The sequence below is a fragment of the Rugosimonospora acidiphila genome (assembly GCF_039543385.1).
Classification (GTDB): domain Bacteria; phylum Actinomycetota; class Actinomycetes; order Mycobacteriales; family Micromonosporaceae; genus Rugosimonospora; species Rugosimonospora acidiphila.
Genome location: NZ_BAABJQ010000003.1, coordinates 55,192 through 112,862, shown reverse-complemented (window position 1 = coordinate 112,862; position 57,671 = coordinate 55,192). Strand labels below are relative to the sequence as shown.

Below are 57,671 nucleotides of genomic sequence, written 5' to 3'. Positions count from 1 at the left end.
GCGTTGTAGCGAGGCTCGGCGATAATGACTGACAGGGGTACCAGACACAACCGCACCCCGGCCTTGGTCGTCACCCGGCAGGAGGCCTCGTCGCCGACGTGTGCCTGCCAGACGATCCGGGTCAGCCCGGGAGCGTCGAACCCCCGGCCCCACAGTGCCCAGACCGCCCGGACTGGGCTGGTACCCATGCCGCCGAGGCTCTCGCAGACAGGGGCGAGGTGCCAGCGACCTCCTGATCGCAAGGGACGGGTACGGCGCGGTCACGGCTGCTGACTTGGGTCGGGAGGTTTGCCGCGTGGGGTATCTCGCGGCCGGCTGGCCTCAGCGTTGGGGTCAGACACCGGGGTCATTGAGCATGAATCGCCGATCCTTGCCCGCTCCGCCTTTCGTGTTGGTCTTTGCGTGCCTCGGCGCACTCACCCTGACAGCACCGCGTCTGCTGTCCGACGCCGATTAAGGCGTTGCGGCGTCATGGGCGCCCGCGTCAAGCACGCTCGGCGCCGTGTCCTGGGCGACGCCATCGAGAGGGCCGCGATGTTACCTACATCAGCAGGGCCCTGCCCGACGGCCTGTTCGGCGTCGCCTGGCCCTCGATGCGACTGACCGTCGGCGCGCCCGTCAGCGCCGTCGGGTCGCTGCTGCCCTTCGGCGTCGCCAGCTCGTTGCTGTCCAGCACCGTCACCGGATTCGTCGTCGACCGCGCCGGCATGGGCCGGCTGCTGGCCGTGGGCACCGCACTGTCTGCCGCGGCGCTCGCCAGCTTCGGCCTGGCACCCGCGTTCTGGGTGCTCATCGCCGCGATCGTGCTGCTCGCCGCCGGGTCCGGCGGGGTCGAGGCCGCGCTCAACGTATACGCCGCGCGCCAGTTCACCGCCCGGCACATCAACTGGATGCACGCCAGCTACGGCCTTGGCGCGATGGCCGGACCGCTGGTCGTCACCGCGATCATCGACAGCGGCCTGTCCTGGCGGTGGGCATACACCAGCACCGCCGCCGTGCAGGCCGTCGTGTCGTTCGCCTTCCTCGCCACCGCCAAGCGGTGGGCCATCATCCCACCACCACGCCGGCGGCCTCCGCCGTCGCAGATGTGGCACGCGCTGCGCATGGGCGGACTGTGGCGCGGTGTCGCCGTGCAGACCGGGTTCGAATCCACCACCACGCTGTGGACGTTCCTGTTCCTCAGCAGCGGCCGCGGCCTGAGCCACGTGGTGGCCGGGGCGACCGTGTCGGCGTACTGGGCGACGCTGTGCCTCGGCCGGCTCGTCCTCGGCCCACTCGCCGAGCGGTACGGCCCTGCTGACACTCACCACCCTGGAGCGCGTCGGCGCCGAGCACGCGGACCAAACGGCCGGCGTGCAGGTGGCTGCGTCCGTGGTCGGCTCGGCAACCATCCCAGCGCTGGTCGGCGTCCTCATCGGGCACTTCAGCACCGCCATCCTGGGTCCGTGCCTGCTCGTCCTCGCCATTGCCGTCGCCATCGCCTACACCGCCGCCCGCCGAGCGGGCACCGGCGCCCCGGCCGCACGGGACGCCGCGACCCGCCCCGCCACATCCGCCGACACCCCGCCGTACCTCCACTGACCGAGCGCCGCCCGCGGTACCGGCGAGTGCGGTACCGCGGGCGGCGTGAGCGTTCCGGCCCTACGCGAGGCCGGCCTTGTTGTACGCCTGGGTCAGCAGCGACACCGCCTGGTCGGGCCGCATGGTGAGCAGGGCGTGCTCGGCGTTCGCGGTCAGCGACGCGGTCAGCGGCATGGCCGCCGGGCCGCCGCCCGCGATCGCCGCCTGCGTCACGTCCCGGGCCACGGACACCACCAGGTTGTCCTGGTCGAAGGTGTCCCGCGACGAGCGGTGCAGCGAGTTCGCGGCGTCCTGCAGGGCGGCCAGCACCCGCTTGGCGTCGCGCACCGTGCCGTCCTTACTCCACCAGCCCGGCGTGAGCGCCCGGTTCAGCGCCTTGACCGCGTCGGCGACGTCCCGGTCGCCGTGCACGGCGGCCAGTTGGTCACGCACCGAGTCCAGCCGGTCGCGCCCGTTGTCGGTGCGCAGGCCCCAGCCGTACGCGTACAGCGGGTCGTAGTTCGCATCGCCCACGTTGATGGGCAGCTGGCTCTCGGCCTTGAACCAGGTCTCCGGGAGCCGGCCGGTGAACGGCCGGTTGCCGAACAGCGCGTCCGCCACGCCCTCGCCCTCGGTACCGGGCAGCCACGACGCGACCACCCCGGCGGCCTCCGGGACGATGCCGGTGAGGTCCAGCGGGCGACCGGACACCGTCATCACCACGCACTTCATGGCGCCGCAGACCTTGTCCACGGCGGCCCGGTCGGCCACCGACAGCTGCAGGGTGTGCCCGTTGCCGACGTCGCCGACGCCCTCCGCGTACGGCGTCTCGCCGACGACCACCACGCCGACGTTGTACCCGCTCGTCGGCGCCGAGGCGTCCTTGCTGTAGGTGATGGTGGCGTGCGGCGCCACCTGCTTCATGCCGGCCAGGATGGTGGTGCCGACGTCGCCGGGGCCGGACTGCCCCTGCCAGCTGATCGTCCAGCCGCCGGTCTGGTTGCCCAGGTCGTCGGCGTTGGAGCCGGCCACGTACACCTTCGCGGTCTTGGACAGCGGCAGGACGTTGCCGGAGTTCTTCAGCAGCACCTGCGACTCGGCGGCGGCCTGCCGGGCGACCTGCCGATGCGCCGCGTCGCCGACGGTGGGCAGGTTGGTGCGCTCGGTGTACGGATGCTCGAACAGTCCGAGTTCGAACTTCTGGGTGAGGATGCGCGACACGGCGTCGTTGATCCGGGCCATGCCGACGTCGCCGCTGCCGACCAGCGCGGTGAGGTCGGTGGTGAAGTCCTTGATGTTGTACGGGACCATCACCATGTCGATGCCGGCGTTGACGCCGACCTTCACGTCGTTCTTGTAGTCGGGGCCGATCTGGTCGATGCCGGACCAGTCGCTGACCACGAAGCCCTTGAACCCGAGCTGGTTCTTGAGCACTCCGGTGATCATGTCGGTGCGCGCGTGCATCTTGGTGGGGGCGGAGTCCTTGCCGAGGATCTGCAGGCTGGAGTACGACGGCATGACCGCGCCGACGCCCTTGTCCACGGCCGTCTGGTACGGCGGCAGGTACAGCGCGTCGACCTGCTGCTGGGTGGCGTAGGTGACGCCCTGGTCAATGGTGTACGTGCCGTTGGTCGAGGAGCCGTACGCGGTGCCGCCGTCGCCGAGGAAGTGCTTGGCGGTGGCCAGCACGGCGGTCGGGTCGGCCAGGTTCCCGTTGTCCTGCAGGCCGTCGATGACGGTCTCCATCAGCTGTACCAGTGCCGGGTCCTCGCCGAAGGACTCGTAGCTGCGTCCCCAGCGCTCGTCGCGGGTGACGCACACGCACGGCGCGAACGCCCACTGGACGCCGGTGGCCCGGGTCTCGGTGGCGGTCACCCGGCCCTCCTGCTCGGCCAGGGCGGGGTCGCGGGTGGCGCCCATGCCGATGTCGTGCGGGAAGACCGTGGCGCCCTGCAGGTTGTTGTCCCCGTGCACCGAGTCCTCACCGTAGATGATCGGGATCTGCAGTGGGGTCGCCTGCGCGTGCAGTTGGAGGTTGTCCACCATGTCGGCCCACGCCTGCGGGGTGTTGGGGGTCGGCACGGATCCGCCGCCGGACAGGATCGAACCCAGCCGGTACGTGGCGATGTCCGAACCGTCGCCGACGGCGGTCCGCTCCCCCTGGGTCATCTGCCCGACCTTGTCGGCGAGGGTCATCCGCGACATGAGGTCGGTCACCCGCTTCGCGACCGACAGGCTGGAGTCGAGGTACGGCAGGCCGTGCGCGTCGATGACGACCGTGGCGCCGGAGGCGGTGAGGGTGGCCCCGGTGGCGGTCAGCGCGACGGGGATGGTCTTCGCGACCGATGCCGGTCGACCGCCGATCGTGTGCACCGCGATCGTCTTGACGGTGCCGGACGGCGTACCGGCCGGGAAGGTCAGGGTACCGCTGCCGGCGGTGAAGTCGGTGCCGGCCACCGCCGTACCGCCGCCGAGGGTGTACCCGACCGTGACGCCCGCGCCCAGCGGCCCGCCGCCGGGCTGGTTGACGACCACCCCGACCGAGGCCGAGCCACCCTGACCGGTGGTGTACACGCCCGTGGCCGGGCTGACCGAGGGTTGGGCGGTGCCGTACAGCACCACGTCGTCGAAGACCAGATCACCGGAGGTGGAGGCGGCCATGTTGATCGCGTAGCCCCACATCGAGGTGAGGTCGAGCCTGCCGTCGGTGGGCGCACCGGTCGGCTGGAAGTCGGTGCGCTTGACGAAGTCGCTGAACGGCACCTTGATCTGCTGCCATCCGGTGGCCGAGTCGGTGAAGAAGCCCTGCCACAGCTCGCTGTGCTCGCCGTCGGCGCCGCCGTCCTTGATCTCGAACTCGATGCGCTGCCCGGTCCCGGTCTGCTTGACCCAGAAGCTGAAGCCGCCGTAGGCGGTCCAGTCCTGCGCGGTGGCGAGGTCCTCGGTGTAGCCGCCGTAGTCGGTGACGTGGTAGCTGACGTCCAGGCCGTGGTCGCCCGCGTCGGCGCCGGACCGGTCGGTCACCGGCACCTGGGTCAGCGTCGGCGTGCTGGCCGCGTCGGCACCGAACGGGAAGATTCCCGGGTTGCCCGTGGTGATCGGCAGGGTGCCCTCGAAGTCCTCGACGACGGGCAGATTGGTCGAGCCGAACGCGGTCTCGGCCGGTATCCACGAGATCAGCGAGGCGACGAGCAGGCCGACGCCGACCGCCGCCACGCTCGCGCGGCCGCGCCTTCGCACCGGTCTGGACAGGGGTCCGAACATGGCATTCCTCCCCGGCGGCCGACGGTCGAGGAGCGGGCCACACAGCTGTTGCGTCGATGGCAGGACACCCCCGTGGCGACCGCCGGCGTGGCTGGTCACGGGCGCCTCGACACCGCCAGGCCCAGACCTGCTTCTTTCCGGTGCACTGCTTGTCGCTTGCGCTGCTTGTCGCTGCTGTGCGAGATCGCGTTGCCGATGTGCGGGTCGGTGCTGTTTGGACGGTCCGGGGGGAGAGCGTTCTCACCGAGATTAAAAGTGGTCTCCCTCTATGTCAACGCTGATCAATGAGTATGTCGGGGAGCGCTCTCCGAGGGCGGGCGGCCGACCGCGAGCCGCGGTCGATCGCGCGGCGGCCACCGCGCTCGCCACCATTCGGCGCGCCGGCCCGAGCGGCAACGCTGGTCCCGGCCGGCACGCGGACCACAGGCAGCGCAGGAACCACAACAGCCACGCGGCCCCCGCCGGCAACAGGGACCCCAGCGGGCAGGCTCGTCCCCAAGCTCACCGCGGCCTCATCCGGCACGCTCGCCCACGCCTGCCGCATTTCCCCCACCGGCCCCACCCGTCGCACCGAGTGTGACACGAGCGAGGTCCCCGGTCACACCGGCCGTACCGCCGAATGGCGGCCGTCCCAGCGGGCATACCCGGGAGGGGTCGGCGGCGGCCGGCCGGGGCCACGGCCGGCGATGCGAAGCGCGGCGCGACGGGCCACGACCGGCCGGTCGGCCGGCGCGCGATGCCGGTGCCGGCGCGGGAAGGAGAGGCCATGATCGTGGTCGACAGCGCGCCACTGAGCGCGCAGGAGCTGGCCGCCATCGACGGGTACTGGCGCGCGGCGAACTACCTGTCCGTCGGCCAGATCTACCTGCTGGCCAACCCGCTGCTGCGCGAGCCGCTGGTGCCCGAGGACGTGAAGCCGAGGCTGCTGGGCCACTGGGGCACCACGCCCGGCCTGAACCTGCTCTACGCCCATCTGTCCCGGATCGTGGCCCGCCGCGACCAGGACATGATCTTTGTGACCGGACCCGGGCACGGCGGCGCGGGCCTGGTCGCCAACGCCTGGCTGGAGGGCACCTACAGCGAGGTCTACCCGCAGGTGTCGCTGGACGAGCGGGGCATGGCCCGGCTGTTCAAGCAGTTCTCCTTCCCGGGAGGGATCCCCTCGCACGTGGCGCCGGAGACGCCCGGGTCGATCCACGAGGGCGGCGAGCTGGGGTACTCGTTGTCCCACGCGTTCGGGGCGGCCCTGGACAACCCCGACCTCGTGGTGGCCTGTGTGATTGGTGACGGCGAGGCGGAGACCGGGGCGCTGGCCGCCTCCTGGCACTCGAACAAGTTCCTCGACCCGGCCACCGATGGCGCTGTGCTGCCGATCCTGCACCTCAACGGGTACAAGATAAGCAACCCCACGGTGCTGGCGCGTATCGGCGACGACGAGCTGGAGGACCTGCTGCGCGGGTACGGGTACCGGCCGTACCTGGTGCAGGGCTACGAGCCCGAGGCGGTGCACCAGTCGCTGGCGGCGACCCTCGACACCATCTTCGACGAACTCGCCTCGGTGCGGGATGCCGCCCGGGAGGGCGGGATCGATGACCGTCCACAGTGGCCGATGGTGGTGCTGCGCACCCCGAAGGGGTGGACCGGCCCGAGACAGGTGGATGGCGAGCCGGTGGAGGGCACGTGGCGGGCGCACCAGGTGCCGCTGGCCGACATCCACAATGACAGCGCGCACCTGGCCATGTTGCGCGACTGGATGCTGTCGTACCGGCCCGAGGAGCTTTTCGACCGGTACGGTACGCCGAAGCCGTCCATTGTGGACTGGCTGCCTCGGGGTACTGCCCGGCTGTCCGGCAACCCGCATGCCAACGGGGGCCGGATCTCGCGCGAGTTGGAGCTGCCGGACTTCCACGGCTACGGCGTGATGGCCGGCTCGACCGCCGGAGCCACCAGCGTGCTCGGCACGTACCTGCGGGACGTCACAATCGCCAACCGGCCGTACCGCAACTTCCGAATCGTCGGGCCGGACGAGACCGAGTCCAACCGGCTGGGCGCCGTGCTGGAGGCCACCGACAAGGTCTGGCAGGCCACCATCGCGCCGGTCGACCAGCACCTCGCGCCGCGCGGCGGGGTCATGGAGATCCTGTCCGAACACACCTGCCAGGGCTGGCTGGAGGGGTACCTGCTGACCGGCCGGCACGGCCTGTTCCCGTGCTACGAGGCGTTCGCGCACATCATCGACTCGATGGTCAACCAGCACGCCAAGTGGCTCAAGGTGGCCCAGCGGCTGAGCTGGCGCAAGCCGATCCCGTCGCTGAACTACCTGCTCACCTCGCACGTCTGGCGCCAGGACCACAACGGCTTCTCCCATCAGGATCCCGGCTTCATCGACCACGTGATGAACAAGAAGGCCGAGGTGGTCCGGGTGTACCTGCCGCCGGACGCCAACACCCTGCTCTGCGTGACCGACCACTGCCTGCGCACCCGCGATCTCGTCAACGTCATCGTGGCCGGCAAGGACCCCGCGCCGACCTGGATGGATGTCGACGCCGCCGCGCGGCACTGCGCGCGCGGGCTGGGCATCTGGGAGTGGGCCTCCAACGACGCGGGCGACCCGGACGTGGTCCTCGCGGCGGCCGGCGACGTGCCGACCATGGAGGTACTGGCCACCGCCGACCTGCTGCGCACCGAGTTGCCCGAGCTGAGGGTGCGGGTGGTCAACGTGGTGGACCTCATGCGCCTGCAGCCGGCCTCGGAGCACCCGCACGGCCTGCCGGACGCCGAGTTTGACGCCATCTTCACCACCGATCGGCAGGTGGTCTTCGCCTACCACGGGTACCCCTGGCTGATCCACCGGCTCACCTACCGGCGCACCAACCACGACAACTTCCACGTGCGCGGGTACAAGGAGGAGGGCACCACGACCACGCCCTTCGACATGCTGGTGCTCAACGACATGGACCGGTTCCACCTCGTGATGGACGTCATCGACCGGGTGCCGGGGCTGTCCCGCAGGGCCGCCACGCTGCGCCAGCGGATGGTGGACAAGCGCGCGGAGCACCGGGACTACGTCCACGAGACCGGCCAGGATCTGCCCGAGGTGCGCGGCTGGCTCTGGCCGACCGGGTCCGGCTGACCATCCGGCGCCCGGCACCGCTGGCGGAGCGGCGCCGCTCGTAGGCCGGCACCGCTGGCGGGGCGGGCATCGCTCGCGGACGCGGCACCGGGGTCGCGGACGGGCGGTTGGGCCGTTTCGCGCGGCGCAGGTGGGTAGAGGGGTGAGAGCAGCCTCAAGGAGGTCAGGATGGGCAACCACAAACCGCTGCGCGAGCTGGGTCTCGACACGGGCAAGAAGGCGCGGCTGCACCGCATTCTTTACCAGCACGGGCTGGGCAACGGCAAGGCCATGTTCCTGCCGTACGACCAGGGGCTCGAGCACGGCCCCCGGGACTTCTTCGCCAACCCGGCGTCGGCCGATCCGACCTACATCCTGCGGCTGGCCGTGGAGGGCGGGTTCAACGGCATCGCCGTCCAGATCGGCATGGTCGAGAAGTTCTACTGGGACTACGCCGGCGAGGTGCCGCTGATCGTCAAGCTCAACGGCAAGACCGAGATCCCGTCCGACGACTACGCGCTGTCCCCGGTCAACGCGACGGTCGAGGACGCGGTGCGGTTGGGCGCCGACGCGGTGGGCTACACGCTCTACATCGGCTCACCCGCGCAGCACGAGGACTTCACCCAGTTCGCCGCCGTACGCCGCGACGCGCAGCGGCTGGGCATGCCGGTGGTCATCTGGGCGTACCCGCGGGGCGCCGCGATCGAAGCCAAGGGCGGCAAGGACTCCCTCTACTCGGTGCACTACGCCGCGCGCATCGCCAGCGAACTGGGCGCCGATGTGGTGAAGGTGAACTTCCCGCACCCGGAGAAGCGCAGCGCGGTACCGGCGCCGTACGACGGGGAGTTCAGCAACCAGGAGGCGATCGACGCGGTCGTCGCGGCGGCCGGCCGCACGCTCGTGCTGGTCTCCGGCGGCGAGAAGGCCGGCGACGAGAAGATGCTGGAGAAGGCCAAAGAGTCCATGCGGGCGGGCGCGGCCGGCCTCATCTTCGGCCGCAACGTCTGGCAGCGCGACCGCGAAGACTCGCTGCGCCTCGTCGGCAAGCTGCGCGACATCCTCGCCGAGCACCCATCGACCTGAGCACACCCACCCACCGAACTGAGCAGACCAACGATCTGAACGCGTGACCATCCGATCGGACGGCCGGCGCGCGACCCGGGCCGGCCCAGGCCGCCGGACGGACCGGCGGCCTGGGCTCGTTGGGCCTGCTTGATTGGGGTCAGTGGCTGGCCAGCCCCCGGCGCTGCGACGACAGCGAACTCGGCGAGTTCACGTCCGCGTCCGGTGCGACCCCGATGCCCAGCCGCTCCACCAGTTCGCCGCCCAGCCACGCGGTGCCGGCCAGCACCACGATGCCCACGAAGCTGAGGATCAGCGCCAGGGTGCTGGCATGCCAGGCGGTCGCCTGTTCGCGTAGCACCCAGCTGATCGCGAACAGCGCCAGTGCCGCGACGTTGCCCAGGCCGTGCAGCAGGCCGATCCGCTTGGCCCGGGTACGGGACGGAATCGAGGCCGCGTCGATGGCGCCGAACAGCGCGGCCAGTAGCCCGCCGATGACACCGGCACCGATCGTGTACGCGGCGGCGATCTCGAATCCCGTCCGACCGGTAATCAGGAACACGATGTCGAAAATCACCCCGGTGCCCAGCAGTCCCAGGGGAAACGCCACCAACATCGGGTGTATCTGGTGACCCATGGCCTTCGCTCGGGTCTGCATCCGTCTGCCTCCTCCCGGCACGCCGGCGGCCTGCCCTGGTTGGGCTACCCGGAGGGCACCGCGTTATGCACCGGGCGCGTGACGGCGGCGGCAAGCACGTCGATTCCGCCCTCCGCCGCCGGCCCGGCCCGCTAGCGTAAGGAACGTCCAGCGTGGGAGGCCCGGGGCCGAGTGCCGGAGGACCACCCGACGCGGGACGGGCCGGGCGCAACGGGGCAACCGCTCGCCTGTCGTGCGGGCAAGACGTGCGGGAGAGAAAGGGGCGGCCAATGACGACCGCTCGGGAGATCATGCACTCCGGCGTGAAGTGTGTCGGCGAGAACGAGGCGCTGGCCGTGGCCGCACGGGCCATGCGGGATCTGCACGTGGGCGCGGTACCGATCTGCGGAACCGACGGCAGCCTGCGCGGCATCGTGACCGACCGGGACATCGTGGTGCGGTGCGTCGCCGAGGGCGCCGATCCGAAGGTGATGCTGGCCGGCGAGCTGTCCCGGGGCACCCCGGTGACGGTGGACGCCGACGCGGACATCACCGAGGCGCTGCGGTTGATGGAGGACAACACGATCCGCCGGATTCCGGTGCTCGACGAGCAGCGGATGGTGGGCATCATCAGCGAGGCCGACATCGTCACCAACCTGACCGAGCGAGAGGTTCAACGCTTCACCGCGGCGGTGTACTCGGCGCCCCCGACCACCTGAGCCCTCGGGCATCGGAGGCCCGCGCGGCCGGCGACCTCACGCCTCCTCGGCCGCGGCGCCGAGTCCCCGCAGGGCTCGGGACCAGTGCTGGTCGGCGAGCAGGTGGCCGGCGGCGATCACCAGCGCCAGCGGCCACTCGATGACCTCGACCGCGGCGAGCAGACCGAGGCCGGCGAAGTAGGCCAGTTGGCCGGGAGGAGGCAGCGTGACATCGCCCATCAGTGGCAGCCGGAACTGGCGCCGGTACAGGCGCAGGCGTCTGGCGTGGGTCAGCTGCGTCGCGGCGCGCGGGAGCGTGATGGTCATTGCCGCCTCCTCTGGCTACCCGGGTGGTATTCCACCGTCGACCGGATCCATGCGCCGCACTGGAACGAGAGCGCCGCACCCAAACGGAAGCGGCGGACGAAACGAGAACATCAGGTCGGAGGTCGGCACAGTGAGCACGGAACGCGGGCGGTCGGTACCGCTGGTGGGACCCGCCCGTCCATGACCTCCGCCCGGCACCCCCTCAGCTCCGGCGTGACCGGCGTACCGAACCTGGTCGCCGGGCTGTCCCGCGCGGCCGGGTCGGCGCTGGGCCGGCTCGCCCTCACCGCGGCCGGGAAGAACCGGTGCGTGTGGTCGGTACCGGGCCGCTACCACATCGAGGTACGCGGCGTCGAGCGCGACGACGGCGGGGCCGCGCTGGCTCAGCTGGTGGAGCAGATGCTCGAACGGCTGCCCGGTGTGGCCTGGGCCCGGGTCAACGCGCCGTCGGGACGCGTCATCGTCGCCGTGCGGGACCCGGAGCCGCGGCTGTCGGAACTGCTGGCGACGGTGCTGGCGGCCGAACGCTCGCGGGGCCCGGAGCCCGACGGCGACCTGGAGCCGCCGCACCCGCCCGAGGAGGGTCCGCGTACCCGCAAGGCGCTGTCCACCCTGGCCGCCGACGGCGTCGGCCTCGGGCTGTCGGTGCTGACCCGGGTGCTGCCGTTCGCTCCCCTGCCCGGCGAGGTGGCCGGCCTGGCCAATTTGGTCGATATGCACCCGCGGCTGCACGCGCTGGCCGCCCGGTGGCTGCACGGCGCGCGGCGGGCAGACTCGGTACTGCCCCTGATCGAGGCGCTGTCCCAGGGGCTGGCCGGCGGCTGGACCGGCATCGCGGTCGACGGCACCCAGCGGATCCTCCAGTGGCGCGAGGCGCGTGCGCAGCAGGCCGCCTGGTCGGCCGCCGAGGAGCGGCTGACCGGCACCCCGTCGCGGGCCGCCGCCCCGCCGGTCACCGAGATCCGGCCGGTGCCGATCCCGGAAGGGCCTCTGGAGCGGTACGCGAGCCGGATCCTCACCGCCGGCGCGGCGGCCGGTGCCGTGGCGCTGCCGCTGGCGGGCTTCAAGCGCTCCGCCGCCCTGGCCCTGTCCGCGCTGCCGAAGGCCTCGTTCGGCGGGCGGGAGGCGTACGCGGCCCGGGTCGGCCGGATCCTCGCCCAGCGCGGCGTCATCGCCATGGACCGCGGGGTGCTGCGGGAGCTGGAGCGCATCGACACCCTGGTGCTCGACCAGGCCGCGGTGGGCTCCGACCGGGTCATGCTCACCGATCTGGAGCCGCTGCCGGACGCCGACGCCGAGCAGGTGGCGGGCGCGGCGTTCGCCCTGTTCGACCCGGAGGGGGCGGCGCAACGGCAGGAGGCCGACGGCTGGGTGCTGGGCCCGCTGGACGGGTTGGAGCTGCGCGGCCCCGACGGTGCCGAGCAGGCCGACCGGCTGGGCGGCGCCGGCGGTATGGTGCTCGGCCTGGCCCGCGGCGATCGGCTGGCCGCGGTGGTCCGCGCGGAGATCGAGCCCACCCCCGAGCTGGACGTGGTGGCCGCCGCCGCCCGCCGGGGCGGGATGCGCCTGGTGGTGGCCGGCGGGGACGGCCGGCGCCACGAGTTCGCCGACCGGGTGATGCCCGGTGGGGCCCAGCTGGCCGACTCGGTACGCGCGCTGCAGACCGAGGGCGCCGTGGTGATGCTGGTCTCCGGCGACCGGCGCGCGCTGGGTGCCAGCGATTGCGGGCTGGGCGTGTGCCGGCCCGAGGACGATCCGCCGTGGGGCGCGCACCTGCTGCTGGGCTGCGACCTGAGCACCGCGGCCCTGGTGGTCGACGCCGCCGGGGTGGCCCGCTCGGTGGCCAAGCACAGCATCACGCTGGCCCAGGCCGGTACCGGCCTGGGCGCCCTGGCCGCGTTCACCTCGCCGCCGGGACGGCTACCCACCCGGGTACTGAACGCGATCAACACCACGGCCGGGGTGGCCATGGGCGCCGGGCTGTGGAGCGCCCAGAAACTGGAGAGCGAGATGGTGACGCCGCCCGGCGCGAGCGTGCCGTGGCACCTCATGCCGGTCGCGAGCGTGCTGGAGCGGCTGCGTACCGGGCCGGACGGGCTGACCGGCGAGGAGGCGCACCGGCGCGTACAGGGCCAGTCCGGCGAGCCGGCCGGGAACATGGGGCTGGGGCGCGCCTTCGTCGAGGAGTTGGCGAACCCGCTCGCCCCGGTGCTGGCCACCGGCGCCGGCCTGTCCGCGGTGGTCGGGTCGCCGGTGGACGCCGGCCTGGTCGGCGGGGTGCTCGGCCTGACCGCGCTGGTCGGCGCGGTGCAGCGGGTCGCCACCGACCGTTCGCTGGCCGCGCTGCTGTCGGAGTCCATGGTCTCCGCGCGGGTACGCCGCGACGGCGGAGAACGGGTGGTGGCTGCCGGCGACCTGGTACCCGGTGACATCGTCACGCTGGCGCCCGGCGACGTCATCCCGGCCGACTGCCGGGTGATCGAGGCCGACGGGCTGGAGGCGGACGAGTCGTCGCTGACCGGCGAGTCGCTGCCGGTCGCCAAGGCCACCCCGCCGGTGATCGCCAAGGCGGTCGCCGAGCGGCACTCCATGCTCTACGAGGGGACCACGGTCGCGGCGGGCCGGGGCAGCGCGGTGGTCGTGGCGACCGGCGTGGACACCGAGGTCGGCCGGGGCCTGGCGCTGGCCCGCCAGTCGCCGCCGACCACCGGCGTCGAGGCCCGGCTCGGCAAGCTGACCCGCTCGGCGGTGCCACTGGCGGCCGGTTCGGCCGCCGCGGTCGCCGGGGCCGGGCTGCTGCGCGGGGTACCCCTGGCCGAGACCGCCGCCGAGGCGGCCAACCTCGCGGTCGCCTCGGTGCCCGAGGGCCTGCCGTTCCTGGTCAGCGCCGCCCAGCTGGCCGCCGCCCGGCGGCTCGCCGGGCAGGGCGCGCTGGTGCGCAACCCGCGGACCATCGAGGCGCTGGGCCGGGTGGACGTGCTGTGCTTCGACAAGACCGGCACGCTCACCGAGGGCCGCCTCGGCCTGGCCGGGGTGGGCACCACCGACCGGTACGCCGAGGCGGACGCGCTCGACGAGCCGCTGCGCGACGCGCTGGCGGCCGCCCTGCGGGCCACTCCCGCCGACCCGTCGTCGGGCACGTCGCTACAGACCGACCAGGCGGTACTGGAGGGGGCCCGGCACGCCGGGGTCGAGGTGAGCACCGGCGCGCCCGACTGGGAGCACGTGTGCACGCTGCCGTTCGAGCCGTCCCGCGGGTACCACGCGACGGTCGGCACCGGCCGGGACGGGCACCTGCTGAGCGTGAAGGGCGCCCCGGAGACGATCGTGCCGCGCTGCGCCAGGCGGCGGGTGGACGGCGAGGACCGGCCGCTGGACGACCCGCAGCGGCAGGAGTTGCTGGACCTGCTGGAGCGGCACGCCGGCGCCGGGCACCGGGTGCTGGGCGTCGCCGAGCGCCCGCACCCGTCGCCCAGCGTGTGCGACGACGACGTCAATGAGCTGACCTTCGTCGGCTTCCTCACCCTGGCCGACACGGTGCGGGAGAGCGCCTCCCCCGCCGTACGGCGCATCCGCGAGGCCGGCGTGCACACCATCATGATCACCGGCGACCACCCGGCCACCGCGGAGGCGATCGCCGCCACGATCAGCACGGACGGCGAGGCCCAGCGGGTGGTCACCGCCTCGGAACTCGACGATCTCGACGACGACGGGATCGCCCGGCTGCTGACCACGACCGACGTGGTGGCCCGGTGCACCCCGGCTCACAAGGTGCGCATCATCCAGAGCCTGCAGCGGGCCGGCCGCACCGTGGCGATGACCGGTGACGGCGCGAACGACGCCCCGGCCATCCGCCTGGCCGACGTCGGCATCGCGCTGGGCCAGCGGGGTACCCCGGCCGCGAGCGCGGCGGCCGACCTGGTGGTCAGCGACGACCGCCTGGAGACCATCATCGCCGCGCTGATCGAGGGGCGCGCGATGTGGTCCTCGGTGCGCCACGCCCTGAGCATCCTGGTCGGCGGCAACCTCGGCGAGATCGCGTTCAGCGTGCTGTCCGCGGCGGTCACCGGCCGCTCCGCGCTGACCGCCCGGCAGCTGCTGCTGGTGAACCTGCTCACCGACCTGGCGCCGGCGATGGCCATCGCGGTCCGTCCGCCCAAGGCCACCGGCGCCGACGCGCTGCTCGCCGAGGGCCCGGACGCGTCGCTGGACCGGATCCTGACCCGGGACATCACGGTACGGGCCGCCGCCACGGCGCTGGGCGCCACCGTGGGCTGGTCGCTGGGCCGGGTGGCCTCACCGTACCGGGCCGGCACCGTGGCGCTGGCCGCGCTGGTGGGCACCCAGCTGGGCCAGACGATGCTGGCCGGCGGCGCCAACCCGGCCACCCTGGCCGCGACGGTGGCGTCCGCGGGCGTGCTCGTCGCGATCATCCAGACGCCGGGGGTCAGCCAGTTCTTCGGCTGTACGCCGCTGGGTCCGGTGGGCTGGACGATAGCGGCCGGCGCGGCCACCGGCGCGACCCTGGGCCACGCCGCGATCGGCCGGCTGCTGCCCCACCCGGCGCCCGACCGGCCGACCGGCGACGATCATGGCGAGCAGGCCAGCGGGGAGCAGGCCAGCGGGGAGCAGCCCGACGGGGCCCACGCCGGCGGAGGCCAGGCCGGCACAGGACAGTCCGACGCGGGCCGGGCCCGCACGGGACAGCGCGGCGCGGACGGCGACGGCGACGGCGACGGCGACGGCGACGGCGCAAAATGGGCCGGCGACGAGCGGGCCGGGGTCGCCGACGCCACGGGTCCGGCGCCGGCCTGACCCGGGCGGCTGCGCCGCTGTCTCCGCTCCCGTCGCCGGCCGCTCCCGCCTACCCGGCGACTCCCGGCGCTGAACTACCCCGAGTGCTGAACTACCCCAGGTGCCGAACTACCCCTGCTGCTGGGCCCGCTCGGCGCGCACCTGCGACAGCGCCGCCGTCCACTGGGCCAGCTCGTCGAGCATGGCGTTGGCCGAGGAGTTCATCACCTCGTTGGCGCGCAGCTCGCCCTCGTCGTCCAGGAACTGGGCCACGAACGGGATGGAGACCGCCTCGAACACCGGCATCATCTTCAGCGTGGTGACCACCTGCTTGATCATCTGAGCGGCCCGGGTACCGGCGGAGACGCCGCCGTAGCTGACCAGACCCACCGGCTTGTACTGCCACTCGAAGTGCAGGTAGTCCAGCGCGTTTTTCAGCGGCGCGGTGAAACCGTAGTTGTACTCCGGCATCACGAACACGAAGGCGTCGGCGCGGTCGACCGTCGCGCTCCAGTCCTTGGTGTGCTGGTGGGTGTAGCGGCGCAGCCGGGGGTGGTTCGGCTCGTCCATGAACGGGAGCTTCAGCTCCGCCAGGTCGATGAACTCGATCTCGAAGCCCCCGTGCTTGATCGCCTGCTCACGGAACCACTCCGCCACCGGCAGACCGACCCGGCCCGGCCGAGTGCTCGCGACGATGATCTGCAGCCTAGCCATGGACGCCCTCTTCTGGTGATCGTCGTTTGGTGTGCCGGCAAAACGGTACCCGAGGGCGCGGTGGTTGCCGAGGGCGCGGTGGTTGCCGAGGACCGGTTGGGGCGGGCTCGCGGCGCGGCTGATCGGCAGGGCACGTGGATGCCCTGTGTCCGATTTAATCCGATTGACGATGCAGAGGGCGCATTGGGCGTGTTATAGATATCTAGGGCATTACGAGAAAAATACGAGCTTACGGTCCTATTGGGAAGCGTGGTGATGAGATGGCCGCCGGGCCGTCCGTGACCTACCGGTCCAGGCGCCGGCGACGCCGCCGCGCGCTGCGCCGGGCGCTGCTGTCCGCCACGGTCGCCGGGTGCGTGCTGGCGGTCAGTGGCGGCTGGATCGGCCTGCGCGGCTGGGAGGCCCGCGGCCACCTGATCAATGCTGCCGCCCTGGCCGGCGACCTGAGCGACCAGGTGATGGCCGGCGACACCGAGCAGGCCCGCCGCACGCTCGTCGCGCTGCAGGGACAGGCGGCCGGCGCGCACGACGTCACCACCGGTCCGGCCTGGTGGACCGCCGCGCACGTGCCCTACGCGGGACGGGACGTGGCCGCCGTGCGCGCGATCGCCGCCTCCATCGACGACCTGGCCGGCGACGCCTTCCCGGCGCTGATCGGGCTCGACCCGTCCGACCTGCTGCCCACCGGGGGGAAGCTGAACCTCGCCGCGCTGCGCGAGGCGGCGCCCGCCTTCGCCTCCGCCGACGAGGTGGTCCAGCGGGTCCGTACCCGGCTCGACGCCGTACCGGCCGCCGACCTGCTGCCGCCGATCCGGGACGCGATCCAGGCGCTGCGCGCGCAGATCGAGCGCCTGTCCGCCCTGACGTCGGCCGGCCACCAGGGCACCGCCCTGCTGCCCGAACTGCTCGGTGCCGACGGCCCGCGCACGTACCTGCTGCTGCTGCAGAACCTCGCCGAGTCCCGGTCCACCGGAGGGATCTTCGGCGCGTACGCCGTGGTCCAGACCGACCACGGCCAGATCACCATGACCAACCGTGGGGCGGGCGGCGACCTGCAGCAGTTCCCCGCGCCGGTGCTGCCGCTGGACGCGGCCACCAAGGCGCTGTACACCGACCGGATCGGGGTCTACCCCGCCGATGTGAACCTGACCCCGGACTTCCCCACCGCGGCCCAGCTGTTCCGGGAGATGTACCGGCAGCGCACCGGCGTGACCGTGGACGGCGTGCTGGCCACCGACCCGGTGGCACTGTCCTACCTGCTGGGTGCGATCGGCCCGGTACCCATGGCGGGCCAGCCCACGCTCACCGCCGCCAACGCGGTGGGCACCCTGCTGTCCGACCCGTACCAGCAGATCGCCTCCGAGGACGACCGGCACGACTACTTCGCGGCCTCCGTGCTGGCCGTCTTCGACGCGCTCACCCACCGCTCGACCGACCCGCGCACGGTGCTCGCCGCGCTGGACCGGGCCGCGGGCGAACGCCGCGTGCTGTTCTGGAGCGCCCGCCCCGCCGAGCAGGCCGCGTTGGCCGGTACCGAGCTGGCCGGGGTCCTGCCCCAGCAGGAGCCGGTACCCGGCGTCGGCGTGTTCCTCAACGACGGCAGCGGCTCCAAGCTCGACTACTACCTGACCCACTCGGCCACCCTGAGCGTGGGCGACTGCCGCGGCGACGGGCGGCGGGAGCTGAGCCTGCACCTGACGCTCGGCTCCACCGCGCCGGCCACCGGGCTGCCGGCCGCCGTGACCGGGCTCGGGCTGGCCGGCGACCCCGACACGGCCCGCATCGTGACCTATCTGTTCAGCCCGGCCCACGGGTCGCTGGTCGACGCCAAACTCGACGGCGTTCCCGTGCCGCTGGGCAGTGGCACCGACCACGGCCGGCAGGTCGGGGTGGTCAGCCTCGACATCCCGCCGGGACGCAGCCGCGTCCTGGACGTGAACCTGCTGGCCCCGGCCGTGCCATCGAACACCGCCAGGCTCTGGCTGACCCCAGGTGTGGCGCCCTGGAACACCCACATCAATCCAGCACCTGCGTGTGCTCAGTAGAAAGGACCCCATCATGCGGATTGCCCGCATCATCAGCGCGCTCGCCGGTGCACTGGCCATCGTGGCCGCTCCCGCCGTCGCGCACGCACAGAACGAGTACCCACCCACCGGACCATCGCTGACCCTGTCGAGCACCACCATCAACGAGGGCGCCACGGTCACCCTCACCGGCCAGAACTTCACGCCCAACGACCCGGGCCAGATCACCGGCACGCGCCGCCCGGTCGCCGCCGGAGCGCCGGGTACGACGAGCCACCACAGCAACGGCAACGGGGCGGGCTGGACCACCGTGGCGTACAAGATGCCGCTGGCCGACGACGGCGCGCAGGTCCTGCCCATGACCACCACGGTCCGCGCGGACGGGACCTTCTCGGTCCTGCTGCGGTTCAACGACCCTGGCGTGTTCGACATCAGCGCCGCCGACGCGCACAACCTGGGTGCGTCGGTCACCCTCACGGTTCTGGCGACGAACCTGCCGGTGACCGGTGACAGCCTGACCCCGTGGGGCATCGGCGGCGGCGCCCTGCTCGTCGCGGGCGCCGGGCTCTACCTGATCGCCCGGCGGCGCCGCCAGCGCGCCGACGGCGACCCGGGAGCACCGCAACTGGCCGGCTGACCCGGACCGGCCCGGTGGGGGCGGGGTGGCGTGACGCCGCCCCGCCCCTCCGGCGTTCTCCCGCCGTGCGCGGTCCGCCCGCCGGTGGGACAGTGGACCGGCCGACGGCGGTCGCTCGGCCTGAGGGCAGGATCCCGAGGAGACCTGACGCCGGGTTGGCCCGGCGCGCCCCGACCGTCCCCGCGCTCCGGCCGGACGAAGGGCCGGACCGGGCCGCCGCCACGGCCCGCGGGAACGGTCGGGTGGCCGGCAGGGGGCGACCGCCCGGAGGCGCCTCAGGCGGCCGGCACCGCGTCGCGGATCGCGACGTGGCAGGCGACCTCGTGGCTCGGGCGAAGGCTCAGCAGCTTCGGCTCGGTGCGCAGGCACACATCCTCGGCCAGCGGGCAGCGCGGGTGGAACGGGCAGCCGGACGGCGGGTTGGCCGGGTCGGGTACCTCGCCGATCACCGTGGCGTGGATCGGCTCCGCCAGGGTCGGGTCCGGCACCGGCACCGCGGCGCCCAGCGCCACCGTGTACGGGTGGGCGGACTGGTCGAGTACCGACTTCCAGTCGCCCAGCTCCACCACCCGACCGAGGTACAGCACGGCCACCCGGTCGCTGATGTGCCGCACCATGGACACGTCGTGGCTGATGAACACGTAGGACAGGCGCAGGTCCCGGCGCAGGTCGTCGAGCAGGTTCATGATTTCGGCGCGTACCGACACGTCCAGCGCGGAGACCGGCTCGTCCAGCAGCAGCACCTTCGGCTCGACCGCCAGCGCGCGGGCGATGCCGACCCGCTGGCGCTGCCCGCCGGACAGTTCGTGCGGGTAGCGCTGGGCCAGCCGCGGGTCGAGGCCGACCAGTTCCAGCAGCTCACCCACGCGGCGGGCCCGCCCGCGCGCGTCGCCGGCCAGCCGGTGCACGCCCAGCACCTCGGTGAGGATGGCGCCGACGCGCTGGCGCGGGTTCAGCGACGAGTACGGGTCCTGGAACAGCATCTGGATGCGCTGGCGCTGCTCGCGCAGGGCCTTGCCGCGCAGCTTGGTGAGGTCCACCCCGTCCAGTTCCACCGTGCCCGAGGTCGGATCCTCCAGCCGCACCAGCAGCTTGGCCAGGGTGGACTTGCCGGAGCCGGACTCGCCGACGATGCCCAGGGTCTCGCCCTCGCCCAACTCCAGGGACACGCCGGCCAGCGCCTGTACGACGTTCTCGCCGCCGCGCACCGGGTACTCCTTGGTCAGGTTCGTCGCACGCAGCATGACTACCTCCATTCCGCGGGCGGCACATGGCAGGCGACCCGCGTGGGCGATTCCGGCGCCGCGACCGCCACCGCCGCGCCGGTCGCCGGCTGGCCACCGGCCGCCGCGGCGGGCCGGGCGGCGTGCGCGCCGGGATCGGGCAGCGCCACCGTCCGGGGCAGCAGCTCCGGGCGGATCTTGCAGATGTCCCGCGCCTGGGGACACCGGGGCTGGAACGGGCACCCGACGATGGTCTCGGTGGACGTCGGCGGGCGGCCCGGGATGGTGGCCAGCCGGCCTCGGCCGTCGCTGCTCGGGTCGGGCAGGGAGGCCAGCAGGCGGGCCGTGTACGGGTGCTGCGGCGCGGCGAACGCCTGCCGCACCGGGGCGTCCTCCACCACGTGGCCGGCGTACATCACCACCACGCGGTCGACCAGCCGGGCCACCACGCCCAGGTCGTGGGTGACCCAGATGGTGGTCATGCCCAGCTCCCGGCGCAGCTCGTCGACCAGCGCCAGGATCTGCTGCTGGATGGTCACGTCCAGCGCGGTGGTGGGCTCGTCGGCGATGAGCAGTTTCGGCCGCATGGCCAGCGCGGAGGCGATCATCACGCGCTGGCGCATGCCGCCGGAGAACTCGTGCGGGTACGCGCGGGAGGTGCGGCGGGGGTCGGGGATGCCGACCCGGGCCAACAGGTCCAGCATCCGCTCCCGGGCCTGCGGCTTGGCCACGCCGTGCGAGGTCATCGCCTCCATCACCTGGTCACCCACGCGCATCAGCGGGTTGAGCGAGGTCATCGGATCCTGGTAGATCATGGCCACCTCGCTGCCGCGAAGCTCGCGCAGCTGGTGCTCGTGCAGCCCGGTCAGCTCGCGGCCGGCCAGCCGCACGTGCCCGCCGGAGACCCGCAGCGGCGGGCTGAGCAGGCCCATCACCGACAGCATGGTCAGCGACTTGCCCGAACCGCTCTCCCCCACCACGGCCACCGTCTGCCCGGCCGGGACCGACAGGTCCACGCCGCGCACGATCTCGTTCGGGCCGGCCGAGACCCGCAGGTCCTCAAGCTCCAGTAGGTCAGTCATCTCGCCCTCCGCCCAAGTGAAGAACCCTCGGCGCGACCGCCAGCGGCTCGGGCAGGCGCAACGGCGCCGAGCCCGGCACGATCGCGCCGAGCACCCGGTCGCCCGCCGCGCCGGTGGCGCTGGAGGAATTACCGGGCAGCCCGTTCGCGGTCTGCCAGCCCAGCAGCGCGAAGGCGATCGCCTCCTTGGTGGCCGTCGGCGCGCCGAACTCCGCCGTGGTGGTCAGCCGTACTCCGGGCAACCGCTTTGCCAGCATGGCCATCAGGGTCGGGTTCTCGCAGCCGCCGCCCGAGGCCACCAGGGTGTCGACGCCGTGCCGGCGCACCTCGTCGGCGACCGTCTGCGCGGTCAGCGCGGTGAGGGTGGCCACCAGGTCGGCGTCCCCGATGCCGGGGAAGGCGGCGACCGCCTTGTCCACGTACTCGGCGTTGAACAGCTCCTTGCCGGTCGACTTCGGGGCGGCCAGCGCGTAGTACGGCTCACCGAGCAGGTGTTCCAACAGTCCATCGTGGACAGCACCGGCGGCGGCCAGCCTGCCGTCCTCGTCGTAGCTGCGCTCGCCGCCGCTGATGCGGACCACGGCCGCGTCGATGAGCGCGTTGGCCGGGCCGGTGTCGTAGGCCAGCGTGTGCGGCGTGGTGGCCGAGGCCGGCACGGTCATGTTGGCGATGCCGCCGAGGTTGAGCGCCGCCGGGTGGCCGGGCAGCCCGGCCAGCAGCATGGTGTCCATCAGCGCGACCAGCGGCGCGCCCTGCCCGCCCGCCACGATGTCCCGGATGCGCACGTCGAACACGACCGGTACGCCGGTGCGCTCGGCGATCCACGCCGGCTGGCCGATCTGCAGGGTGCCCAGGACGTGCCGTCCCTCGACCCAGTGGTAGACCGTCTGGCCGTGCGAGCAGATGAAGTCGACCGGCCCGCCGCGCTCGATGGCGTCCGTGGCCGCGTCGGCGAACGCCTGGCCGATCAGGGTGTCCAGCGCGCAGGCCTCCTCGAAGGTCAGCGGCGCCGGAGGCAGCGCGCGCACCAGCCGCTGGCGCAGGCTCGGCGGGTACCCGATGGTGGCGGTGTGCCCGACGGTGCCGTGCAGCACCCCGTCGCGTACCTCGAAGTCCACGGTCGCCACGTCGATGCCGTCGTGCGACGTACCCGAGATCATGCCGAGAACCTTCATGACATCTCCTCCAATGCCTGGCGCAGCCGGCCGCTGTTGCTCGCCAGGCGGCGCGCGGCATCCTCCACACCGGACGATCCGCCGAGCATCATGATGGCGATCTTGACGTCCAGCCCGGCGGAGTCCAGGGCCGCCTCGGCGACCGGACGGCCCGCGCCGGTCACCCGCTCGATGATGCGCACCGCGCGGTCGCGCAGCTTCGCGTTGGTCACCCGCAGGTCGACCATGAGGTTGCCGTAGGTCTTGCCGAGCCGCACCATGGCGATGGTGCTCATCATGTTGAGCACCAGCTTCTGCGCGGTACCGGCCTTCATCCTGGTGGAGCCGGCCAGCACCTCGGGGCCGACGAGCACCTCAATGGGCAGCTGCGCCGCGGCGGACAGCGGGGCGCCGGCGTTGCACGACAGGCCGACGGTCAGCGCGCCGCGCTCCCGGGCGGTGCGCACCGCCGCGAGCACGAACGGGGTGCGCCCGCTGGCCGCGATGCCGACCACCGCGTCGGCGGCGGTGACGCCGCGGGACGCCACGACCGCGGCGCCCGCCACCTCGTCGTCCTCGGCCCCCTCGACCGCGACCTGCAGCGCGTCGCCGCCCCCGGCGATGACCGCCTGGGCCAGCTCCGGGGGGGTGCTGAAGGTGGGCGGCCACTCGGCCGCGTCCAGCACGCCCATCCGGCCGGCGCTGCCGGCGCCGATGTAGAACAGCCGGCCACCGGACTCCAGCCGCGCGGTGACCGCCTCGATGGCCGGGACGATCTGCGGCAGGGCCTGGCGCACGGCGGCGGGTACCTCGTGGTCAGCCTCGTTCATCAGCCGGGCGAGTTCGGCCACCGACGCGCCGTCTATCTTGGCGTACCGGTCGTCGACCTGCTCGGTGAGCAGCTGATCCAGTGCCTCGCTCATGAGTTGCGTCCGTTTCTCGGGTCAAGGGCGTCGCGCAGTCCGTCGCCGAGCAGGTTCAGCCCGACCACGAAGATGACGATCGCAACGCCCGGTGCGGCAAGGGTCCACCACGCGGTGGACGCGAAGACCTTCGCGTCGAAGACCATCGAGCCCAGCGACGGTGCCGGCGGGGGGCTGCCCAGGCCGAGGAAGCTCAACGACGCCTCGGTCAGGACCGCCCAGGACATCGACAGGGTGACCTGCACGGTGACGATGGCCGAGATGTTGGGCAGGATGTGTCGGAACAGGATGCGCCCGGTCGGCATGCCGAGCACCCGGGTGGCCCGGATGAAGTCCGTCTCCCGCAGCGACAGCACCGGCCCCCGGGTGACCCGGACGAAGATCGGGATGTAGACGATGCCGATGGCCAGCGCGATGGTGGCCCAGTTGCGGGTCAGCGTGGTGGCCAGGGTCAGCGCCAGCAGCAGGGGCGGGAACGCGAACAGCACGTTGGTCACCGCCAGCACCGGCCCGCGTACCTTGTTGCCGAAGTACCCGGCGCAGATGCCGGCCAGGGTGCCGACCACCCCGGACAGCGCCACGGCGACCACCGAGACCCGCAGCGAGTTGCCGATGCCGGCCAGCGTGCGGGAGAAGATGTCCCGGCCGAACTGGTCGGTACCCAGCCAGTACTTGCCCGACGGGCCCTGCAGGGCGTCCAGCGGGTGCTGCGCGATCGGATCGTAGGGCGTCAGTCCGGCGATGCCGCAGATCGCGCCGATCAGGACCAGCGCCACGAGCACGGAGCCGATCAGCCCGGCCGGGCTGCGCAGCAGCCTGCGCCAGGCGGCACTGGAGGCCGGCGGGGCACCGGCCCCGGCGGTGGCCTCGGTGGCGGTGGTGGGAACGGTAACGGTCATGACGCACGCACCCGCGGGTCGACGACCCGGTACAGGAAGTCGGTCAGGAGGTTGACCACCACGAACAGCGTGGCGATGATCAGCACTGTGCTCTGCACCACGGCGTAGTCCTTTTCCTGCATCCCGACCAGCACCTGCTGGCCGATGCCCGGTACCGAGAAGATCTGTTCCACCACGATCGCGCCGCCGAGCAGGTACCCGAACTGGATGCCCGTCATCGTGATGATCGGGTTCAGGGCGTTCTTCAGCAGGTGACGCACGCGCAACCGCATCGGCGCCACGCCCTTGCCGCGCGCGGTGCGCATGAAGTCCGCGGTGGACACCTCCAGCAGCGCGGTGCGGGCGGTGCGCATGATCGGCGCGGCGAGCCCGAAGCCCAGCACCAGCGCCGGGAACATCATCTGTTGCAGATTGACACCGGGATTGCTGAACAGGTGCTGGAACTCTCCGGCGTTCGGGTTGTAGTGGGCGTACTTGGAAATCAGCGTGAGCAGCGTGGCGGCGATCAGGAAGTTGGGGACCGACAGGGCCAGCAGCCCGATGACCTGGCTGACCCCGTCGCGGCCCCCGTTGGGGCGCGATGCGGACAGCATGGCCAGCGGTACACCGATCACCAGACCGACGATGGTGGCCAGGATGGCCAGTTCGATGGTGATGGGCAGCGCCTGCTCGGTCATTGCCAGCACCGACTCGCCGGCCCGCTGGGAGAAGCCGAGGTTGCCGGTGAAGATGTCGCCGAGCCAGGAGAAGAACTGGACCGGCAGGGGCTTGTCGAGGCCGTAGTAGCTGCGCAACGACGCCAGCTGGGCCGGGGTCAGCGCGGCCGCCTGGGTGCCCAGCGTGGCCGTGATTTGGTTACCGGGGATGGCCCGCAGCATGGCGAAAACGAGCACGGCCACTCCGAAGAGGGTCAACACCGCCTCCACCAGCCGGCGCGTCACCGAATGGCGTGCGAACCTGCGCACCGGGCTCCTCCTTTGCTGTGACGGGAACTGTTGCTCGCGCGGGCCGCCGGGCCCGCGGGATGTTCCTCGGCGGGCCGCCGGCCCGCCGGAGGATCCCGGGGAAGCGCGAGCGCGCTCCCCCGGGACTTCCGCGGCCTCAGCTGCTAGAGGTCTGCCAGAGGTAGTCGAACGACCCGTTGGGCATCGGGGTGAACCCGTGCACCGTGCTGGTCGTCGCGGTGTAGTCGTAGCTGGAGAACAGCCAGATCCAGACCGCGTTGTCGGTCAGGTAGTTGGAGATCTGGGTGTAGATCTGCTTGCGCTGCGCCGGGTCGGTCGTCGCCTTGCCCTGAGCGAACAGCTGGTCCAGCTGCGGCGAGGAGAACCCGGCCACCTTGTTGAGGTTTCCGGTGCTGGTGAAGTACCGGCCGTACATGCCGTCCGGGTCCGGCGAGCCACCGTTGAGCGCCACCGCCGCGGTGAAGTTACCGGCGACCCAGGCGTCGACGTACGCGGCCGAGTCCAGCGTCTGCAGCTTCAGGGTGATGCCCGCGGCCTTGAGCTGGGACTGCAGGTTCTGCGCCTCGTTGACCGAGGTGGAGTACAGGCCCGTGGAGACGATCGCGGTGATGGTCAGGCCGTTCGGGTACCCGGCCTGGGTCAGCAGCTGCTTGGCCTTGGCCACGTTCTGCGTCGCGCACGGCTGCGCGTTCGGGTCGGACTTGTAGGCCGGCGAGGTGATCGGGCCGATGACCGTACCCTGGCCGAGCGCGGCCGTGTCCACCACCTGCTGGCGGCTGATCGCGCACTGCATGGCCAGCCGGACGTTGACGTTGTTCAGCGGTGCCTTGCGCGAGTTGAGCTGCAGGACGTGGTACCCGAGGTCGGGGGTCTTGTCCAGGGTCAGCCCGCTGCCCTGCGCGGTCTTGGCGACCGTCGGGTCATCCAGCACGGCGAACTGCACGTTGCCCGACTGCATGGCGGAAACCACCGAGCTCTCGTCCGGGATGATCCGGAACTGCAGCTGCGACGACTTCGGCTTGCCGGCCCAGTAGTTCGGGTTGGCGGTCAGCGTCACCGACTGGTTCGGCGTGCGGCTGGTGTACGAGAACGGGCCGGTGCCGTTGGGCTTCGCCGCGACCTGCTGCTCGGTGTTGTCCTTCGACAGGATCGCCAGGTTGACGTTGGCCAGGCTGGCGAGCAGGCCGGCGTCCGGGGCGGACAGGTTCAGCACCGCCGTGTTGGCGTCCGGGGTGTCCACCGAGGAGACCGAGGCGATGTAGGAGGCGGCGACGGCCGCGGTGGCCGGGTCGCGCAGCCGGTCCAGCGAGGACTTCACGTCGGCCGAGGTGAAGTCCTGGCCGTCCTGGAACTTCACGCCCTGGCGCAGGTGCAGGGTCAGAGTCTTGTTGTCGTTGGAGTAGGTCCAGCTCTGCGCGAGGCCGGGCTGGACGTTCATGTTGGCGTCCAGCTGGGTCAGCGTGCCGTAGACCTGCTCCAGCAGGTGCTCGGCCTGGAACTGGGTGGCCTTCCACGGGTCCAGCGTGTTGGGGTCGGCGGTGTAGCCGATGACCAGCGTGCCGCCGCCCGCTGATGAGGAAGTGCTATTGGAGCCGCTCGAACACGCCGTAGCAAGCAGACCGGCGGCTAAAACAACCGCCAGGCTCCTACTCACCGGTGAGCCCAGCGCGGTGCGGAGCTTCACGATCCCTACCTCCGGTCTTACGCGACCCGCGGGTCGCGACCACTAACCGGCGCCGGTGGCCCCGGTCGTTACCGGCCGGAGCGAGCGCCCTAGGCGACGAGTATCGGAACTCACGCCGGCCAGGTCAATAGTTAACGCGAAATTGGTTTCTTGTGTTAAATCTTGCCACGGTGCTACCGTTCGGTCCGTGGCCAAGTTGGAGGATCTGCTGGTCAGGGGCGCTACGGGGGCTCCTAGACCGTTGTACAGCGGCGCCGTAGGGCTCATCCACTTTCAGGGACGAGTTGAGCAATTCGCCACAGCCGGACAAACGGCGATCTATGCGGATACGAGCGGAACGCCTATTTCTCCCGAATTATCCCGTCCGGTGACCGGAGACACCATCTTCGATCTCGCGTCCATCACCAAGGTCTATGTCACGACCATGGTGCTGAGCCTGGTCGAGGAGGGAGCCCTCGGCCTCGACGAGCCGGTGGCGACCTGGCTGCCCAGCTTCGCCGACGGCGAGCGCACCCGGGTGACGCCGCGCCGGCTGCTCACCCACACCTCTGGGCTGCCCGCCCTGCTGTCCCTGTGGACCGACTGGCCCGACCGGCGCTCGCGGGTCGAGGCGATCCTCAACGCCCCGCTGGTGCGCACCCCGGGCACCGGCTTCGAGTACTCCGACATCGGGTACCTGACCGTCGGCCTGCTCGCCGAGCGGGTCACCGGCCGGACCCTGCCGGAGCTGGTACGCGAACGGGTCACCGGGCCGCTCGGGCTGGTGGACACCGGGTACCTCCCGCCGGCCGACAAGCTGCCGCGGGTGGCCGCCACCGAGTACGAACCGGCCGAGCACCGGGGCATGGTGCGCGGCGAGGTGCACGACGAGAATTCGTGGTCGTTGGGCGGCACCGTCGGCCACGCCGGCATCTTCGGCACCGCGAGCGAGTTGGCCCGCCTGGGCGAGATGCTCCGCTGCTACGGTGCGCTGGACGGGGTGCGTGTACTGAGCGAGGAGACGGTTGACCAGATGACCCGCGACCAACTGCCGGCCGGGGTCGACCCGGGCTTCCGCCACGGGCTCGGCCTGCGCGTCGACGACCCCGGTTTCATGGGCCCGCTGGCCGGGTCCGGCGCGTTCGGGCACACCGGCTTCACGGGCACCTCGCTGGTCGTCGACCGGGGACGCGAACTGGTGGTGGTGCTGCTGACCAACCGCGTGCACCCCAGCCGCGACTGGGCCGACGTGTCCGGACTGCGCCGCGAGGTGGCGGCGCTCGCCGCGCAGGCTCACCCGGGCGGGCAGAGATGAGCGCCGACGCCGACATCCTGGTGCGCATCAGGGGCGCGCTGCCCTCGCTGCGGCCGGCCGAGCGCCGCGTCGCCGAGACGGTACTGGCCGATCCGGCCGCCGCCGCGGAGCTGTCCATCAGCGCGCTGGCCCGGCAGTGCAACACGAGCGAGACCACCGTGATGCGGCTGTGCCGGTCGCTGGGCATGGAGCGCTTCCCCGAGCTGCGGCTGGCCCTGGCCCGCGCGGCGACCAGGGAGGAGGCCCGGTTCGGCGCGGAGGGCCACGTCGACGGCGACATCAGCCCCACCGACAGCCTCGCCGACATCGTCCACAAGATTGGCTTCAGCGACGCGCGGGCCATCGAGGACACCACCTCCACATTGGACATCGGGGCGCTCGCCCGGTCGGCCGAGGCGGTCAATACCGCCCGGCGCATCGACCTCTACGGCGTCGGCGCCAGCGGCTTCGTGTGCCAGGACCTGCACCAGAAGCTGCACCGCATCGGACTGTTCGCCTTTGCCTGGCCCGATCCGCACGCGGCGCTGACCTCGGCCTCGCTGCTGACCGACCGGGACGTCGCGGTCGCCATCTCGCACACCGGCACCACGATCGACACCGTCGAGTCGTTGCGGCTGGCCGGCTCCCGCGGCGCCACCACCATCGCCATCACCAACTTCGCCTCCTCCCCGCTGACCGAGCACGCCGACCTGGTGCTGACCACGGCGGCCCGGGAGACCACCTTCCGCTCCGGCGCGACCGCCAGCCGCATCGCTCAGCTCGCCGTGGTGGACTGCCTGTTCGTCGCCATCGCCCAGCGCTCGTACGACAACGCCATGCAGGCGCTCGAGCTGACCTACGCGGCCGTGCACGACCGCCGGTACCCGGCCCGATGATCACCCAGGTTCTGACCCACCGGGTGGAGGCGCCGCTGCACACCCCGTTCGTCACCGCGTTGCGGCGCACCGGCACGGTGCGCACCCTGATCGTCGAGGTGCGCGACGGCGACGGGCACCGCGGCTTCGGCGAGGGCCCGCAGGTGCTCCAGGTGACCGGGGCGTCGGTCGAGGGCACCGAGGCCTGCGTCGCCCAGGTGATGGGCCCGCTGCTGGTCGGCCGCGACCCCGACGAGCTGACCGCGAACTGCCGCGCGGTGCGCACGGCCGTGGCCGGCAACGAGGCGGCCAAGGCCGCGCTGGACATCGCGCTGCACGATTTGGCCGCCCAGCGGCTGGGGATACCGCTGGTACGCCTGCTGGGCGGCACCGCCCTGCGGGTACCGACGGACGTGACCCTGTCCGCCGACGAGGCGGCCGACGCCGCGGCGGCCCGGGTCGCCGACGGCTTCGGGGTGCTCAAGGTGAAGGTCGGCGCCGACCCGGCGACCGACGTCGCCCGGGTGCGCGCGGTACGCCAGGCGGCCGGCCCCGACGTGACGATCCGGGTCGACGCCAACCAGGCGTGGACTCCCCGGCAGGCGGTCGGGGTGATCCGGGCGCTGCACGACGAGGGGCTCAACCTCGAACTGGTGGAGCAGCCGGTCCCGGCCTGGGACCTGGACGGGATGGCCTGGGTGCGCGACCGGGTGGACCTGCCGATCCTGGCCGACGAGTCGGTCTTCGGGGTGCGCGACCTGGTCGAGGTGATCCGTCGCGGCGCCGCCGACCTGGTCAATGTGAAGCTGGCCAAGTGCGGCGGCCTGTCGGCCGGCCGGGTGCTGTTGCGCCTGGCCGAGGAGCACGGCGTCGGCACGATGGTCGGCTCGATGATGGAGAGCCCGGTCGGGGTGGGCGCCGCCGCCAGCCTCGTCGCCGCGTGCGGCACGACGCTGACCTCGGACCTGGACGCCGCGTGGTGGCTCGCCCGCTCGCCGGTCGAGGGCGGCATCGGGTACGACGGGCCGGTCGTCGTGCTGCCCGACGCGCCCGGGCTGGGCGTGACCGGAATCGCGGACAATACAGTGGAGGTGTGAGCATGGCAGTGTCGAACGCGGTCCTGGAGAAGCTGCGGGACATCGTGGGCCCGCAGCACGTACACGTCGCACCGGGCGAGCTGGCCGCGTTCGCGCGCGACGCCACTCCCCTGTTCCACGCCGTACCCGACGTGGTGGTGCACCCGTCCGACACCGACCAGGTGTCACGCATCCTGGCGCTGGCCACCGCCGAGGCCATCCCGGTGGTGCCCCGCGGCGCCGGCTCCAACCTGTGCGCCGGCACGGTGGCCCTGCACGGCGGCATCGTGCTGGTGCTGACCCGGCTCAACCGCATCCTCGAGGTCAGCAACGAGGAGTTGCTCGCCCGGGTCGAGCCGGGGGTGAGCACCGCCGCCCTGGCCAACGCGGTCGACGCCGCCGGGCTGCTGTACCCGCCGGACCCCGGCAGCCGCACCGTGGCCACCATCGGCGGCAACGTCGCCACCAGCGCGGGCGGCCTGCGCGGCCTCAAATACGGGGTGACCCGCAACTACGTGCTCGGGCTGACCGCCGTGCTGCCCACCGGCGAGGTGATCCGCACCGGTGGCCGGCTGTGGAAGGACGTCGCCGGGTACGACCTGACCCGGCTGCTCACCGGCTCCGAGGGCACCCTCGCCGTGATCACCGAGGTGACCGTGGCTCTGCTGCCCAAGCCGGCCACCGCGCGTACCGGGCTGGCATATTTCCCCGACCTCGCCGCGGCCGGCCGGGCGGTGTCCCGGGTACTGCGCGGCGGCGTGGTGCCGGCGACCCTGGAGTTCCTGGACCAGCGCTGCATCGAGGCCGTCGAGGCGTATGCGGGGCTGGGCCTGCGCACCGACGCCGGCGCCCTGCTGCTGTTCGGCGACGACGGCGACGAGTCCACAGTGGACGGGCACCTGCGGCACATCGCGGACTCGTGCGTGGCCGAGGGCGCGATCGACGTGACCACCGCCAGCGACGTGGCACAGGCCGAGGCGCTGCTGGAGGCCAGGCGCTGCTCGCTGCCGGCGCTGTCGCGGCTCGGCGCGCTGACCATCCTGGAGGACGCCAGCGTGCCCCGGCCGAGGCTGGCCGAGATGGTCGAGCGGATCGGCGCGATCGCGGACAAGCACCAGGTCACCGTGGCCACCTTCGGCCACGCCGGCGACGGCAACCTGCACCCGACCTGCGTGCTGCCCGACGCCCGGGACACCGACGCCATCGCTCGCGCCGAGGCGGCCTTCGCCGACATCTTCGCCGCCGCGATCGAACTCGGCGGCACCATCACCGGCGAGCACGGTGTCGGATCCGCCAAACTGCCCCACCTGGAGGCCCGGCTCGGCAGCGACCAACTCGCCCTGCTGCGCCGGATCAAGGCGGCGTTCGACCCCGCCGGCATCCTCAACCCCGGAAAGCTGGGCTCATGATCGAGCAAGAACTGCCGCTGGCGGCGGCCGCCCGCACCGGTCGCGGCATCTTCGACCAGGAACTGCTGGACCGCTGCATCTCCTGCGGCTTCTGCCTACCGGCCTGCCCCACATACAAGCTCACCGGGGACGAGGCATCCTCCCCACGCGGCCGAATCACCCTGATGCGCGCGCTCAACGACGGCAGCCTCCCCGCCGACGACCCCACCCTGCGCGAGCAGTCCTCGTTCTGCCTGGGCTGCCGGGCTTGCGAACCGGTCTGCCCGGCCGGCGTGCAGTACGGCCAACTGCTCGAGCAGTGGCGGGTGCAGCAGTGGCAGGGGCCCCACCGTCCCCCGCTGGCGCGGCTGCTGACGCTGGCCGCCGGGCGGCGCTGGGCGCTGCGCCTGATGGGCCTGGTTCGTGGCGCCGCCCACCGCCGCCCTCGAAGGGCGGTCGCCGGGCCCGCCATCCCGCGGCAGGCCGCTGCGTCCCAGGTTGCCGCGCCGGACGTTCCCTCCCCGGCCGCGCCGGCCGCCTCCTCCCAGGTCACGCCGGCCGGTGCCGGCCAGGCCGTGCCGGCCGGTGCCGAGCCCGCCGGGTCCGGGCCGGATCAGCTCATGCTCGGGTGCTTCGAACGCGGGCTGTTCCCCAAGGTCAGCCGGGCCGCGGCCGGGCTGGCGCCGGACCTGGCCGTCCCCACCGACCAGGGCTGCTGCGGTGCGCTGCACGCGCACAACGGAGACCTGGCCGGCGGCGAACGCCTGGCGCGGGAGCTGGGCGAGGCGCTGCCGGGCCGGATCGTGACGACCTCGGGCGGCTGCGCGGCCCACCTGGCCGGGGTGCTCGGCCGGGACCGGGTGGTCGAACTCTCCCAGTACCTGACCGGCACCTCGTTCGGCGAGGTACGGGTGGACGGCCGGCGCGCCCGGGTGGCCCTGCAGGACTCCTGCCACCTGCGCAACGGGCTGGGCGTGTACCGGGAGCCCCGGGAGCTGCTGCGCCAGGTCGCCGACTACGTCGAACTGCCGGACGCCGGCTCCTGCTGCGGGGCGGCGGGCACGTACGCCCTGCTGCGCCCGAAGGACTCCCGGAAGGTACTGGACCCCAAGCTGGACCAGATCGAGGCGGCCGGCATCGACTACCTCATCGTGGTCAACCCGGGCTGCCAGCGCCAGCTGATCGGCGGGCTGCACCGGCGCCGCTCCAAGGTGCGCGTGCTGCACATCGCCGAGCTGCTGGCCATGGCCGACCAGGGCTGAGCGGATCCGCCCCCGCCGGAAACGCCGGCATGGCGGGCTTCGCGTTCCTTCGCGCGTGGGCTATAAACGTCGCATGGCGGCGGGTGACGACCTTGATGCGCGCATGCGGTTGGCCATGTTCACCCATCTGGACCGGGTAGCTGCCGTGCACCAGGACGGGATACCGCACGACGTCGTCAACTCGTTCGTGTTCGACGGCGAGCCGGTACGCCTGATCGTCCAGCCCGGCATCCGCAAGCCCGGACGCCTGTCGGCCGCGCTGACCATCCGTACCACCTACACGCCGCACGGCGGCGAGCGTCCGTACGCCGACGAGTTCGGCAGCGACGGCATCCTGCGCTACAAGTGGCGGGGCACCGATCCCGAGCACGCGGACAACCGCGCGCTGCGCGAGGCCATGCTCCGTCGCGCCCCGCTGGCCTACTTCTACCCAGTGGCCAGGGGTGTCTACCACGCCATCTACCCCGTCTATCTGGTCGAGGAGAACCGGCAGCGGCACGAGTTCGTGGTGGACCTGGGCGAACCCGCCGACGGCCCGGCCGGCACCCTGAACTCGCTGGACTCACTGGACTCGCTCGACTCACTGGAGCGCCGGTACACGCGCCGGCTTACCCTGCACCGGCTGCACCAGATGGTGTTTCGCCCGATGGTGCTGCGCGCGTACGAGGCCCGGTGCGCGCTGTGCCGGCTCGGCCACGCGCCCCTGCTGGACGCCGCGCACATCATCCCCGACCGCCAGGATCGCGGAGAGCCCGTCGTGCCGAACGGCCTGGCGATGTGCAAGATTCACCATGCGGCGTACGACGCGAACATCATCGGCATCCGACCGGACCGCGTCGTCGAGGTGCGCCAGGACATCCTGGCCGAGATCGATGGGCCGATGCTGCGCCACGGTCTGCAGGAGATGCACGGCTCCGCGCTCTTCCTGCCCCGGTCCCGCCGCGACCAGCCAGACCCGACCCGGCTGGAGCAGCGGTACGAGCAGTTCCGCTCGGCCGCCTGAGCCGCGAGCGGCAGTCCCGGCGGCGTTAAGGGTGAGGACGGCGCTCACTGGCGGGTGGCAGTGAGGCTGCCCCGTTGCGGGAGCCGGCCGTCGGCGATCGCGGACTGCAGGGTGTAGTCGCAGTTGACCCCGCTACCCCCGACGAATTGGCAGGCGACCTGGGTGTTCCACGGGCCGCTTGGCGAGTCGACGACGCCGTTGAGTCTGGCGCTCGACGCCGAAACCGTGCCCCGCAGCGTCCCCACGCCGACCAGTTGGCCCGACCAGCCGATCCGCCCGACGGCCGCGCCGCTGTCGCTGTCCACGCTGTCGATCGTCAAGGTGACATACCCGATCAAGCCCGCGTTCTGCGCCTGCCCCACGTAGCGACCGACCCGTGCGGCGCCATCCGGCCCGGGGGTGGCGGGATCACGCACGACCGGATCAGGCACGGTGACATCAGGCACCGTCGCATCAGGCACCGTCGCATCAGGCACTGTGGGGGCGGCCACGGCCGAATCAGATACAACCGGATCAAGCGCGCGAGGGCTCTGCTGGCTGCCCGTGACCAACCCGCTCGACCCGTCCACCCCGCGCGCCTTGCCATCGCCGCCATCGAGACCGAGAACCCCGACGAGGTACGCCGCGACCACCGCACCGACGATGCCCATGGCCCACCAGAACCACTTCGACCCGCGACTACTGGTCGACATCTCAGACAGGCGCCGGGACGGGCGTGAGCACTGGGTCTCGTCCTCTCATCTGAGGGAGTCGGGCTGAGAGTGTCCTCATTGAAGCATCGCCCCGCATTGATCGGCATATCCGAACGGGTGCGATGCGCTGGTCGGCCAGCGCCCGACGAACGGTGAACGCGCGATGGCGTCTGGTACGACCCGGCGCCATCGCCCTTTCCACCGAGCGTGGCTCGGCTGCCCCAATCAGCCGGTGGTCACGGCCAGCATGATTTACCCGTGTACGGCCACGGGGATCGGCGACCGGGTGACGAGTACGGGTCGACTCGGAGCCACGGAGGAGCCGGCCCTACACTCGCTGGCATGAACGACGGGGTGCGGGGCAGCTTCGAGGTGAACGGGCGCACGCTCTCCTATCTCGATTTCGGCGGACCGGGCCCGGTTCTGATCGCTCTGCATGGGCATTTCAGCGAGGGCGCGGATTTTGCCCCGCTGGCCCAGCGGCTGGGTTCCCAATGGCGTGTGCTCGCGCTCGACCAGCGGGGGCATGGCGAGTCCGACCGGGCCACCGGCTACGAGCGCAGCGGCTACGTCGGCGACGTCGCGGCCTTCCTGGATCACCTCGGGCTGGCGGACGTCGCGCTGCTCGGTCATTCTCTGGGCGGCGTGAACGCCTACCAGTTCGCCGCCCGGCACCCCGACCGCGTCACCGCGCTCATCGTCGAGGACATCGGCGCGGTCTGCGACATCGACCTGAACTTCGCGAAGAACCTGCCCGACCGCGTCACGACCCGAGACGGGCTCGTCGAGGCGGTGGGCGCCGCCGCGCCGTACCTGGAGCGGACCTTCAGGGAACGAGCGGAAGGCTGGAGCTTCTCCTTCGACGCGGGAGACACGGTCCGGTCCCAGCAAGCACTGTCCGGTGACCATTGGCGCGACTGGCTGAGCGTGCGATGCCCGACCCTGCTGGTCCGGGGCACGCGCAGCGACGAACTGTCGGCCTGGCACGCCCGCGACATGGCAGCGAAACGATCGATCGATCTCATCGAACTGACCGCCGGACACGTCGTTCACCACGACCAGCCTGACGCCTTCGCCGAATGCGTCCGGCGGTTCCTGGCCGCCGTCGACGGCACCGCCAACTCACAGCTCTCCGGCGCTGTCGCCCGGCTCGTAGTCGCCATGCGCGGGTAGCCGCCGATTCGCGCACGGGTCCGCGCTCTCGCGTCGGCGCCGGACGGCCGCCTCGATCGAGCGGTTGTCCCATCGATCTTGCAACAACATTACCCGTTGGTTATATTACCGATATGCCATCGACGTTCGAAGTACTGGCGGAGCCTCGCCGACGCCAGATCCTGGACGTGCTGCGTGCCGGCGAGTGCTCGGTCAACGATCTGGTGGCCCGGGTGCCGGTCAGCCAGCCGGGCATGTCGAAGCATCTCAAGGTGCTCCGGGAGGCCGGCCTCGTTCAGGTGCGCCAGGACGCCCAGCGCCGGCTGTATCGGCTGTCCCCCGCGCCGCTGGCCGAGGTGGACGCCTGGCTGGAGCCGTACCGCCAGATGTGGGCTGAGCGGCTCGACGCGCTCGAACGTCACCTCGACCAGATGCCCGACGAGTAACGGATCCGGGTCGCCAGCGACTCGACCGCTCACGGTTGAACCTGCTCGAAGTGAAACTCGCGAATGAAACAGTCCCGGGGTTGCCCCACCGCGAACATCACGCAGTCGACGACCGATTGGGCGGTGAGGTCGCTGTCCGCTGTGCGCGGACCGTCCTGCACGAAGTCCGGCGGAAACAGGGATATCACGCGGATTCCCTCCCGGCGCAGCCGGTGCGAGAGGATCTCCGCGAACCCCGCCTGGGCGTGCTTGGCGGCGTAGAAGGCCGGATGGGCGTGCGAACGGTGGTGCCCCACCTCGCCGCAGGCGGAGATCAGGTTGACGATGTCCGGCCGGGAGGATTTCCTCAGCAGCGGCAACAGCTGTGTGGTCACCAGCATGGTGCCGGTCCCGGCCGAGGCCATCACCTCCGCGATCTGTTCGTCGGAGATGTCGCCGAGGTCGTACCCCTCGACGTAGAGGGCACCGTTGTTGACCAGCACGTCGAGCTGCGGCGTCGCGTCGGCGACCGATGCGCCGAACGCGCGTATCGAGTCCGGCGCGGCCAGGTCGCATCGAAATGCGTCGGCGTGGCCGCGGCCGCGCGGCCGGAGCTGCTCGGCGACCTGCTCAACCGCGGCCAGGTCCCGGGCCGCCAGGAAGACGTGGGCCCCCCGCTCGACGAACGCCTCGGCCAGAAGCCGGCCGGTACCGCGCGCGGCACCGGTAACGGCGACCCGCAGGCCATCAGGATTCACGACCGCCAGTTAAGCAGCCGGAGCCGTGGGGCCGTCGCCCGGCGCCGCGCCGCGGTGGCCGCGACCTCGCCGCGAACCTCCGGGTCCACGACACCTCCCGACGGGCCGCCGGCCTCAGCCGTCCAGCAGCTGGTGGGCGACGATGTACCCGGAGCCGCCGGCCACGCCGTGCCCCGGCCAGGTACCCGCACCGAGCTGGTACAGCCCCTCGATCGGAGTACGGTGACCGGGCTGGCCGGGCAGCGGGCGCAGCAGGTAGCTCTGCGCGAGGTCGTTCGCCCCGCCGTACGGGTCGCCCGGCCCGCAGTTGGGGTTGAACCGGGCCAGGTCGTCCGGGGTCACGACGGCGTGCGCGAGCACCGCGTCGGGGATGTTGGGGATGTGTCGGGACACGATGCCCAGCACCCGGTCGACCATGCGCGCAGTCAGATCCGGCGTCCAGGCGCCCTCTCCGGTGTCGATGACCCCCGCCGCGTCGCCGACCGGGCGGCACGGGACCTCCAGCACCTGGATGCGCATGATGGCCGCGCCCGCCGGGGCGCGACCCGGGTCCAGCGCGGTCGGGCAGTCCACGGTGAAGGTCGGCTCGGCCGGCAGCAGGCCGGCCATGCCCTGCGCGACCCCCAGCGTGCAGCCGTCCAGCCCGGTGGTCAGGTGCGGCTGGCCGATCCGCGCGAACCGGGGGTCGGGCCACCGTGGCGGCTCGCGCAGGGCCAGCTGGATCTGCAGGCAGCCCCGCCCGTACCGGTATCCGGCGGCCTGCTCGCGCAGCACCGGCGGGGCGTCGTCGCCCAGCAGCCTCAGGTAGAGCTGATCGGCGTTGGTGGACGCGACGACCGCCTCACGGGCGAGGTAGCGCCCGCCGGCCCCGGTGAGTACCCCGACCGCCCGGCCTCCCTCGACCAGGATCCGGGTCACCTCGGCGCCGGTGACGACCTGGCCGCCGTGATCGGTGACCAGCCTGGTCAGCGCGATGGTCAACGCCTCGCTGCCGCCGGCCGGGATCGGCATGCCGGCCAGCATGACGGCCTGCGCGACCAGCACCGCCCAGATCCCGCTGCCCACCTCGTCGGGGGTGCGCCCCAGGTGCATCACCCACGGCGCGAGCATCGCCCGCAGCACCGGGGAGCGGAACCGGGACACCTCGGTGCGGGCCGTCCCGAAGGCCAGCGCCGCCAGCGGGGCCAGGCCGGGGCCGTCCCCGCGCAGCAGGCGCCCGATCGCGGCGGTCGCGTCGGGGTCGGCCAGGTCCCGGCCGAACAGCCCGAAGACCTCGCCGGCGTACGGGGCGAACGACGCCATCCAACCGGCGAACGCCTCCCCGTCTCCGGGCGCCAGCCGGTCGGCCTCGGCCACCATGGCGTCCAGCGCGCGAGGAAACACCGCCGTGCGACCGTCCGGAAAGGACACTCCGGTGGGCACGTCGGTGTTGAGGTAGGTCAGCCCCCGCGCGGTCAGGTCCTCCCCCAGCTCGGCCCAGATCGGACCGGCCAGCAGGAGCGGATGCGCCGACGAGTAGACATCGTGCCGGTAACCCGGCAGTGTCAGCTCCTCGGTGCGCACCAGGCCACCCGGCCGGTCGTTGCGCTCCAGCACGACCACGTCGCGGCCGGCCCGCGCCAGGTACGCGGCGGCGACGAGGGCGTTGTGCCCGCTGCCGATGACGACGACGTCATGGCCATCCAGCATGGGTGCCTCCAGCCGCAGGGGGCCGGGTGGCCCGGATCACTCATCGACAAGGATCGCAGACCCCGGGCCGCCGGGCCAGAGCCGACCAGCCCGGCGGGCGGTCGGCTCACCGGCCGGCCGGGCGGCGGCGCGGGGCCCGGCGGGCGGCGGCCTCGCCGGGCCGGCCGGGCATGAGGCAGCATGGAGGGGTGATGGAGCAAGCCGGCGAGCAGCTCGGCGCGCTGACGCGGCTGGTCGCCGGCGGCGGCGTGGTCGTGCTGAGCGGGGCGGGCATCTCGACCGAGTCGGGCATCCCGGACTACCGGGGCCCAAACGGGACGATGACCAGGCATACCCCGATGACGTACCAGACTTTCACCCGCGACCCGGCGGCCCGGCGGCGCTACTGGGCCCGCAGCCACCTCGGGTGGCGCAACATGGCCGGTGCCGCGCCCAACGCCGGCCACCGGGCGGTCGCCGACCTTGAGCGGCACGGCCTGGTGACGGGCGTGATCACCCAGAACGTCGACGGCCTGCACCAGGAGGCGGGCGCCCGCGCGGTCATCGAGCTGCACGGCAGCCTGTACCGGGTGATCTGCCTCGACTGCGGCGACTCCATGCCCCGCTCGGAGCTGCACCGGCGGCTCGGGGAGGCGAACCCCCAGTTCGACGCCCGGGTGACCCGAATCAACCCGGACGGCGACGTCGACCTGGCCGACGAGCAGCTCGACGGCTTCTACCCGGTCAGCTGCCAGACCTGCGCCGGCGGCATGCTCAAGCCCGACGTGGTGTTCTTCGGCGAGACCGTGCCGGCGCCCCGGGTGGCGGACTGCTTCGCCCTGGTGGAGGACGCCAGGCTGCTGCTGGTGCTGGGCTCCTCGCTGACGGTCATGTCGGGCCGCCGGTTCGTGCTGCGCGCCGCGAAGCTCGGCATCCCGGTCGCGATCGTCAACCGCGGCGGTACCCGGGGCGACGACTACGCCACCCTGACGCTCGACGCCGCCCTGGGCACGGCGCTGCCCGAACTGGTCGAGCGCGCGGTCGCCGAGGCGAACGTACCGACCGGCTGAGCCGCGGGACGAGCGCACCAGCCGGCCGGGCCACGACGCCCGGCCGGGCCCGTCACGACGGGGTGATCACCACCTTGAGCCCGGTGCGCTGCCGCGCCGCCTCGAACGCCTCGGCCGCCCGCTCGAGCGGGTACGTCGCGGTCACCAGGCCGGACAGGTCCACCCGCCCCTGCCGTACCAGCTCGACGGCCCGCTCGTACACCCGGTTCATCCGGCGCACCAGGACGATTGTGACGCCCTTGCGCCGGGCCGTCGAGGCGGAGAACGTGACGTGGTCGTCGTCCGGAATGCCGGCCAGCACCACCCGGCCGCCGGGCCGCACCGCGGCCAGCGCGGTGCCCACCGCCTCATCGGTACCCGCGACCTCGAACACCACGTCCGCGCCGCGCCCGGCCACCCGGCGCCAGTACGCCTGATCGGCCTGCTCCGGTGTGACGGCGTCGTCCACACCCAGCGAGCGGGCGGCCGCCAGCCGGTGCGCCAGCGGCTCCACCGCGAGCACCCGGGTGGCCCCCGCGACCCGGACCAGTTGCAGCGTCAGCAGGCCGATCGGCCCGCACCCGACCACGGCCACGGTGTCGCCGACCCGCACGTGCCCCAGGTCCACCGCGTGCAGGCCGACGCCGAGCGGCTCCAGCAGCGCCCCGTCGGCGTCGGACAGCTCGTCGGGCAGCGGTACGAGCAGCTCCGTCGGCCAGGCGACGTACTCACGCAGCGCGCCGTCCACGCTGCCGTGGCCGGCGAAACGGACGTCCGGGCAGAGGTTGCCGTACCCCTCGCGGCAGCTCTCGCAGTGCCCGCAGGGGATGGCCGGGTCGACCGCCACCCGCTGGCCGTGGCGCGGTCCCCCCTCGATCACGCCGGCGAACTCGTGGCCGACCACGAGCGGTGCTTCCAGCCGGGCGTCACCGATCCCGGCCTCGCCATACCAGTGCAGGTCCGAACCGCACAACCCGACGGCGGTGACCCGCACCAGATCGGTGCCGGGGTCGGTCGGCGGAACCGGCTCGCGCCCGCGCCGGATGTCGCCCCGCCCGAACAGGCGCGCGACGGCCATCGTGGCGGGCGGCCTGCCGCCGCTCGGGTTCTCGGACACGGCGATTCCCTCCTGGCGACCACATGTGATCATCGTCAGGGTAACGTCCGTGCGCCGGTGCACGCGAGGGCCGGCGGGATGGGCGGCCGGTCCGTGCGACGGCCTGCCCACCCCGCCGGAGCCGGGGCGGCCCCCAGATCCGCTCGCCGCCGTGTGCCGGCCGAGCGCCGCGGCGATGACGACCATTGTGGTCGGGCCGCGGGCGGCCGACAAGCACGTTCATCAATATAGACGGGATTTCGGACGTCGGTCGACTACGCGGCCCCGGCAACCCTCCCATGGCATTGACAGGCATCTCAGTCTGGCTCTACCGTGCCTTCACCTACCGGATACCGTCCGGTATTTCGAACAGTCCCCCCCTCGTGGCTGAGCCGAGTTGACCCCTCGGCGTCCGTGCCAGCCCGTGCGACGAAAGGTGCGCCAGATGGACGACGTCACGTTTGACCGCAGGACGGCGCTGCGCGCGGCGGGTACCGCGGTCGCGGGTGCGGCACTGGGCACGGCGCTGGGCGCCGCGCTGCCCTCGACCGGCGCGCTGCGATCCTCACCGGCCTACGCCGCCCGGACCGACTTCGGGGTCTCGGTGTTCCCATTCCCGCTGTCCGCGGTGAAGCTCTCGGCAGGGCCGTTTCTGGACAACATGAACCGCACCCTCGCCTACTTGTCCTATGTGGACCCAGATCGGCTGCTGTACACGTTCCGGACCAACGTCCACATCTCCACCACGGCACAGGCGGTGGGCGGCTGGGAGTCCCCGACCACGGAACTGCGCGGCCACTCCACCGGACACCTGTTGTCGGCCCTGGCGCAGGCCTACGCCAACACCGGCAACTCGACCTACAAGACCAAGGGCGACTACCTGGTCAGCTCGCTGGCCGCGTGCCAGGCCGCGTCACCGGGCGCCGGCTTCCACACCGGTTACCTGTCGGCCTTCCCGGAGAACTTCTTCGACCGGCTGGAGAGCGGCCAGACCGTGTGGGCGCCGTACTACACGATCCACAAGATCATGGCCGGCCTGCTCGACCAGTACCTGGTGGCCGGCAACACCCAGGCGCTGACCGTGGTCACCAACATGGCCGCGTGGGTCAAGACGCGCACCGACCCGTTGAGCAGCACCACGATGCAGAACGTGGTGCTGCGCACCGAGTTCGGCGGCATGCCCGAGGTGCTGACCAACCTGTACCAGGTCACCGCCAACCCCGATCACCTCACCACCGCGCAGCGCTTCGACCACGCCCAGATCGAGAACCCGCTCGCCTCCGACCAGGACCAGTTGTCCGGCTTCCACGGCAACACGCAGATCCCGAAGATCATCGGGGCGATCCGCGAATACCACGCGACCGGCACCACCCGATACCACGACATCGCCACCAACTTCTGGGACATCGTCATCAACAGCCACACCTACGTGATCGGCGGCAACACCAACGGCGAGTACTTCCAGACCCCCAACGCGATCGCCAGCCAGCTCTCGGACACCACCTGCGAGTGCTGCAACACCTACAACATGCTCAAGCTGAGCCGCCAGCTGTTCTTCACCAACCCGGCCCGCGCCGACTACGTCGACTACTACGAGCGGGCCCTGTTCAACCAGATCCTCGGGCAGCAGGACCCCAACTCCAGCCACGGGTTCGTGGCGTACTACATCCCGCTGCGCGCCGGCGGCATCAAGACCTACAGCAATGACTACTCGAACTTCACCTGCGACCACGGCACCGGCATGGAGTCCAACACGAAGTACGCGGACTCCATCTACTTCTACTCGGGCGAGACCCTGTACGTGAACCTGTTCATCGCCTCCACGCTGACCTGGCCGGGGCGGGGCATCACGGTCACCCAGGCCACCACCTTCCCGACCGCGTCCACCAGCCGGCTGACGGTCACCGGCTCCGGCCACATCGCCATGAAGATCCGGGTACCGTCCTGGACCAGCGGCATGACCGTAAAGGTCAACGGGGTGACCCAGAGCGTCACCGCCACCCCGGGCAGCTACCTCACCATCGACCGCACCTGGGCCTCGGGCGACTACGTCGACCTCACCATGCCGGCGACCCTGACCTTCCCGCGGGCCAACGACAACGCCAACGTCGGTGCGGTGAAGTACGGCGCGATCGTGTACGCCGGCGAGTACGGCAACACCGACCTCAACAGCGTGCTGCCCACCCTGCAGACCGGCAGCCTGGTCCAGGATCCGGCCAACCCGCTGCACTTCACGGGTACGGCCAGCACCGGCTCGGTGTCGCTGATCCCGTTCTACAAGACGCACCACGAGCGCTACACGGTGTACTGGAACCTGAGCGGCGGCGGCACCCCCGCCCCGACCAACGTCGCCTGGTACAAGTTTGACGAGACCAGTGGCACGAGTGCCGCCGATGCCTTCGGCAACGGCAAGACGGCCACCCTGACCGGCACCACCACCTGGGTGGCGGGCCGTACCGGCAACGCCGTGCACCTGAACGGGACGACCGGGTACGTGCGGCTGCCCAACGGGCTGCTGTCCGGCGCCACCGACTTCACGATCTCGGCCTGGGTCAAGCTCGACTCGGTGGTCGCCTGGACCCGGATCTTCGACTTCGGCTCGGGTAGCGGCAGCTACATGTTCCTCACCCCGCGAAGCTCCTCGGGTACCGTGCGGTTCGCCATCACCACCGGTGGCGCCGGCGGCGAGCAGCAGATCAACGGGCCGGCCGCGCTGGCCTCCGGGGTGTGGACCCAGGCGGCGGTGACCCTGTCGGGCAGCACCGGCACGCTGTACGTCAACGGGGCCGCGGTGGCCAGCAACACCGCCATCACGCTGCGCCCGTCCTCGCTGGGCTCGACCACCCAGACCTGGCTGGGCCGCTCCCAGTACGCCGACCCGTACCTCACCGGCGCGCTGGACAGCGTGCGGATCTACGGTCGGGCGCTGTCGGCCAGCGAGATCGGCTCGCTCTACACGGCGGGTAACTGACAGTCATGATTAGCTGAGATCCACTTCGGGTACGCCGCGAGGACCGTTCCCAGCGCAACGGCCACCGGTCGGGCGCAGGCTGGCCGAGGGAGGGTCTCATGACGGCGACGGACGTGCACGACACCCGGGGGCAGCAGCGGCCGCACCTACGCCGGGACATCGGCAAGGTCGGCCTGCTGTTCGCCGGCGTCGGCTCCATCATCGGATCCGGCTGGCTGTTCGGCGCGATGGACGCGGCACAGTTGGCCGGACCGGCGGCCATCTTCTCCTGGCTGATCGCCGCCGTCATGATCATGCTGATCGGGCTCACCTACGCCGAGCTGGGCACCATGTTCCCGGTCTCCGGCGGCGTGGTACGCCTGCCGCACTACGCCTTCGGCGGCTTCACCAGCTACCTGATGGGCTGGATCACCTGGCTGTCCTGCGCGGTCGTCGCCCCGGTCGAGGTCGAGGGCGCCGTGCAGTACGCGACCAAGTACTTCCCGCTGACCACCTCGCACGTCGCCGGCGGAGAGACGGTACACACGCTGACCGGGGCCGGGTTCGCGGTCAGCGTGGTGCTGCTCGCGGCCTTCTGCGTCATCAACGTGGTCGGGGTGCGGTTCTTCGCCCGGCTCAACAACGTGCTGGTCTGGTGGAAGCTGGCCATCATCGCCATCGTGGTGGTCAGCCTGCTGGTCACCGCGTTCCACGGCGCCAACTTCACCAGCCACGGGTTCGCTCCCTCGGGCTTCCACGGGGTGTTCACCGCCATCGCCACCGCCGGGATCACGTTCTCCTTCCTCGGATTCCGGCAGGGCATCGAACTGGCCGGGGAGACCAAGAACCCCAAGCGCAACGTGCCGTTCGCGGTCATCGGCTCGGTCCTGCTCACCGCCGTCGGCTACATCGTGCTGCAGATCGCCTTCATCGCCGCCGTACCGACCGCCACGCTCGCCAGGTCCGGCAGCTGGTCCGCGCTGAACTTCGCGGGCGACTTCGGTCCGCTCGCGGCGATCGCCACCATCCTCGGGCTGACCTGGTTGGCGGTCCTGCTCTACCTCGACGCGATCGTCTCCCCCGGCGACACCGGACTGGTCTACACGGCGGTGACCTCGCGGCTGGGCTACGCGATGGCCCGCAACGGCAACGCCCCGAACGGCGTGGCGCGGCTGTCCCGCAGCGGCGTGCCGTGGGTGTCCACCGCCGTGTCGTTCGTGGTGGGGCTGGTCATCTTCCTGCCGTTCCCGAGCTGGCAGCAGCTCGTCGGCCTGGTGACCGGCGCGACCGTGCTGTCCTTCGGGTCCGGGCCGCTGGTGTTCGCCGCGCTGCGGCGGGAGTTGGGCGACCGGCCGCGGCCGTTCCGGCTGCCCGGCGGCGACCTCATCCCGTTCCTCGGCTTCTACTCCTCGAACCTCATTGTCTTCTGGGCCGGCTGGGACACCAACTGGAAGCTGTTCGTGGCCATCCTGATCGGCCTGGCCCTGCTGGGCGTCTTCGCCGCCACCGGCGGGCTGCGCGACCGGAGGATGGACTGGCGGGCCGGCGCGTGGGCGCCGCTGTGGCTGGCCGGGCTGGCGCTGATCAGCTACCTCAGCTCCTACGGTGGCACCGGCATCATCGGGTTGGGCTGGGGCTTCCTGGTCAACCTCGGCTGGAGCGGGGTCATCTACGCGCTGGCGCTGCGGCTGCGCCTGCCCCGCGCCCGGGTCACCGACATCATCGAAACGACACCGCACGACGAGGTCGACGAGGCGGATGCCCAGCCGGCCGGCGACGAACCGGCCGGCGCCACGGCCCCGTAGGCGCCCGAGCCCCGTAGACGCCCCAGGCCTCAGGCCTCGTAGACGGTCAGCCGGCCGCACATGCCGTACCGGCGCTCCTCCGGCGGGTCGACCACGGTCAGCCCGCCGGCACGCAGGTGCCGCAGGTCGCCCTGGGCCAGCGCGTCGAGCTGCTCTCCCGTCCGGGTGGCGGCGGCCATCGCCCCGGCCGACCACAGCTCGCGCCACGCCTCGAGCTGGTCGGCCACCAGCGCACCGGCGGCCCGGTAGAACTCGTCGAGGGCACCCGGCCCCTGTTCGGCGACCCGCTCGCGCAGCCGCAGGAAGCCTTGCACGGCAAGGTTCTTGCGGTGCGAGGCGGCGTCGCGGTCGGTGGCGTACACCCGCGCCGGGTCGGCCAGCGAGGCGGTGCGGCGGTAGGTCGCCGGGTCGGTGAGCTGCTCCGGCGGGAACGTCAGCACGGCGTCCCCGGCCTCCGGCAGGCCGCCGTTCTGCATGACGACGAGGATCCTCAGGTCGCCGTCGTTGATCAGGCGGTGGATCACGCCGGGGCTGAACCAGGCGACGGTCATCGGGGTCAGCGACGTCTCCCGGTACCCGTCAGGACCCAGCGTCTGCAACCGCCCGTGGCCGCCCAGCACCACGTACCCCTCGGTGCAGGCGAGGTGCACGTGCGCGGAGCCGCCGCGCAGCCCGTCCGGGCTGGACCAGTCGTAGACCGCGAGCTGGGTCACCGCGGTACCGCCGGGGAAGGGTCCGGCCGCGCCGGGCACCGGGTCGGGGCTCACCGCGGATCCTCCGGGTCGATCGTCGCCTGCCCGGCGATCTTCTGCGCGCCGGCCAGGTCCAGCGCGCCGTTGACGACGAACAGGTCGTAGCGCAGGGTCAGCTCCTCGCCGTCGGGCAGCGAATACTCCTGGTCGAAAAACGGCGCGGGGCACAGGCACGCGTACACACCGGCGCGCACGAACCACCGGGTGGGGTACCTGACGTTCGCGGGGCTGTCGCGGAACAGCAGCGTGCTGGCCCCACCGTGCTCGTCGTGCCGGCCCACGAAACCCATCCACGGGCCGCGCCAGCCCATCAGTTCGTCGCCGCCCTCGCCGTCCGGGGTGAGCACCCGGCCGCCGGAGAAGGATCGCGGACCTCGCCAGAACAGCCCGCTGTAGCCGGCGTTCTCCCGCCCCTCAGTGGTGGGGCTGCCGAACGGGATGGCCGCGCCGCTGACGTTGCGCATGCTGCTGCGGAAGTCCAGCTGCCACGCCTGCAGATCGGGCAGCACCCGAACGGCGACCCGGCGCGACTCGATGATCCAGCGCTGCCCGGCCTCGGTGAGCCAGGTCAGCCGCTCGTCCAGCCACAGCACGCCATCGCGCACCTCGACGCGCTCGAAGCCCTCGTGCCGCATGGCGCCGTTGTTGGGGATCTGGGCGTAGCCCCGGTCCCGCAGGTACGTGACCCCGCCCCAGAAATTCTCCGTGCCGACGTTGCTCAGCGACCAGGCGATCCCCTTGTGCCACACGTGATCGTGCGGCCGGTAGAGGCTGACCAGGTCGCCGTCGAGGGTGCGCAGCGGGTGGAAGTATGGCCGCGGCGACTCCAGCTGCGGTTCACCGGGCTGGTAGACGTACCGGAACAGCTCGTCGCCGTGCCAGGTGGCCCGGATCGACTCGTCCTCGATGTTCAGCGCCAGGCTCACCGCGACCTCCCGATCACCGTTCCCACTCGCTTACCACGACCGCCCGCTCACCATGCCCACCGTGCTCCGCTCCCGTCCATCCGCTCGTAGAAGGGCGAATCCGGGCCGAGTTCGGCACAGCGCACCGACCGGCCCTCGAACGCCGAGGCGTAGACGCCCGCCACCAGGCGCATGGTCCGCAGCGCGCCGTCCGTGCCGACCGGCGGCGCGACGCCCGCCCGCAGACAGCGCACCACCTCGGCGAACTGCGCGCCGTGCCCGCTGGCCCGGCCCGACGGCCCGGCCTCCCATGCCTCGGCCACGGACTGCTCGAACCCGGGTACCGGCGTGACCCGCCAGTCGTCGTCGCCGTACCCGTACAGGTGGGTCAGCTCGACCGTCGCGCGCTCGAAGTCGAACCGCAGGTAGCTCTCCTCGCGCGGGGAGACCACGCTGTTGACCACGCTGGCCACCGCGCCGTTGGCGAAGCTGACGTGCGCCAGCGACAGGTCCTCGGTCTGGGTCCGGCGGGCCTGCCGGCGCGCGTGCGCGCTGACCTCGACCCAGTCGCCGAGCACCGCCGTCAACAGGTCCAGCTGGTGGATGCCGTGCCCCATCGTGGGTCCACCGCCCTCGGTGTCCCAGCGGCCCCGCCACGGCACGTCGAAGTAGGACTGGTCGCGAAACCAGGTGGTGTGGCAGATCGCCAGCAGCGGCCGGCCCAGGGCGCCGTCGCGCATCGCCCCGGTCAGCCGGGCCGCCCCCGAGCCGAAGCGGTGCTGGAAGACGGTGGCCAGCCAGGGGCCGCTGGCGCCCTGGGCCGCCGCCAGCTCCTCCAGCTCGCGCAGGCCGCGGGTGGGCGGCTTCTCCACCAGCACCGACGCCCCGGCGCGCAGGCACTCCAGCGCCTGCGCGTGGTGCCCACCCGGCGGCGTGCACAGGTGCACCAGATCCGGCCGGGCCTCGGCGAGCATGCTGGACAGGTCCGGATACGCCCGTGGCACGCCGTGCGCGGCGCAGAACTCGCGGACCCGCTCGGGCTCGATGTCGGCGGCGGCCACCAACTCGACCGGGTCGGCCAGCGCGCGCAGCGATTCGGCGTGGATCCGGGCGATGTTGCCGGTACCCGCGATGGCTATCCGCGTCATGCGCTGCCGCCGCCCCGCGTCGGCCGCGCGAACCGCCCGCTGGCGGCCGGCTTCCCCCACGACACCACGTTCCGGTGTGACACCGGTTGCCGGCCCGCCATGACGACATTGTGACCGACATCGATGGAACCGTCGAGCCTCGGGCGCGGGCGTGAGCGCCCGGGTCGATCGAGCTGTGCCACCTCGTACCCCCTGATCCAAGGGCTTCCGCCACGGCTGGCCGACCAGCGTTGGTGGTTCTTTCCGGAAGGTTTCCGGTACGTCGATGGTCAAATTACGGGCGGCGGGGGCCGTCGTCAACCCTCGATGCCTCCGCCGCGCAGCCCGACGACCGCGCACCGGGACGCCGGCGCGATGACCGCCGGGATCAGCGGGCCAGCGGTGCGCAGCTGTCCCGCACCACCAGCGCGGTGGCCAGCTCGAAGCGCAGGCTCTCGATGGTCTCGCCCCGGGCCAGTCGCAGCACGGTGCGCGCCGCGAGGGTGCCCATCTCGCTCAGCGGCTGGCGGACGGTGGTCAGCGGCGGCGAGGCCCACCGCGCCTCCGGCAGGTCGTCGAAGCCGACCACGCTGACATCGTCCGGTACCCGCAGCCCCCGGCGGCGCACCGCCTCGTAGGCGCCGAACGCCATCTGGTCGCTGGAGGCGAAGATGGCGGTGGGCGCGTCGTCCAGGTCCAGCAGCCGGCCGGCGCTGGCGAAGCCGGACTCGTGGTAGAAGTCGCCCTGCTGGATCAGCTCGTCCTCGACCGCGATGCCGGCGGCCTCCAACCCGGCCCGGTACCCGTCCAGTCGGGTGCGGCTGCACTGCAGCTGGCGCGGGCCGGCGATGAAGCCGATCCGCCGGTGCCCCAGGGAGACGAGGTGCTCGGTCGCGGCCAACCCGCCCGACCAGTTCGCCGCGCCGACCGTCGGCACGTCGTGCGCCGGCACCCCGGCCGGGTCGATCACCACCGTCGGGATGTTCAGCCGGCGCAGCTCCGCGTGCAGCGGGGACTGCACGTCGGAGGCGACCAGGATCACGCCGTCGGTGGCCCGGGCCTGGAGGTTGCGCATCCACTGCCTGGTCGACGCGGAGCGTTGGTGGATGGCGGAGACCACGGTGCCGATCAGCGCGCCGTGCGCGACGTCCTCGACGCCCCGGATGATTTCCACGGCCCACGGGCTGTCCAGGTCGTTGAAGACCAGGTCGATCAGGCTGGCCGCGGTCTGCTGGCGCTGGCCGGACCGGCGGCGGTACCCGTACCTGCGCAGCAGCTCCTCGACCCGCTCCCGGGTGGCCGGTGAGACATCGGAGCGGCCGTTGACCACCCGCGACACCGTGGGTACCGACACCCCGGCCTCCTGGGCGATGCGCGTGATGGTGACCCGCGGTTCGTCCTCGACGGTCAACGGCGCTCCCTCGCTGGTCACCGCCGACGCGGCCGGTCGCGGCCGGCTCGCGCGACACCGCGGGTATCGCGGCGCGGGCCGGACGCGGCCGGCGCACGTGACGACCCGGCCCTGGTCTGCTGGCAGCCCGGCACACTACCGGGCGCCAGCGCCGATGGTAGCCGGACCACGAGCGGGAAGTTTCAGCCGATCCACCCACACGCGACGGCGCACCGGCGCCCGCGGCGCGCCGGATCGCCAACCGGGCATCCACCATGCGTCGACGCGCACCGATTCCGCCGGCGGGCGGCGAGCCATTGGCGGCGATCGTTCCGGAACTCTTCCGAGAGGCTACCGCACGGCCGCCACCCGGGGTGACCGCGCGGCAACACTGACCGCGTGAGGCGGCACTGACCGCGTGAGGCGGCACTGACCCGCGTGAGGCTGGACTGACCCGGGTGACGCGGCTCGACCTTGAGCCGGGCCGGTAACGCCGATCGGGCGCCGGGCGTTACACCCCATGATCGGCGTGTGCGCCATCCGCGAAATTCTCGGCGCTTTCGCATCCAGATCAACTCGGCAGATGCCGCCCGGCCGAGGTACCGCTACGGTTGCGCGGATGCGACATACTGCGACTCTCATCGCTGGGATCGTCATCGCCCCGCTGGCGTGGATTCTCATCGCGTTCGGGCAGGACCGCTCCGCGCAGGCGTTCGCGAACGCGGCGAGCGACGGTGGGTTCCACACCGGCGACTTCGTGCGGCCGCTGCTGTTCCTGGCCACCGCGGGCATCCTGCTCGGCCTGATCGCGACGCTGCGCGTGTCCCCGCTCGGCACGGTCGTCACCGGCGCGCTGTACGCGGCCAGCTACGCGCTGCTGTTCGTGACGCCCAAGCGGCTGGTGAACCTGATCCCGAACGACCTGTCGGTGGCCGGTCGTCACGCGGACCTGACCACCCCACTGCGCACCGGCACCACGCTGTTGCTGGGCGCCGCGATGCTGGTGGCGGCGGCGAGCGCGGGCCGGTGGCGCCGCTGGCCGGCGCGGGCGGACGCGACGGCATCTTCGTCCACAGTGGACCCATTGCCGCCGTTGGACGACAAGCCGATGAGCCCGACTGGTCTGGGTGCGGACGGGCGTGACCGGGACACCGTCACCGATCCGGATTCGTTCGACGGGTTCGGGACGGCCCGCTTCGACGAGTCCCGGTACGGCGACTCGACCACCCGGTACGGCGACCTGACCCGGCCGGCGACCGTTCTCGAGGCGGACGCGAGCTGGGTCGACTCGCTGCGGCCGGAGCGCGACGGCGACCGCACGAAGGCCTGAGGCGACACGGCGTCCGCGCGCCCGCCCCGGCCGTGTAGCGTGCTCATCTAGTCGGGCTTCGGTGCCATGGGCTGGTGGGAGTCGGCAGAATCGGAACCTTGGATGACGGCGGTCTCGCGGACGCCCTGCGGCGGGCGATCGGCGGCGACGAGGTGGCGTTCGCCCAGCTGTGGCGGTCACTGCAGCCCCCGCTGCTGCGCTATCTGCGCGTGGTGGTGGGCGACGCGGCCGAGGACGTGGCGTCCGAGACATGGCTGCAGGCGGCCCGCGATCTGCACCGGTTCGACGGTTCACCACCCGCGTTCCGGGTGTGGCTGTTCCGCATCGCCCGCCACCGTGGGCTCGACGAGCGGCGGCGGGCGGCGCGGCGGCGGGAGGACCCGCAGGAGCCCGCGGAGCACGACGCCACCGGGGCGCAGGTGCGCGACGTGGTCTACGACGTGCTGGAGGGCTCGGACACCGAGTGGGCGCTGGGCCTGATCGCGTCGTTGCCCCCCGACCAGGCGGAGGCGGTGATGCTGCGGGTGGTCGCCGGCCTCGACGTCGCGCAGACCGCGCAGGTGCTGGGCAAGCGCGCCGGCGCGGTGCGGGTGGCCTCGATGCGGGGGCTGCGGCGGTTGGCCGCCCACCCGGAGGTGCAGGCGCGGGCCGCCGAGCGCCGCCGCCGGGCCGGGCCCGCCACCGAGCCGGCCCGTCCGGCGCAGCGGGTGTAACGCCCTGGCCGGGTTCGGCGCTGTTTCTGCCGCGAGGCGTAGCGCCGGACAGGACGGAGCAGGCATGGACATCTCATCCCCCGCCGCACACGGTCAACCGCATGCCCGCCTCGACGACCGGCAGCGGCCCTCGTGGCCGGTCAACGGGGTGGACCGGTACCGCGGCGGGGACGCCGTCTGCCTGGCCATCGGCGACCTGCACCTGTGGTCGCTGCTGACCATCCACCACGCGCTCAACCGTGTCGGGGTGTCCACGACACTGCGCATCCTGACCATCCGCAAGGTCGCCCGGGCGGTGTCCGCGTGCCGGTACTTCGGCCTGACCGCGCTCGGGGAGTTGCTGGCCCGGATACCCGAGGCGGCCGATTCGACCGGCCCGGCCGATGTCTTCGACGCCGAATACCGCCAGCGCTACTCGGACGGCACCGAGCTGGTCCGCGCGGCGCAGTGGAAGGTGGCCACCGCCCCCGAGGACTTCACCGTCAGCCGGGTGTGACCGGCCCGCCCGCACGCGTCAGGACTCGGTGCCGGCCTCGACCTTGAAGCGTTCGCGGGCCTGGATGAGCAGCGACTCGGCCTCGTCCCGCCCCTGCCAACCGGTCACGTCGGTGTGCTTGCCGGGTTCGAGCTCCTTGTAGACCTCGAAGAAGTGGCCGATCTCGGCGAGCACGTGCTCCGGGAGGTCGCTGATGGTGTTCTTGCCCTCCCAGCGCGGGTCGTCCGCCGGTACGCACAGCAGCTTCGCGTCCGGGCCGCTCTCGTCCCGCATCCGGAACACCCCGATCGGGCGCACCTTGATGCCGCAGCCCGGGAACGTCGGCGCCTCCAGCAGCACGATGGCGTCCAGCGGGTCGCCGTCCTCGCCCGCGGTGCCCTCGATGTAGCCGTAGTCGGTGGGGAATGTGGTGGCTGTGAACAGCGTGCGGTCCAGGGTGATCCGGCCGGTGTCGTGGTCCATCTCGTACTTGTTGCGCGAGCCGGCCGGGATCTCGACCACCATGTCGGCCTCCATGAGGCACCCCCCGCGGTTGATTCCCGAGCCGCCGTGCCCGCGCGGCGGGCCCCGGCCGATCCTCGGATTGGTATGCCGGACTCGGCATGACCGAGCTTAGCCGCCAGGGCCCGCACGCACCGGCGACCTGGCTCAGACCCCCGGGCTACCCCGGGCAATCGGCCTATTCTCATCCGGATCGGGTGGGCTCGGATCACCCCCGGTACCATCGTCGTGGCGGTGGGGCCCGCCACTCCAGTCACCGGGACAACGACGAGCCGGCCGGAGAAACCGCGAAGAATCGCCAACGGTCCCTGCCAGGCATGGTGAGCTGGTAGGAGGACGCATGGCGGATCAGCAACCCACCGACCCGGATGTCGACCTGGGCGTGCCCGCCCAGCGTCGCGAGGTCGGCCGCACGCCGTGGCCCGTGCTGGGTGCGATCGCGTTGGGCGGCGCGCTCGGCGCGCTGGGGCGCTACGGGATCGGCTACGCGTTCCCCGCCTCGGCCACCGGGTTCCCCTGGGCGACATTCGTCATCAACGTGTCAGGTTGCCTGCTCATCGGCGTGCTTATGGTGCTCAACGACCGGTTCTGGAGCGGCCGGCGGCTGGTCCGGCCGTTCCTCGGTACCGGCGTGCTCGGCGGCTACACCACCTTCTCCACCTACGTGGTGGACATCCAGCGCCTGGCCCAGGGCGGCGCCGCCGCCACGGCCCTGGCCTACCTGGCCGTCAGCGTGCTGGTCGGGCTCGCCGCGGTGGCCGTGGGCGTCGGGCTGACCCGGCTGGCGGTCGGCCGCCTCGGCGGGGCGGCGTCGTGAGCGCGCTGCTGGTGGTGCTCGGGGCGGTGCTGGGTGCCCCGCTGCGGTACCTGACCGACCGCGCGGTGCAGTCCCGGCACGGCACGCCGTTCCCCTGGGGAACGTTCACGGTCAACGTCGTCGGGTCGTTCACGCTCGGGCTGCTGTTCGCCGCCGGCACCGCGCACGGCCTCTCGCCGCGGGTGATGACGTTCGCCGGTACCGGATTCTGTGGGGCGCTGACCACGTTCTCCACGTTCGGTTACGAAACGGTACGACTGATCGAGCAACGGGCACGCTTCTGGGCGGTGGCCAACGTGGTGGCCAGCGTCGCCGCCGGGCTCGGTGCCGCCTTCTGCGGCGCCCTGGTGGGCCAGGCGATCTGACGGCGATCGCCCCACCCGGGATACGGCGGGCGTACGGCGGGCGACGTGCTCACCGCGCCAGCTAACGTCCGCTGAAGTATTGGTGAACGTTGCTCGCCGCCGCCTCCTCGGGGTGGCGTCGAGGCCGGCCCAGCAGCTTAGGCTTACCTTCGTTCCGATCTTCGCGTGAAGGGTTTTCCGTGGCCGTCTCCGTTCCCACCCGAGCCGTGGGCTCGGCGTTACTCGCCGTGATGTGCGCCAGTCTGCTCGGCTGCACGGGAGGATCGTCCTCCGGCACCGCCGCGGCCATCGTGATGAACCAGGGAGGGTGCGGCGGCACCTGGACCGCCCACGGCGGCCCGCACACCTTCCAGATCAAGAACGGGGACATCGGCACCGACGAGGTCGACCTCATCGATCCCAAGACCAGCGCGGTGTACGCGGAGGTCGAGGCGCTCGCCCCGGGCACCACCCGGCCGATGCAGCTCACGCTCGCGCGGGGCAGCTACGCCTTCCGCTGCTACCCCGAGGACGCGGGCGGGGTCACCGGCCCGACCGTCACCATCACCGACGGCCCCACCCAGGGCACTCCCGCCGTGCTGCCGGTCGACAACGAAGTCCTGCTGGCGTCCGTCAAGGCGTACCGCACCCGGATCACCGCCGGCCTGGTGCAGCTCGCCACGGACGTGAACAAGCTGCGCCAGACGCTGCGCGGCGGCACCCTGGCCGCCTCCCAGGCGGCGTGGCTGACCGCGCACCTCGACTACGAGCGGCTCGGCGCCGCGTACGACACCTTCGGCGACTTCGCCGACGCGATCGACGGGATGCCCGACGGGCTGCCCGGCGGGGTACACGACCCGGACTTCACCGGGCTGCGCCGCATCGAGTACGGGCTGTGGCACGGTGAGGCGCCCTCGTCGCTGGCCGCCGTCGCCGACCAGCTCGGCACCGACGTCGCCGGGCTGCAGAAGGCCTTCCCCACTCAGCAGGTCGACCCGAACGACCTGCCGCTGCGGGCACACGAAATCTTGGAGAACGCGTTGCAGTTCGAACTGACCGACGAGGCCGACCAGGGCAGCCACACGAGCCTGGCCACGGTGAACGCCAACCTGGACGGCACCCAGATGGTGCTGGACGTGCTGACTCCGGTGATGCAGACCAGGTATACCGGCTGGAGCCAGGTGGCGGACTGGATGTCCCGGACGCGTACCGAGCTCGCCTCCCTGCGCCACGCGGACGGAACCTGGCCGCCGGTGACCGACCTCGACGCGAGCCAGCGGGAGAAGCTGAACGGCGACGTCGGCCAACTGCTCGAGGTACTCGCCCCGATCGCCGCCATCGGCGACGTACGGAGGACGTCATGACCACCCAGCCGCTCGACGAACGCCCGCGCGAGGACGACGCCTCTTCCCCCGGCTCCCATGGCGGCCGGGTGACCAACCGCCGCTCCTTCCTCCGGGGCGCGCTGAGCGCCGGGGTCGCGGGGGTGGCGACCGGTGCCGCCGCCGGTGCCGGCATCGCCGCCGGCCTGGACGGCGGCACGCCCGCCGCCGCGGCGGCGCCCGCCCCGGTCGTGCCGTTCCACGGCCAGCACCAGGCCGGGGTCGCCACCGAGGCACAGCGCAACAGCACGATGGTCTCCTTCGACGTGCTGGCAGCCAACAAGGGCGAGCTGACCGACCTGCTGCGCACCCTCACCGACCGGGCGAGGTTCCTCACCGCCGGCGGCACGCCGCCCGACCCGGGCATCTCGGCACCGCCGACCGACTCCGGCATCCTCGGCCCGCAGGTGCCCGCGGACCGGCTCACCGTCACCGTCGGGGTGGGCGCCTCGCTGTTCGACGACCGGTACGGGCTGGCCTCGCGCAAGCCGGCCGGGCTGACCGCCATGCGGACCTTCCCCAACGACTTTCTCGACGCGGCGCAGTGCCACGGCGACCTGAGCCTGCATCTGTGCGCCGACAACCCGGACACCGTGCTGCACGCGCTGCGCGACATCGCCCGGCACACCCGGGGCGCCATGCAGATCCGGTGGCAGATCGACGGATTCCAGTCCCCGCCCCGGCCGTCGGGCACCCCGCGCAACCTCATGGGCTTCAAGGACGGCACGTCGAACCTGCACGGGTACGACACCCAGCAGATGAACGACCTGGTCTGGCTGCCGGTCGGCGACAAGTCCGGCTGGGCGGCCGGCGGCACCTACCAGGTCGTGCGGACCATCCGGATGCTGGTCGAGTTCTGGGACCGGGTGTCCATCACCGAGCAGGAGAACATGTTCGGCCGGCGCCGCGACTCCGGCGCTCCGCTGGACGGCGACAAGGAGTTCGACACGCCGAACTTCGCGGCCGACCCGGTCGGCACGGCCATCCCGCTGACCAGCCACATCCGGCGCGCCAACCCGCGCACCTCGGACACCGCCGGCAGCCGGATCCTGCGCCGCCCGTACAACTACAACCGGGGCATCGACTCGGTCGGCAACGTGGACTGCGGGCTGGTGTTCATCTGCTACCAGAAGGACCTGGCCACGCAGTTCGAGACGGTGCAGAAGCGGCTGGCCGACGAGCCCCTGGTGGACTACATCCAGCCGTTCGGCGGCGGCTACTTCCTGGTGTTGCCGGGTGTGCGCGACGCCAACGACTACCTCGGCCGCACCATGCTGGCCTGAGCCGCACCGCTGCGCAGGCGCCCGGCGGCGTGACGGCCGCCGGGCATGCCGCCTCCGGCGTTTCGCGTGCGGCGACTTGTCCGGACGAGGCACCCTTCAAGGCATGAGTCGTACCGAGCCGTACGGGCGGCAGCCGTTCGTGGCACCGTACCGCCGGCACCGCGCTCCGCCCTCGGTTCAGACGGTCGCCCTGCTGCAGTACCTGCTCGCCCTGCTCATTCTCGCGGGCGCCGCCGCGACCGCGGCGATCGCCCGCGGCACCCCGCGCTACGCGGCCCTCGACCGGGTTCCGGACTCGGTGCGTCACAACCTGCGCTCCGGCGGCCTGATCATCGCCGTGGCGCTGGCCGTGCTCGGGCTGTGCTGGCTGCTGGTGGCCCGCAAGCTGCAGCGCGGCCGGCCGTGGGCCCGGCTGACCGTCCTGGTGCTCAGCCTGGCCGGCGCCGCCGTCGCGGTGTACCTGTCCGGGCTGCGCCACGATCCGCGCCTGCTCGGCGCGGCCGCCCTTCCGGTGATGTACGCCATGCTGCTGTCCACCGAGGCCGCCCGGTCGTGGTTTCGCGACGACGGACTGTGACCTATAGCCCACACGGTACTTGGCGGGCATCGGCGGCGACCCCTGGAACAATGGGACCGTGACGTGGCTACGGAAGCTCCCGGTGGACCGGTTCATTCTGGTGCTGCTGGCGACCGTGCTGCTGGCCACGGTGCTGCCGGCCCGCGGCGCGGGCGTGCGGATCTTCGACGTGCTCACCACCGTCGCGGTCGCGCTGCTGTTCTTCCTCTACGGCGCGCGGCTGTCCCCGCAGGCGGCCTGGGCCGGCGCCCGGCACTGGCGGCTGCACACCACCATCCTGCTGGCCACGTTCGCGCTGTTCCCGCTGCTCGGGCTGGCCGCCCGGGCACTCGAGCCGTGGCTGCTGACCCCGTCGCTGTACCAGGGACTGCTGTTCCTGTGCGCGGTGCCCTCGACCGTACAGTCCTCGATCGCGTTCACCTCGATCGCCAAGGGCAACGTGGCGGCGGCGGTCTGCGGCGCCTCCTTCTCCAACCTGGCCGGCGTACTGGTCACACCGCTGCTGGTGGCCGCGCTGCTGCATGGCGACGGCCAGGTGCGGATCTCCGGGGGCTCGGCCGCCACCATCGCGCTGCAACTGCTCGCACCGTTCGCGCTCGGCCAGCTCGCGCGGCCCTGGATCGGCGGCTGGCTGAACAGGCACAAGCGGCCGGTGGCGGTGGTCGACCGGGGTTCCGTGGTGCTCGTGGTCTACACCGCGTTCAGCGCCGGGGTGGTGGCCGGCATCTGGCACGAGGTCGCCGCCGGCCGGCTGGTCGCCGTGGCGGTGGTGGACGCCGCGCTGCTGGCCAGCGTCCTGGGCATCCTCACCCTGGTCGCCCGCC

General features: G+C 72.2%; 47 protein-coding genes and 1 pseudogene (1 of these 48 running past the window's edge). 28 read left to right on the top strand and 20 right to left on the bottom strand.

Annotated features, from left to right (window positions below; all coding sequences use genetic code 11):
- Positions 1 to 593 precede the first annotated feature (593 nt).
- Both ABEA87_RS42545 and ABEA87_RS05785 read left to right on the top strand, forming a co-directional pair.
- A pseudogene (locus ABEA87_RS42545) lies at positions 594 to 1,235 on the top strand (MFS transporter); the annotation flags it as partial.
- A gap of 136 nt (positions 1,236 to 1,371) precedes the next feature.
- Positions 1,372 to 1,581: a hypothetical protein gene (locus tag ABEA87_RS05785; RefSeq protein ID WP_345626753.1), complete on the top strand. Its 210-nt coding sequence runs from the start codon at positions 1,372 to 1,374 to the stop codon at positions 1,579 to 1,581.
- Between the two features lie 60 nt (positions 1,582 to 1,641).
- Here ABEA87_RS05785 and ABEA87_RS05780 read toward each other — a convergent pair whose 3' ends face one another.
- On the bottom strand, positions 1,642 to 4,824 hold the full coding sequence (locus ABEA87_RS05780) for a glycoside hydrolase family 3 N-terminal domain-containing protein (protein ID WP_345626751.1): 3,183 nt from the start codon (positions 4,822 to 4,824) through the stop codon (positions 1,642 to 1,644).
- Positions 4,825 to 5,590: 766 nt separating this feature from the next.
- On the opposite strand from ABEA87_RS05780, the gene ABEA87_RS05775 reads away from it, so the two are divergent.
- Positions 5,591 to 7,957, top strand: a complete 2,367-nt coding sequence (locus ABEA87_RS05775; protein WP_345626749.1) for a phosphoketolase family protein — start codon at positions 5,591 to 5,593, stop codon at positions 7,955 to 7,957.
- A 168-nt stretch (positions 7,958 to 8,125) separates the two neighbouring features.
- Positions 8,126 to 9,019 (top strand): class I fructose-bisphosphate aldolase, encoded by an 894-nt coding sequence (locus tag ABEA87_RS05770; RefSeq protein ID WP_345626747.1) that lies wholly within the window; start codon positions 8,126 to 8,128, stop codon positions 9,017 to 9,019.
- A 139-nt stretch (positions 9,020 to 9,158) separates the two neighbouring features.
- On the opposite strand, the gene ABEA87_RS05765 is transcribed toward ABEA87_RS05770, so the two are convergent.
- Positions 9,159 to 9,656 (bottom strand): DUF2231 domain-containing protein, encoded by a 498-nt coding sequence (locus tag ABEA87_RS05765; protein WP_345626745.1) that lies wholly within the window; start codon positions 9,654 to 9,656, stop codon positions 9,159 to 9,161.
- A 269-nt stretch (positions 9,657 to 9,925) separates the two neighbouring features.
- Here ABEA87_RS05765 and ABEA87_RS05760 point away from each other — a divergent pair, with 269 nt between their 5' ends.
- Positions 9,926 to 10,354, top strand: coding sequence for a CBS domain-containing protein (locus ABEA87_RS05760; RefSeq protein ID WP_345626744.1), 429 nt, complete (start codon positions 9,926 to 9,928; stop codon positions 10,352 to 10,354).
- A 36-nt stretch (positions 10,355 to 10,390) separates the two neighbouring features.
- Here ABEA87_RS05760 and ABEA87_RS05755 read toward each other — a convergent pair whose 3' ends face one another.
- Positions 10,391 to 10,660: a hypothetical protein gene (locus tag ABEA87_RS05755; RefSeq protein ID WP_345626742.1), complete on the bottom strand. Its 270-nt coding sequence runs from the start codon at positions 10,658 to 10,660 to the stop codon at positions 10,391 to 10,393.
- 180 nt (positions 10,661 to 10,840) lie between these two features.
- On the opposite strand from ABEA87_RS05755, the gene ABEA87_RS05750 reads away from it, so the two are divergent.
- Complete coding sequence (locus tag ABEA87_RS05750) at positions 10,841 to 15,475, top strand: cation-translocating P-type ATPase (protein ID WP_345626741.1); 4,635 nt, start codon at positions 10,841 to 10,843, stop codon at positions 15,473 to 15,475.
- Positions 15,476 to 15,583: 108 nt separating this feature from the next.
- On the opposite strand, the gene ABEA87_RS05745 is transcribed toward ABEA87_RS05750, so the two are convergent.
- Positions 15,584 to 16,168 (bottom strand): NADPH-dependent FMN reductase, encoded by a 585-nt coding sequence (locus tag ABEA87_RS05745; RefSeq protein ID WP_345626739.1) that lies wholly within the window; start codon positions 16,166 to 16,168, stop codon positions 15,584 to 15,586.
- 260 nt (positions 16,169 to 16,428) lie between these two features.
- On the opposite strand from ABEA87_RS05745, the gene ABEA87_RS05740 reads away from it, so the two are divergent.
- Together ABEA87_RS05740 and ABEA87_RS05735 are read left to right on the top strand one after the other, a co-directional pair.
- Positions 16,429 to 18,213, top strand: coding sequence for a DUF4012 domain-containing protein (locus ABEA87_RS05740; RefSeq protein ID WP_345626738.1), 1,785 nt, complete (start codon positions 16,429 to 16,431; stop codon positions 18,211 to 18,213).
- Between the two features lie 13 nt (positions 18,214 to 18,226).
- Entirely contained in the window at positions 18,227 to 18,829 is a 603-nt protein-coding gene (locus ABEA87_RS05735; protein ID WP_345626737.1) for an LPXTG cell wall anchor domain-containing protein, read from the top strand.
- A 275-nt stretch (positions 18,830 to 19,104) separates the two neighbouring features.
- On the opposite strand, the gene ABEA87_RS05730 is transcribed toward ABEA87_RS05735, so the two are convergent.
- The 7 genes from ABEA87_RS05730 to ABEA87_RS05700 form a co-directional block, all read right to left on the bottom strand.
- Positions 19,105 to 20,085, bottom strand: a complete 981-nt coding sequence (locus ABEA87_RS05730; protein ID WP_425570772.1) for an ABC transporter ATP-binding protein — start codon at positions 20,083 to 20,085, stop codon at positions 19,105 to 19,107.
- Entirely contained in the window at positions 20,076 to 21,134 is a 1,059-nt protein-coding gene (locus ABEA87_RS05725) for an ABC transporter ATP-binding protein (RefSeq protein WP_345626734.1), read from the bottom strand. Before ABEA87_RS05725 ends, ABEA87_RS05730 begins: the two co-directional genes overlap by 10 nt.
- Entirely contained in the window at positions 21,127 to 22,308 is a 1,182-nt protein-coding gene (locus tag ABEA87_RS05720; RefSeq protein ID WP_345626733.1) for an anhydro-N-acetylmuramic acid kinase, read from the bottom strand. The genes ABEA87_RS05725 and ABEA87_RS05720 overlap by 8 nt, the downstream gene beginning before the upstream one ends.
- The gene (gene murQ / locus ABEA87_RS05715) at positions 22,305 to 23,210 is read right to left on the bottom strand and encodes an N-acetylmuramic acid 6-phosphate etherase (RefSeq protein ID WP_345626732.1); all 906 of its coding nucleotides are present in this window, start codon (positions 23,208 to 23,210) and stop codon (positions 22,305 to 22,307) included. The genes ABEA87_RS05720 and murQ overlap by 4 nt, the downstream gene beginning before the upstream one ends.
- Positions 23,207 to 24,109: an ABC transporter permease gene (locus ABEA87_RS05710; protein ID WP_345626730.1), complete on the bottom strand. Its 903-nt coding sequence runs from the start codon at positions 24,107 to 24,109 to the stop codon at positions 23,207 to 23,209. Before ABEA87_RS05710 ends, murQ begins: the two co-directional genes overlap by 4 nt.
- Entirely contained in the window at positions 24,106 to 25,074 is a 969-nt protein-coding gene (locus ABEA87_RS05705) for an ABC transporter permease (protein WP_345626728.1), read from the bottom strand. The genes ABEA87_RS05710 and ABEA87_RS05705 overlap by 4 nt, the downstream gene beginning before the upstream one ends.
- A gap of 136 nt (positions 25,075 to 25,210) precedes the next feature.
- The gene (locus ABEA87_RS05700; protein ID WP_345626727.1) at positions 25,211 to 26,758 is read right to left on the bottom strand and encodes an ABC transporter substrate-binding protein; all 1,548 of its coding nucleotides are present in this window, start codon (positions 26,756 to 26,758) and stop codon (positions 25,211 to 25,213) included.
- Positions 26,759 to 27,125: 367 nt separating this feature from the next.
- Between ABEA87_RS05700 and ABEA87_RS05695 the strand changes: the two genes are divergently transcribed.
- From ABEA87_RS05695 to ABEA87_RS05670, 6 genes are all read left to right on the top strand, one after another.
- Positions 27,126 to 28,052, top strand: a complete 927-nt coding sequence (locus ABEA87_RS05695) for a serine hydrolase domain-containing protein (RefSeq protein WP_345626725.1) — start codon at positions 27,126 to 27,128, stop codon at positions 28,050 to 28,052.
- On the top strand, positions 28,049 to 28,927 hold the full coding sequence (locus ABEA87_RS05690; RefSeq protein ID WP_345626723.1) for a MurR/RpiR family transcriptional regulator: 879 nt from the start codon (positions 28,049 to 28,051) through the stop codon (positions 28,925 to 28,927). Before ABEA87_RS05695 ends, ABEA87_RS05690 begins: the two co-directional genes overlap by 4 nt.
- Positions 28,924 to 30,003, top strand: coding sequence for a mandelate racemase/muconate lactonizing enzyme family protein (locus ABEA87_RS05685; RefSeq protein WP_345626721.1), 1,080 nt, complete (start codon positions 28,924 to 28,926; stop codon positions 30,001 to 30,003). Before ABEA87_RS05690 ends, ABEA87_RS05685 begins: the two co-directional genes overlap by 4 nt.
- Before the next feature lie 2 nt (positions 30,004 to 30,005).
- On the top strand, positions 30,006 to 31,391 hold the full coding sequence (locus ABEA87_RS05680) for an FAD-binding oxidoreductase (protein ID WP_345627344.1): 1,386 nt from the start codon (positions 30,006 to 30,008) through the stop codon (positions 31,389 to 31,391).
- Complete coding sequence (locus ABEA87_RS05675; RefSeq protein ID WP_345626718.1) at positions 31,388 to 32,632, top strand: (Fe-S)-binding protein; 1,245 nt, start codon at positions 31,388 to 31,390, stop codon at positions 32,630 to 32,632. The genes ABEA87_RS05680 and ABEA87_RS05675 overlap by 4 nt, the downstream gene beginning before the upstream one ends.
- Positions 32,633 to 32,705: 73 nt before the next feature.
- Entirely contained in the window at positions 32,706 to 33,635 is a 930-nt protein-coding gene (locus tag ABEA87_RS05670; protein WP_345626716.1) for an HNH endonuclease, read from the top strand.
- 44 nt (positions 33,636 to 33,679) lie between these two features.
- Here ABEA87_RS05670 and ABEA87_RS05665 read toward each other — a convergent pair whose 3' ends face one another.
- The gene (locus tag ABEA87_RS05665; protein WP_345626714.1) at positions 33,680 to 34,267 is read right to left on the bottom strand and encodes a hypothetical protein; all 588 of its coding nucleotides are present in this window, start codon (positions 34,265 to 34,267) and stop codon (positions 33,680 to 33,682) included.
- A 402-nt stretch (positions 34,268 to 34,669) separates the two neighbouring features.
- On the opposite strand from ABEA87_RS05665, the gene ABEA87_RS05660 reads away from it, so the two are divergent.
- Positions 34,670 to 35,500: an alpha/beta fold hydrolase gene (locus ABEA87_RS05660; RefSeq protein ID WP_345626712.1), complete on the top strand. Its 831-nt coding sequence runs from the start codon at positions 34,670 to 34,672 to the stop codon at positions 35,498 to 35,500.
- 113 nt (positions 35,501 to 35,613) lie between these two features.
- The gene (locus tag ABEA87_RS05655) at positions 35,614 to 35,925 is read left to right on the top strand and encodes an ArsR/SmtB family transcription factor (RefSeq protein WP_345626710.1); all 312 of its coding nucleotides are present in this window, start codon (positions 35,614 to 35,616) and stop codon (positions 35,923 to 35,925) included.
- 29 nt (positions 35,926 to 35,954) lie between these two features.
- On the opposite strand, the gene ABEA87_RS05650 is transcribed toward ABEA87_RS05655, so the two are convergent.
- Positions 35,955 to 36,662 (bottom strand): SDR family oxidoreductase, encoded by a 708-nt coding sequence (locus ABEA87_RS05650; RefSeq protein ID WP_345626708.1) that lies wholly within the window; start codon positions 36,660 to 36,662, stop codon positions 35,955 to 35,957.
- 114 nt (positions 36,663 to 36,776) lie between these two features.
- Positions 36,777 to 38,351 (bottom strand): phytoene desaturase family protein, encoded by a 1,575-nt coding sequence (locus tag ABEA87_RS05645; protein WP_345626706.1) that lies wholly within the window; start codon positions 38,349 to 38,351, stop codon positions 36,777 to 36,779.
- A 191-nt stretch (positions 38,352 to 38,542) separates the two neighbouring features.
- On the opposite strand from ABEA87_RS05645, the gene ABEA87_RS05640 reads away from it, so the two are divergent.
- On the top strand, positions 38,543 to 39,400 hold the full coding sequence (locus ABEA87_RS05640; RefSeq protein ID WP_345626704.1) for an NAD-dependent protein deacetylase: 858 nt from the start codon (positions 38,543 to 38,545) through the stop codon (positions 39,398 to 39,400).
- A 52-nt stretch (positions 39,401 to 39,452) separates the two neighbouring features.
- Here ABEA87_RS05640 and ABEA87_RS05635 read toward each other — a convergent pair whose 3' ends face one another.
- Positions 39,453 to 40,496, bottom strand: coding sequence for a zinc-dependent alcohol dehydrogenase (locus ABEA87_RS05635; protein WP_345626702.1), 1,044 nt, complete (start codon positions 40,494 to 40,496; stop codon positions 39,453 to 39,455).
- 424 nt (positions 40,497 to 40,920) lie between these two features.
- Here ABEA87_RS05635 and ABEA87_RS05630 point away from each other — a divergent pair, with 424 nt between their 5' ends.
- Positions 40,921 to 43,446, top strand: a complete 2,526-nt coding sequence (locus tag ABEA87_RS05630) for a glycoside hydrolase family 127 protein (protein ID WP_345626700.1) — start codon at positions 40,921 to 40,923, stop codon at positions 43,444 to 43,446.
- 98 nt (positions 43,447 to 43,544) lie between these two features.
- Positions 43,545 to 45,230 carry an APC family permease gene (locus ABEA87_RS05625; protein ID WP_345626698.1) on the top strand — a complete coding sequence of 562 codons (1,686 nt, stop codon included), beginning with the start codon at positions 43,545 to 43,547 and terminating at the stop codon, positions 45,228 to 45,230.
- A gap of 29 nt (positions 45,231 to 45,259) precedes the next feature.
- On the opposite strand, the gene ABEA87_RS05620 is transcribed toward ABEA87_RS05625, so the two are convergent.
- The 4 genes from ABEA87_RS05620 to ABEA87_RS05605 form a co-directional block, all read right to left on the bottom strand.
- The gene (locus ABEA87_RS05620) at positions 45,260 to 45,997 is read right to left on the bottom strand and encodes a cupin (protein WP_345626696.1); all 738 of its coding nucleotides are present in this window, start codon (positions 45,995 to 45,997) and stop codon (positions 45,260 to 45,262) included.
- A complete protein-coding gene (locus tag ABEA87_RS05615) occupies positions 45,994 to 46,908 on the bottom strand; it encodes a DUF6807 domain-containing protein (RefSeq protein ID WP_345626694.1) in 915 nt (304 codons plus the stop codon). The genes ABEA87_RS05620 and ABEA87_RS05615 overlap by 4 nt, the downstream gene beginning before the upstream one ends.
- Positions 46,909 to 46,955: 47 nt before the next feature.
- Positions 46,956 to 48,095, bottom strand: a complete 1,140-nt coding sequence (locus ABEA87_RS05610) for a Gfo/Idh/MocA family protein (RefSeq protein WP_345626692.1) — start codon at positions 48,093 to 48,095, stop codon at positions 46,956 to 46,958.
- Positions 48,096 to 48,402: 307 nt separating this feature from the next.
- Positions 48,403 to 49,425 (bottom strand): LacI family DNA-binding transcriptional regulator, encoded by a 1,023-nt coding sequence (locus ABEA87_RS05605; protein WP_345626691.1) that lies wholly within the window; start codon positions 49,423 to 49,425, stop codon positions 48,403 to 48,405.
- A 598-nt stretch (positions 49,426 to 50,023) separates the two neighbouring features.
- On the opposite strand from ABEA87_RS05605, the gene ABEA87_RS05600 reads away from it, so the two are divergent.
- The 3 genes from ABEA87_RS05600 (at position 50,024) to ABEA87_RS05590 (ending at position 51,943) form a co-directional block, all read left to right on the top strand.
- Positions 50,024 to 50,734 carry a hypothetical protein gene (locus ABEA87_RS05600; RefSeq protein ID WP_345626689.1) on the top strand — a complete coding sequence of 237 codons (711 nt, stop codon included), beginning with the start codon at positions 50,024 to 50,026 and terminating at the stop codon, positions 50,732 to 50,734.
- Positions 50,735 to 50,832: 98 nt separating this feature from the next.
- The gene (locus ABEA87_RS05595; protein ID WP_345626687.1) at positions 50,833 to 51,447 is read left to right on the top strand and encodes an RNA polymerase sigma factor; all 615 of its coding nucleotides are present in this window, start codon (positions 50,833 to 50,835) and stop codon (positions 51,445 to 51,447) included.
- A gap of 64 nt (positions 51,448 to 51,511) precedes the next feature.
- Entirely contained in the window at positions 51,512 to 51,943 is a 432-nt protein-coding gene (locus ABEA87_RS05590) for a hypothetical protein (protein ID WP_345626685.1), read from the top strand.
- Between the two features lie 18 nt (positions 51,944 to 51,961).
- On the opposite strand, the gene ABEA87_RS05585 is transcribed toward ABEA87_RS05590, so the two are convergent.
- A complete protein-coding gene (locus ABEA87_RS05585) occupies positions 51,962 to 52,459 on the bottom strand; it encodes an inorganic diphosphatase (RefSeq protein ID WP_345626683.1) in 498 nt (165 codons plus the stop codon).
- A 325-nt stretch (positions 52,460 to 52,784) separates the two neighbouring features.
- On the opposite strand from ABEA87_RS05585, the gene ABEA87_RS05580 reads away from it, so the two are divergent.
- The 6 genes from ABEA87_RS05580 to ABEA87_RS05555 form a co-directional block, all read left to right on the top strand.
- Positions 52,785 to 53,261, top strand: coding sequence for a fluoride efflux transporter FluC (locus tag ABEA87_RS05580; RefSeq protein ID WP_345626681.1), 477 nt, complete (start codon positions 52,785 to 52,787; stop codon positions 53,259 to 53,261).
- Positions 53,258 to 53,626, top strand: a complete 369-nt coding sequence (gene crcB / locus ABEA87_RS05575) for a fluoride efflux transporter CrcB (protein WP_345626679.1) — start codon at positions 53,258 to 53,260, stop codon at positions 53,624 to 53,626. Before ABEA87_RS05580 ends, crcB begins: the two co-directional genes overlap by 4 nt.
- 179 nt (positions 53,627 to 53,805) lie before the next feature.
- Positions 53,806 to 54,969 carry an EfeM/EfeO family lipoprotein gene (locus ABEA87_RS05570; RefSeq protein WP_345626677.1) on the top strand — a complete coding sequence of 388 codons (1,164 nt, stop codon included), beginning with the start codon at positions 53,806 to 53,808 and terminating at the stop codon, positions 54,967 to 54,969.
- Positions 54,966 to 56,270, top strand: coding sequence for an iron uptake transporter deferrochelatase/peroxidase subunit (gene efeB / locus ABEA87_RS05565; RefSeq protein WP_345626675.1), 1,305 nt, complete (start codon positions 54,966 to 54,968; stop codon positions 56,268 to 56,270). The genes ABEA87_RS05570 and efeB overlap by 4 nt, the downstream gene beginning before the upstream one ends.
- Positions 56,271 to 56,373: 103 nt before the next feature.
- Positions 56,374 to 56,847 carry a hypothetical protein gene (locus ABEA87_RS05560; RefSeq protein WP_345626673.1) on the top strand — a complete coding sequence of 158 codons (474 nt, stop codon included), beginning with the start codon at positions 56,374 to 56,376 and terminating at the stop codon, positions 56,845 to 56,847.
- Positions 56,848 to 56,905: 58 nt separating this feature from the next.
- On the top strand, positions 56,906 to 57,671 hold the 5' portion of the coding sequence (locus ABEA87_RS05555; RefSeq protein ID WP_345626672.1) for a bile acid:sodium symporter family protein. Its footprint extends 251 nt past the window's final position; only the first 766 of its 1,017 coding nucleotides appear in the window; it begins with the start codon at positions 56,906 to 56,908; its stop codon lies beyond the right edge, outside the window.

Coding starts and splice junctions, on each gene's coding strand:
- ABEA87_RS05660 (WP_345626712.1), top strand. CDS start 34,670: ATGAACGACGGGGTGCGGGGCAGCTTCGAGGTGAACGGGCGCACGCTC.
- ABEA87_RS05730 (WP_425570772.1), bottom strand. CDS start 20,085: ATGGAGGTAGTCATGCTGCGTGCGACGAACCTGACCAAGGAGTACCCG.
- ABEA87_RS05590 (WP_345626685.1), top strand. CDS start 51,512: ATGGACATCTCATCCCCCGCCGCACACGGTCAACCGCATGCCCGCCTC.
- ABEA87_RS05645 (WP_345626706.1), bottom strand. CDS start 38,351: ATGCTGGATGGCCATGACGTCGTCGTCATCGGCAGCGGGCACAACGCC.
- ABEA87_RS05675 (WP_345626718.1), top strand. CDS start 31,388: ATGATCGAGCAAGAACTGCCGCTGGCGGCGGCCGCCCGCACCGGTCGC.
- murQ (WP_345626732.1), bottom strand. CDS start 23,210: ATGAGCGAGGCACTGGATCAGCTGCTCACCGAGCAGGTCGACGACCGG.
- ABEA87_RS05690 (WP_345626723.1), top strand. CDS start 28,049: ATGAGCGCCGACGCCGACATCCTGGTGCGCATCAGGGGCGCGCTGCCC.
- ABEA87_RS05750 (WP_345626741.1), top strand. CDS start 10,841: ATGACCTCCGCCCGGCACCCCCTCAGCTCCGGCGTGACCGGCGTACCG.
- ABEA87_RS05585 (WP_345626683.1), bottom strand. CDS start 52,459: ATGGAGGCCGACATGGTGGTCGAGATCCCGGCCGGCTCGCGCAACAAG.
- ABEA87_RS05740 (WP_345626738.1), top strand. CDS start 16,429: ATGGCCGCCGGGCCGTCCGTGACCTACCGGTCCAGGCGCCGGCGACGC.
- ABEA87_RS05600 (WP_345626689.1), top strand. CDS start 50,024: ATGCGACATACTGCGACTCTCATCGCTGGGATCGTCATCGCCCCGCTG.
- ABEA87_RS05760 (WP_345626744.1), top strand. CDS start 9,926: ATGACGACCGCTCGGGAGATCATGCACTCCGGCGTGAAGTGTGTCGGC.
- ABEA87_RS05755 (WP_345626742.1), bottom strand. CDS start 10,660: ATGACCATCACGCTCCCGCGCGCCGCGACGCAGCTGACCCACGCCAGA.
- ABEA87_RS05745 (WP_345626739.1), bottom strand. CDS start 16,168: ATGGCTAGGCTGCAGATCATCGTCGCGAGCACTCGGCCGGGCCGGGTC.
- ABEA87_RS05710 (WP_345626730.1), bottom strand. CDS start 24,109: ATGACCGTTACCGTTCCCACCACCGCCACCGAGGCCACCGCCGGGGCC.
- ABEA87_RS05720 (WP_345626733.1), bottom strand. CDS start 22,308: ATGAAGGTTCTCGGCATGATCTCGGGTACGTCGCACGACGGCATCGAC.
- ABEA87_RS05655 (WP_345626710.1), top strand. CDS start 35,614: ATGCCATCGACGTTCGAAGTACTGGCGGAGCCTCGCCGACGCCAGATC.
- ABEA87_RS05640 (WP_345626704.1), top strand. CDS start 38,543: ATGGAGCAAGCCGGCGAGCAGCTCGGCGCGCTGACGCGGCTGGTCGCC.
- ABEA87_RS05725 (WP_345626734.1), bottom strand. CDS start 21,134: ATGACTGACCTACTGGAGCTTGAGGACCTGCGGGTCTCGGCCGGCCCG.
- ABEA87_RS05560 (WP_345626673.1), top strand. CDS start 56,374: ATGAGTCGTACCGAGCCGTACGGGCGGCAGCCGTTCGTGGCACCGTAC.
- ABEA87_RS05775 (WP_345626749.1), top strand. CDS start 5,591: ATGATCGTGGTCGACAGCGCGCCACTGAGCGCGCAGGAGCTGGCCGCC.
- ABEA87_RS05680 (WP_345627344.1), top strand. CDS start 30,006: ATGGCAGTGTCGAACGCGGTCCTGGAGAAGCTGCGGGACATCGTGGGC.
- ABEA87_RS05765 (WP_345626745.1), bottom strand. CDS start 9,656: ATGCAGACCCGAGCGAAGGCCATGGGTCACCAGATACACCCGATGTTG.
- efeB (WP_345626675.1), top strand. CDS start 54,966: ATGACCACCCAGCCGCTCGACGAACGCCCGCGCGAGGACGACGCCTCT.
- ABEA87_RS05685 (WP_345626721.1), top strand. CDS start 28,924: ATGATCACCCAGGTTCTGACCCACCGGGTGGAGGCGCCGCTGCACACC.
- ABEA87_RS05770 (WP_345626747.1), top strand. CDS start 8,126: ATGGGCAACCACAAACCGCTGCGCGAGCTGGGTCTCGACACGGGCAAG.
- ABEA87_RS05670 (WP_345626716.1), top strand. CDS start 32,706: ATGGCGGCGGGTGACGACCTTGATGCGCGCATGCGGTTGGCCATGTTC.
- ABEA87_RS05625 (WP_345626698.1), top strand. CDS start 43,545: ATGACGGCGACGGACGTGCACGACACCCGGGGGCAGCAGCGGCCGCAC.
- ABEA87_RS05630 (WP_345626700.1), top strand. CDS start 40,921: ATGGACGACGTCACGTTTGACCGCAGGACGGCGCTGCGCGCGGCGGGT.
- ABEA87_RS05580 (WP_345626681.1), top strand. CDS start 52,785: ATGGCGGATCAGCAACCCACCGACCCGGATGTCGACCTGGGCGTGCCC.
- ABEA87_RS05780 (WP_345626751.1), bottom strand. CDS start 4,824: ATGTTCGGACCCCTGTCCAGACCGGTGCGAAGGCGCGGCCGCGCGAGC.
- ABEA87_RS05735 (WP_345626737.1), top strand. CDS start 18,227: ATGCGGATTGCCCGCATCATCAGCGCGCTCGCCGGTGCACTGGCCATC.